Below are 56,654 nucleotides of genomic sequence, written 5' to 3' on the forward strand. Positions count from 1 at the left end.
CCCCACCGACCTTTAGTCTTGTGTGATACCTGTGGGAGCGGGCGCGCCCGCGAAGAGGCCGGTACCGGCTTACTTGAACCTGCGCTCCACCCCTTTCTCCACCAGGATCTTCGCCGAAATCTCTTCCACCGAAAAATGCGTGGAATTGATGTTGGGAATGTTCTCCCGGCGGAACAGGTTTTCCACCTCGCGCACTTCGAACTCGCACTGGGCAAAGCTGGAATAGCGGCTGTTGGGTTTGCGCTCGTGGCGGATGGCGGTGAGGCGGTCGGGATCGATGGTCAGGCCGAACAGCTTGTTATGGTGCTTTTTCAGCACCGCCGGCAGCTGCAGGCGCTCCATGTCGTCCTCGGTCAGCGGGTAGTTGGCGGCGCGGATGCCGAACTGCATGGCCATGTACAGGCAGGTGGGGGTCTTGCCGCAGCGCGATACACCTACCAGGATCAGGTCGGCCTTGTCGTAGTAGTGGGTGCGTGCGCCATCGTCATTGTCCAGGGCGAAATTCACCGCCTCGATGCGCTCCATGTAGTTGGAATTGCCGCCAATGGAGTGCGACTTGCCGACTGAATACGACGAATGGGCAGTCAATTCTTGTTCAAGCGGGGACAAAAACGAAGAAAAGATGTCGATCATGAAGCCATTCGAGGTAGCCAGGATCTCACGGATGTCCTGATTGACGATGGTATCGAAGATGATCGGGCGTACACCATCGCGCTCGGCCGCAGCGTTGATTTGCTGGACCATGGTCCGCGCCTTTTCCGGCGAATCGATGTAGGGACGGGTGAATTTATTGAACGGAATGCTCTCGAATTGAGCGAGCAAACTCTGGCCCAGGGTTTCGGCGGTGATGCCGGTGCCGTCGGAGATGAAGAACGCGGTTCGTTTCATTTGCGATCTGGGCCTTAAGCTGATGACGTTTCTTGGATATGATAAGTTCGGTTTGCCGAATGCGGCTGTCGGCATTCTCACTTATTTTCCAGGTACAGGCCACAAGCGTCCGGCCAAGTCAACGAAGGCAGGCGGGCGCCCTTGAGCTTTTCCAACACAGTTAGTGGAGAGATCACCTTGGTAGAGTACGTAGTTTCCCTCGATAAGCTCGGCGTCCATGATGTGGAGCATGTGGGGGGCAAGAACGCATCCCTGGGCGAGATGATCAGCAACCTCGCAGGTGCTGGTGTATCGGTGCCGGGCGGCTTTGCCACTACGGCGCAGGCGTACCGCGATTTTCTCGAACAGAGTGGTCTCAACGACCGTATCCATGCCGCGCTCGACGCACTCGATGTGGATGACATCAACGCCCTGACCAAGACCGGCGCGCAGATTCGCCAGTGGGTCATGGAAGCCGACTTCCCGGCACGTCTGGATTCGGAAATCCGTACGGCCTTCGCCGAAATGGCTGCCGGCAACGACAACATGGCCGTTGCCGTGCGTTCCTCGGCCACCGCCGAAGACCTGCCGGACGCCTCGTTCGCCGGCCAACAGGAAACCTTCCTCAACATCCGCGGCGTCGACAACGTGATCCGCGCGGCCAAGGAAGTGTTCGCCTCGCTGTTCAACGACCGTGCCATCGCCTACCGCGTGCACCAGGGCTTCGACCACAAGCTGGTGGCCCTGTCCGCCGGCGTGCAGCGCATGGTCCGCTCCGAAACCGGCACCGCCGGCGTCATGTTCACCCTCGACACCGAGTCGGGCTTCCGCGACGTGGTGTTCATCACCGGCGCCTACGGCCTGGGCGAAACCGTGGTGCAGGGTGCGGTCAACCCTGACGAATTCTACGTGCACAAGAACACCCTGCAGGCAGGCCGCCCGGCCATCCTGCGCCGCAACCTGGGCAGCAAGGCGATCAAGATGGTCTATGGCGAAGAAGCCAAGGCCGGCCGTTCGGTCAAGACCGTCGAAGTGGACCGCGCCGAGCGCGCGCGCTTCTGCCTGACCGATGCCGAGGTCAGCGAGCTGGCCAAGCAGGCCATGATCATCGAGCAGCACTACCAGCGCCCGATGGACATCGAATGGGCCAAGGACGGTGACGACGGCAAGCTGTACATCGTCCAGGCGCGCCCCGAGACGGTGAAGAGCCGCTCCAGCGCCAACGTCATGGAACGCTACCTGCTGAAAGAAAAAGGCACCGTTCTGGTCGAAGGCCGCGCCATTGGCCAGCGCATCGGCGCCGGCAAGGTCCGCGTGATCAACGACGTATCGGAAATGGACAAGGTCCAGCCGGGCGACGTGCTGGTCTCCGACATGACCGACCCGGACTGGGAACCGGTGATGAAGCGCGCCAGCGCCATCGTCACCAACCGTGGCGGGCGTACCTGCCACGCGGCGATCATCGCCCGTGAGCTGGGCATCCCGGCTGTGGTCGGTTGCGGCAACGCCACCCAGGTGCTGAAAGACGGCCAGGGTGTGACCGTGTCCTGTGCCGAAGGCGACACCGGCTTCATCTTCGAGGGCGAGCTGGGCTTCGACGTCAAGCAGAACTCGGTCGACGCCATGCCCGACCTGCCGTTCAAGATCATGATGAACGTCGGCAACCCGGACCGTGCGTTCGATTTCGCCCAGTTGCCCAACGCCGGTGTCGGCCTGGCGCGCCTGGAGTTCATCATCAACCGCATGATCGGCGTGCACCCCAAGGCACTGCTGAACTACGCCGGCCTGCCAGCCGACCTGAAGGACAGCGTCGACAAGCGCATCGCCGGCTACAACGACCCGGTCGGCTTCTACGTCGAGAAGCTGGTCGAAGGCATCAGCACCCTGGCTGCGGCCTTCTACCCGAAAAAGGTCATCGTGCGCCTGTCGGACTTCAAGTCCAACGAGTACGCCAACCTGATCGGCGGCAAGCTGTACGAGCCGGAAGAAGAAAACCCGATGCTGGGCTTCCGTGGCGCTTCGCGCTACATCAGCGAATCGTTCCGTGACTGCTTCGAGCTCGAGTGCCGTGCGCTCAAGCGCGTGCGCAACGAGATGGGCCTGACCAACGTCGAGATCATGGTGCCGTTCGTACGCACCCTGGGTGAAGCCAGCCAGGTCGTCGACCTGCTTGCCGAAAACGGCCTGGCCCGCGGCGACAACGGCCTGCGCGTGATCATGATGTGCGAACTGCCGTCCAACGCCATCCTCGCCGAAGAGTTCCTGGAGTACTTCGACGGCTTCTCGATCGGCTCCAACGACCTGACCCAGCTGACCCTGGGCCTGGACCGTGACTCGGGCATCATCGCCCATCTGTTCGACGAGCGTAACCCTGCGGTGAAGAAGCTGCTGGCCAACGCCATTGCCGCGTGCAACAAGGCTGGCAAGTACATCGGCATCTGCGGCCAGGGCCCGTCGGACCACCCGGACCTGGCCAAGTGGCTGATGGAGCAGGGTATCGACAGCGTGTCGCTGAACCCGGACTCGGTACTCGAAACCTGGTTCTACCTGGCTGAAGGCCAGGGCGCGGTCTGATGCAGTAAAACGCGGGGGTACGTCTGGCGTACCCCCGCCTGGTTTTTTCCAGGGCGAGCTCCAGCAATGGATCCCGCCCTTTTTTGTGCACCAAGCAACCTTATGCAAAGCAGCAGCACTCTATTCCCCGTGGCCCTGCTCAGTGCCGAACGCCGCGGCGACCTCAGCGAAGACGTGTACCGGATCAAGGCCGGCAACAGCCCTGACCCCAGCGTCGAGCTGGCTGTCACCCGCCTGGGGCTGGCCGATCAGGGCCAGGCCCAGGGCGTACCGGTCATTCTCCTGCACGGCAGCTTCTCCAACCGCCGCTTCTGGTATTCCCCCAAAGGGGTTGGCCTGGGCGCCTATCTCGCCCGCGCCGGCTTCGATGTGTGGATCCCGGAAATGCGCGGCCATGGCCTGTCGCCGCGCAACCATGACTGGAAGCACAACAGCGTTGCCGCCTATGCCCGCGATGACCTGCCGCTGATTGCCGCGTTCGTGCGCGAGCAGTCGGGCCAGACGCCGCACTGGGTCGGCCATTCCCTGGGCGGCACGACCCTGGCGGCAGCGCTGGGCGGTGGTTTTCTGGCTGCCGAACAGGTGGCCAGCGTGGCGCTGTTCGGTACCCAGATCAGCCGCGTGTACTGGCCGCTGAAGGTGCCACCGCTGGCCTGGGGGGCCAAGCTGCTGCTCAAGCGCTGGGGGCAGATTTCCGGGCCGCGTTTCAAACGTGGGCCGGAGGATGAGCCGATCGGCCTGGCCCTGGAAAGCATGCGCTGGCATGGCCTGTTTGGGCGCTTTGGCGACAAACAGAGCGACTGGTGGGCGGGGCTGGCCAAGGTGGATGTGCCGCTGCTGGCCGTGGCTGGTGCGGGGGACTTCCAGGACCCGGTGTGGGCCTGCCGCAAGCTGTTCGAGCAATTTGGCGGTGAGCGCAAGCAGTTTCTGCGGCTGGGGCTCGAGGAAGGCTTCGACGCTTTCGGGCATGTCGACATGCTGGTGAGCAAGGCCGCGCAGGTGCAGGTGTGGCCGCTGGTGGAGCGTTGGCTGCGGGATCCACTGGTGCCGGTGCATGAATCCACGGTGGTGGCGGAGCCTGTGCCCGCCAGTTGATTCTGCTGTATCTGTACTGGCCCTATCGCCGGCAAGCCAGCTCCCACAGGAGTACCACTAGCCTGAAGCCAGCGGGGTCCTGTGGGAGCTGGCTTGCCGGCGATAGGGCCGGTACAGGCAAAACATGACCGTTCGGTCCTGGATGACTGCAACGGGCTCTACGGTGTAGCCTTGGCCGATACCCGCTTTCGTTGTGACTGACAGGAGCTTCCCATGCAGCATTACGTTACGCCCGACCTGTGTGATGCCTACCCGGACCTGGTGCAGGTGCTGGAACCGATGTTCAGCAATTTCGGCGGCCGCGATTCGTTCGGCGGCCAGATCGTCACCATCAAGTGCTTCGAAGACAACTCGCTGGTCAAGGAGCAGGTCGAGCTCGATGGCAAGGGCAAGGTCCTGGTCGTCGATGGTGGCGGCTCGCTGCGTCGCGCACTGCTCGGCGACATGCTTGCCGAAAAGGCTGCCAAGAACGGTTGGGAAGGCCTGGTGATCTACGGCTGTGTGCGTGACGTCGACGTGCTGATCCAGACCGACGTCGGCGTGCAGGCCCTGGCCAGCCACCCGATGAAGACCGACAAGCGCGGCATCGGCGACCTCAACGTGCCAGTGACCTTCGCCGGGGTGACCTTCCGCCCGGGCGAGTATGTGTATGCCGACAACAATGGCGTGCTGGTCTCGCCAAGCCCGTTGAAAATGCCTGAGTAAGGCGCCGCCCGCGCTGATGGAGCTTTGATGTTCGAGGAAGACAACGCGCAGTGGGGGCTGGTGCACGCCCTGGTGCTCGATGGCAAAGGTGGCGCGCGCTCGATTGCCCGTACCGAACTGGACGACCTGCAGCTGCAACCCGAGCAAAGCCTGTGGCTGCACTGGGATCGCAGCCATCCGCAAACCCGCACCTGGCTGCTGCACGACAGCGGCCTGAGCGCGTTCGCCTGCGAGCTGCTGCTGGAAGAAAACACCCGGCCGCGCCTGCTGCCCATGGCCGATGAACAGTTGTTGCTGTTCCTGCGTGGGGTCAACCTCAACCCGGGTGCAGAGCCTGAAGACATGGTCTCGGTGCGTATCTTTGCCGAGGCGCAGCGGGTTATCTCGCTGCGCCTGCGGCCGCTGCGCGCCAGTGACGAGATTCTCCAGCAGCTGGAAGAGGGCAGGGGCCCGAAATCGGCTTCCGAGCTGTTGCTGCTGATGGGCGAACTGCTCACCGAAAAGGTTCAGGGCCTGGTCAGCGACCTGTCCGAACTGGCCGACATTGAGGAAGAAAAGGTTGAATCCGACGAACGGTATACCCCGGAGAACGGCAGCCTGCAGCAGATCCGCCGGCGTGCCGCCGGTCTGCGGCGTTTTCTTGCCCCGCAGCGGGAAATCTACGCCCAGTTGTCGCGCAGCAAATGGAGCTGGTTCGCCGATGCCGATGCCGATTACTGGAACGAGCTGAACAACAGCCTCATCCGCTACCTCGAAGAGCTGGAACTGACCCGCGAACGTGCCGCGCTGGTGCTGGAAAGCCAGGATCGCCGGCGTAGCGAGCGCATGAACCGCACCATGTACCGCTTCGGCATCATCACCTGCATCTTCCTGCCCATGAGCTTCATCACCGGGCTGCTGGGCATCAATGTCGGCGGCATCCCCGGGGCGGAAAACCCCTATGGTTTCCTGTTCGCCTGCATCGTCGTGCTGGGGCTTGCGGTGGGGCAGTGGTGGCTGTTTCGGCGGTTGCGGTGGGTATAGATGCTCATTGACCTGCACCGGCCCTATCGCCGGCAAGCCAGCTCCCACAGGTACACCACAGGTTTCAAGGCTTGTGGTACCCCTGTGGGAGCTGGCTTGCCGGCGATAGGGCCAGTGCAGGCAAGCGTCATTCATTTTGAAACACTCGTCCCAATGCGATGTGTGACCCATCGACCGGCCATCTCGTCTCTGACTGACACTGCGCGAGGTGCCCATGCACGATCCGTTTGAAGAATCCCTGCGCGACCTGCTCAAGGCGTCCCCCTCCGGCAATGACCGGGACGACCGGGACGACGCCGCTTGCCTGGGTCGCGTGCTGAAAACCGCCAACCGCCAGGTTGGCGCGGGCGATCTGTTCAGCCTGCTTGGCCGCTGGAGCCAGGCGCTGCTGATCGCCGTGAACAATGGCGCGGCGCATGTTGCGCCGGTGCGTCGACACTCTTCCCGCAACGCTGCCAACGGCAGCAAAGCAGATAAGGCCGATTGAATATGGAACTCGATCTCTGGACCCAGAGCCTGGTCACCGCCATGACTGCCCTTTGGACCAAGGTAGCGAACTTCATCCCCAACCTGTTTGGCGCGCTGGTCGTGGTGCTGCTCGGTTTCGTGGTGGCCAAGCTGCTCGACACGCTGCTGTCCAAACTGCTGGCCAAGTTCGGCCTGGACCGCCTGATGGCCGGCACCGGCCTGACCAAGATGCTCGGCCGGGTCGGCATCCAGGTACCCATCTCCACCCTGATCGGCAAGATCGTCTACTGGTTCGTGCTGCTCATCTTCCTGGTCTCGGCCGCAGAGTCGCTGGGCCTGGAGCGGGTTTCGGCAACCCTCGACATGCTTGCCCTTTACCTGCCGAAGGTGTTCGGCGCAGCCCTGGTGCTGCTGGCCGGCGTGCTGCTGGCCCAGGTGGCCAACGGCCTGGTACGCGGCGCTGCCGAAGGCATCGGCCTGGAATACTCGGCAGGCCTGGGGCGTATCACCCAAGGCCTGGTGATCATCATCAGCATCTCGGTGGCCATCAGCCAGCTGGAGGTGAAAACCGACCTGCTGAACCATGTGATCGTGATCGGGCTGATTACCGTTGGTCTGGCCGTTGCGTTGGCAATGGGCCTCGGTAGCCGCGAAATCGCTGGGCAGATCCTGGCCGGCATCTACGTGCGCGAACTTTATCAGGTGGGCCAGCAGGTCCGAATTGGAGAGGTCGAAGGGCACATCGAGGAAATCGGTACGGTCAAGACGACGCTGCTGACCGATGATGGCGAACTGGTGTCGCTGTCCAATCGCGAGTTGCTTGAGCAGCGAGTCAATAGCCGCTAACCGCACAAAGCTGTTAATGTATGCCGCCGCGAAAATCGACCCACGGGGTCGCGCGGCGACATTGACCTGACTGTCGGCCAGATCCGTTTTGAATAAAGTTCATTCGCCGCCCATGCGTTATGACCCCCGCGAGCTCACCGACGAAGAGTTGGTGGCGCGTTCGCATGAAGAGCTGTACCACGTTACCCGCGCCTATGAGGAGCTCATGCGGCGCTACCAACGGACCCTGTTCAACGTCTGTGCACGTTATCTGGGGAACGACCGTGACGCGGACGATGTCTGTCAGGAAGTCATGTTGAAAGTGCTGTACGGGCTGAAGAACTTCGAGGGTAAGTCCAAGTTCAAGACCTGGCTCTACAGCATCACCTACAACGAATGCATTACCCAGTACCGCAAGGAGCGCCGTAAACGTCGGCTGATGGATGCCTTGAGTCTGGACCCTGTCGAAGAGGCGTCCGAAGACAAGGCTCCGAAGCCGGAAGAAAAAGGCGGGCTGGACAAATGGCTGGTGCATGTGAACCCGATTGACCGGGAAATCCTGGTGCTGCGTTTTGTCGCAGAGCTGGAATTTCAGGAAATTGCCGACATCATGCACATGGGCCTGAGCGCGACAAAAATGCGCTACAAGCGCGCGCTAGACAAGCTTCGGGAGAAATTTGCCGGCCTCGATGAAACTTAGTGGCGTGCAAATATCTCTAACGAACCGGCGAGTTCTGCTAGACTTGCCGTCGAGTTGTCCCCCTTGTTTGTGGTGGGACTGCTTAACTATCACCAGATGGGGATTTAACGGATGAAATTGAAAAACACCTTGGGCTTGGCCATTGGCTCGCTCGTCGCTGCTACTTCGTTCGGCGTTCTGGCTCAAGGCCAAGGCGCTGTGGAAATCGAAGGCAACGTTACCAAGCAGTACTACGACAGCGAACGTAACTTCAAGAACGACGGCACCAATCCTGGTGTTCGCCTGGGCTACTTCCTGACCGACGACGTTTCCCTGGACCTCGGCTACAACGAGACCCACAACGCTCGTGGTGAAGTCTTCAACAAAGACATCAAAGGTTCCAAGGCCAAGCTCGACGCTACCTACCACTTCGGTACCGTTGGCGACGCTCTGCGTCCGTACGTTTCCGCCGGTTTCGCTCACGAGAGCCTGGGCCAGGCCACTCGTAGCGGCCGCGACCACTCCACCTTCGCCAACGTTGGCGCTGGCGCCAAGTGGTACATCACCGACATGTTCTTCGCCCGTGCTGGCGTAGAAGCCATGTACAACATCGACAACGGCAACACCGAGTGGGGCCCGACCGTTGGTGTTGGTCTGAACTTCGGCGGTAGCCCGAAGCAAGCTGAAGTCGCTCCGGCCCCAGTTGCCGAAGTGTGCTCCGACTCCGACAACGACGGCGTTTGCGACAACGTCGACAAGTGCCCTGACACCCCGGCCAACGTTACCGTTGACGCTGATGGCTGCCCGGCTGTTGCCGAAGTCGTTCGCGTTGAGCTGGACGTCAAGTTCGACTTCGACAAGTCGGTCGTCAAGCCAAACAGCTACGGCGACATCAAGAACCTGGCTGACTTCATGAAGCAGTACCCACAGACCACCACCACCGTGGAAGGTCACACTGACTCCGTCGGCCCAGACGCTTACAACCAGAAGCTGTCCGAGCGTCGTGCCAACGCTGTCAAGCAGGTCCTGACCCAGCAGTACGGCGTAGAATCCAGCCGTGTTGATTCGGTTGGCTACGGCGAAACCCGTCCGGTTGCCGACAACGCCACCGAAGAAGGCCGCGCTGTCAACCGTCGCGTTGAAGCTCAGGTAGAAGCCCAGGCCAAGTAATTGGTTTGAAGCTTCATGAAAAACCCGGCTTCGGCCGGGTTTTTCTTTGCCTGGGATTTATCCGGTCTCAAAGCCTGCACAATGCCTGTAGGAGCAGCCTTGCGCTGCGAAGAGGCCATTACAGCAACAGAATACCATTGCCCTTACCGGCCTCTTCGCAGCGCAAGGCTGCTCCTACAGGGATGGCGTTCAGCCCGCGACTGCGATCAGCCCCAGGGCCTGCTGTTCCCCAACCACCTCCCCAATCACCAAAATCGCCGGGCTACGCAAGCCAAACCCCCGCGCATCCTCGACCATCCCCCGCACATCGCTCCTGCATTCCCGCTGCTGCGGCAACGAGGCATTCTCGATCATCGCCACCGGCGTCGCCGGTGCCATGCCCCCGTCCAGTAACCCTTGGCGCACCTGCTCCAGCCTGGCCACGCCCATGTACACCACCAGGGTCGTCCCGCCCTGGGCCAAGGCCGCCCAGTTCAGTTCGCTGTCGTCCTGGGTATGTGCCGTGACCAGCGTCACGCCCCGGCTCACACCCCGTGAGGTCAGGGAAATCCCGCATTGCGTGGCGCCGGCCAGGCCGGCGGTAATGCCATTGACCACTTCTACCTCGATGCCATGCCCCTGCAGCCACAGCGCCTCTTCACCGCCACGGCCGAAGATGCACGGGTCGCCGCCCTTGAGCCGGACCACGCAGCGCCCTTGCCGCGCATGGCGCAGCATCAGGCGCTGGATGAATGCCTGCGGTGTGGAGCGGCAGCCGCCGCGCTTGCCCACGGCAATCACCCGGGCCTGTGGGCAATGCTCCAGCACCGCCGGGTTGACCAGGTCGTCGATCATCACCACAGCGGCTTGCTGCAATGCGCGTACAGCCTTGAGGGTGAGCAGTTCGGGGTCGCCAGGACCAGCACCAACCAGCCAGACTTTCGCATTCATCAGGGTTTCCTCATCGGCAAGGTGCGTTCAGCCCTTGAGCAGGGTGAGCAGCAATATCAGGTTGAACAGCAAGGACAGCAGGGCCAGGGTGCGCCAGACCTTCAACGGTTCGCGCTCCAGCAACGGCCGGGGCCGGCTAGGCAGTTCCTGGCGGTCGCCACGTTCGAGCAGCAGTAGCCAGTGTTCGGCGGTTTCGAAGCGCTGCGCCGGGTCGGCTGCCAGTGCCTGCTGCAGGTTGTGCTGCAGCCATTCCGGCAGGTCAGGGCGGTAGCGCGCGGCGTTGACCGGCTGGCCGAAGCGTGGGCGCTGGAAGGCCTCCACCTCGCCGTAGGGGTAATGCCCGGTCAGCAGGTGATACAACGTCACACCCACGGCATACAGGTCCTGGCGTGGGTTGGGCGGCTGGCCGTCGAACGCTTCCGGGGCAATGTATGACGGCGTACCCGGCAACTCGTGCAGCGGGTCTTCGGACAGGCCCGGGCAGTAGGCCAGGCCGAAGTCCAGCAGGCGCAGCTGGCCATCGCTGCCCAGGTGCAGGTTCTCTGGCTTGATGTCGCGGTGCAGCAGGTTGCGCCGGTGCAGTACGCCGACCGCCTGCAACAGTTGCCGGGCCAGCTCCAGCCACTGCGGCATGGGCAGCGGGCCATGCTCGGCCAGCAGCGCCGCCAGGCTCTGGCCGGGGTATTCGCGCATCACGTAATATAGGTGCTGGCGCTGGCTGGCGGTGTGCAGCTCGGGGAAGTGCCGGCCAGCGACCCGGCGCAGGAACCATTCTTCCAGCAACAGCCCTTGCGCCGCACCGGGCTCCTGCCCGCGCGCGGGTGGCAGTGTCTTCAGCAGCCAGGCTCGGCCCTGACCATCGCGCACCCGGTACAGCAGCGACTGGCGGCTTTGCGAAAGCAGCTTTTCGGCTTGCCAGCCATCGATTACCTGGCCTTCACGCAATGGGCCGGGCACCGGCCATTGCTGCAGTTGCGCCAGGGTGTCACCCAGGTTGGCAGTGCCCAATTGCTCGACCTGCACCAGCAAGGCACTGGCGTTGTCCTGGCTGCCGTTCAGGTGCGCGCTGGCGACCAGGGTATCGACGGCCAGTTGCAGGTCGGGTTGCTCGCGCAGCACCGCCTGGATGTGCTGGTCGCCCAGGCTGGACCATACGCCATCGCTCAACAACAGGAAGCTCTCGCCCGGCTGCAGCTCGCCTTCCAGGTAATCCACCAGCAGGTGCTGGTCCAGGCCCAGCGCGCGCTTCAGTACATGCTGCATGCCAGGCTGGTCCCATACGTGATCTTCGCTCAGGCATTGCAGGCGCCCGGCGTGCCAGCGGTACACGCGGCAGTCTCCCACATGGGCCAGGGTAAAGCGTCGGCCGCGCAGCACCAGCGCGCTGAGGGTGGTCAGCAGTGGCTGGCCACTGCCTTGGGCGCGCAGCCAGCGGTTTTGCGCCAGCAGCAGGCGGTCCAGTGCCTGGGCCACGCTCCAGGTCGCGGGGGTGGCGTAGTAGTCCAGGGCCAGCGCCTGCAGGCTGGCACGGGCTGCCAGGCCGCCATCGGCACATTGGCTGACGCCGTCGGCGAGGGCGAACAGGTAGCCTTTGCTGGCGGCCAGCTCCGGCGCCGGGGTAACCAGGCGCAGGGCGTCCTGGTTTTCCTCGCGCGGCCCGGTGGCGCTGGCCTGGGCAAAGTTCAGTTGCAGGCTCATGGCTGTGCCTCAGACCCGTGCCGCGGTAACCGCAGCCGAGCCCCAGGTGGTGCGCCAGCGCTGTTTCACGCCGTGCAGGCCGAACCAGGCCAGCAAGCCCAGGCTGGCGAACAGCCACAGCCCCAGTTGGTAATCACCGGTGTGCTGCTTGATGGTGCCAAGCCCGGCGGCCAGCAGGAAGCCTCCGATGCCGCCGGCCATGCCGATCAGCCCGGTCATCACGCCGATCTCCTGGCGGAAGCGTTGCGGCACAAGCTGGAACACCGCGCCATTGCCGGCCCCCAGGCCGAGCATGGCGCTGACGAACAGGGCCAGTGCGGCGGCGGCGCTAGGCAGGTTGAAGCCGACTGCAGCGATGCAGATGGCCGCCACGCTGTACATGCCCAGCAGGGTGCGGATGCCGCCGAAGCGGTCGGCCAGGGCGCCGCCGAGCGGGCGCATCAGGCTGCCGGCGAACACGCAGGCAGCGGTGTAGTAGCCGGCGGTGACCGGGCTCAGGCCATACTGGTCGCTGAAATAGCCGGGCAGGGCGCTGGCCAGGCCGATGAAGCCGCCGAAGGTGACGCTGTAGAAGAACATGAACCACCAGCTGTCACGGTCGCCCAGGGCCTTGAGGTAGTCGGCCATGGCTTTTGGCTTGGGCCGCTGCGGAGCATTGCGTGCCAGCAGGGCGAACACCAACAGGGCCAGCGACAGCGGGATCAGCGCGAAGCCGAACACGTTGTTCCAGCCAAAGCCCGCAGCCAGCGCCGGGGCCAGCAGGGCGGCGAACACTGTGCCGGAGTTGCCGGCACCTGCAATGCCCATGGCTTTGCCTTGGTGCTGTGGCGGGTACCATTGCGAGGCCAGCGGCAGTGACACAGCGAACGAAGCGCCGGCAAAGCCGAGGAACACGCCCAGCAGCAGCGCTTGTTCATAGCTGCGCACGCCCAGGTGCCAGGCAGCGGCGAGGGCGACGATGACCACCACCTGGCCGATCAGCCCGGCGGTCTTGGGCGACAGGCGGTCGACCAGCACGCCCATGGCGAAGCGCAGGATCGCCCCGGCCAGGATCGGCGTGGCCACCATCAGGCCCCGTTGTTGTGCACTCAGCTGCAGATCGGCGGCAATCTGCACCGCCAATGGGCCAAGCAGGTACCAGACCATGAAGCTGAGGTCGAAGTACAGGAACGCGGCGAACAGCGTGGGCACATGCCCGGATTTCCAGAAGCTGGTACTCATCGAACACCTCACTCGGCAATGCAACGGAACGAAAAAGACGCCGCTACCCGCTCCACGTAGGTGGAGGGGAGAGCGACGTCTTTGTCGGGGATTAAGTGGGGCAACCGCCGTTGGCTACCGGTGATATTTGTTCAGCAAGAGATGGGCCAACTCAAGAGATGGGGGCAACTGTTGGCAGGGGCTGACATGACAGTTTTGTTGCCTGTGAGACCGAGCGCCGCCGCGCGGGCGGCGCTCGGTCTCACAAACAACAAAAATTTCATGCCAGTTCCATCACCCCAGCATCTCGTGCATGGCAATGATCTGCTCGGCCACCTGGATCAGCCTCTGCTGCCGGCTCATGGCCTGGCGGCGCATCAGGGTGTAGGCCTGTTCTTCGTTGCAGTCCTTCATCTTCATCAGCAAACCCTTGGCCTGCTCGATGCGCTTGCGTTCAGCCAGTTGCTGGTCCCGCGCAAGCAGCTGCGCCTTCAGCGCCTGGTCACTTTCGAAGCGGGCCATGGCCACATCCAGGATCGGTTGCAGCCGCGCGGCATGGATGCCTTCGACGATGTAGGCGCTAACCCCTGCCTGGATCGCCTGGCGCATCACCCCGGGGTCGTGCTCGTCGGTGAACAGCACGATTGGCCGTGGCTGGTCACGGCTGACCAGGACCACCTGTTCCATCACATCGCGGTCCGGTGAGTCGGTATCGATAAGCACCACGTCCGGGCGCACCGTTTCGACGCAGGCGGGCAGGTCGATGGTCAGGCCTGGGGCTTCGATGACCTCGAAGCCGGCCTCGCTCAAGGCCGCCTTGAGGCGGCCGAGTTTGCTCTGGGTGTCGTCGATCAGCAGGATGCGCAACATGAATGGTCCCCCTCACGCGCCGACACGGGCATCGGGCAGGTCGCCCAGCGCATGCAGGCTGAAGCTGCGGGCATAGCCGTAGGGGTCGCTGCCGTCCCAGCGGCTGCCATCTATGAGCAGGCTGCTGCGCATCGGCTGCTCGGGGCAGGCCACGCCGAGGCTTTGTGCCGCCTCGCCATACAGTGCCAGTTGCTGGACCTGGCGCGCCACGCCGAGGTAGTCGGGGTCATCGCGCAGCAAGCCCCAGCGGCGGAACTGGGTCATGAACCACATGCCGTCGGACAGGTACGGCAGGTTGGCCCGGCCGTGATCGTGCAGGCGCAGGGCGTGCGGGTCTTGCCAGTGATTACCCAGGCCATCGTGGTAGCTGCCGAGCAGTCGCGGCTCGATACTTGCCAGCGGAGTGTCCACGTAGGCGCTGCTGCTGAGCAGTTGCGCAGTGCTGCGGCGGTTTTCCGGACTTTGCTCGATGAAGCGGCTGGCGGCGAGTACCGCCTTGATCAGCGCGCGGGCGCTGTTGGGGTATTGCTCGGCAAAGGCGCGGGCGCAGGTCAGGACCTTTTCCGGGTGGTCCGGCCAGATCGACTGGCTGGTGGCCAGGGTGAAGCCCTGACCCGTGGCCACTGCATCGGCAGCCCAGGGTTCGCCCACGCAGAAACCGTCGATGCGCCCGGCCTGGATATGCGCAGCCATTTGCGCCGGTGGTACCACCACGCTGTCGACGTCGCGCAATGGGTGGATGCCCTGGCTGGCCAGCCAGTAATACAGCCACATGGCGTGGGTACCGGTGGGGAAGGTCTGGGCGAAGGTGAGGCGTGCGCCATGCTGGTGCACCAGGCGCGCCAGTGCTTCAGGGTTGGTCACGCCTTTGCGCTGCAGGGCCGGGGACAGGTTTATGGCCTGGGCGTTCTGGTTCAGCCCCATGAGCACGGCCATGGCGCTGGCCGGTACACCGCCGATGCCCAGGTGCACGGCGTACACCAGGCCATACAGGCAGTGCGCCGCATCCAGTTCGCCGCTGACCAGCTTGTCGCGCAGCCCGGCCCAGGAGCCCTGGCGCTTGAGGTTGAGGGTAAGGCCGTGCTGCTGGGCGAAGCCTTGGGTGGCGGCGACTACCACCGAGGCGCAGTCGGTCAGGGCCATGTAGCCGATGTTCAGGCTGGGCTTTTCCGGCGCGTCGCTGCCGTTGACCCAGGCCAGGGGCGTTGCTCGGGGTGCAGTGTTCACAAGGTTCCTCGCCCGTACTGATAAGGCTGTGGGCTTTTCCGGTGCAACCGATGTGCCATCTGGCAGCATCCCTGTGGAGCAACTGCCCTGTGCCGCCTGCATTGGCCTCATCGCCGGCAAGCCAGCTCCCACAGATACAGCACAGGTTTCAGCCCTTGTGTTGTACCTGTGGGAGCTGGCTTGCCGGCGATGGGCTGCGCAGCAGCCCCACGATTTGCTGTCATGCCGGCCCCACGCTGGCTATAATCGCCCCCTCATTCACCCCGAGCCTTGCCCGCCCATGTATACCCTGGCCCGCCAGCTGCTGTTCAAGCTTTCCCCGGAAACCTCCCACGACCTGTCCCTGGACCTGATCGGCGCCGGTGGCCGTCTCGGCCTCAACGGCATGCTGTGCAAGCAGCCGGCGGCTTTGCCGGTTACGGTCATGGGCTTGAACTTCGCCAACCCGGTGGGCCTGGCGGCCGGCCTGGACAAGAACGGCGCGGCCATCGACGGTTTCGCCCAGCTGGGCTTCGGCTTCGTCGAAATCGGCACCGTCACCCCGCGTCCACAGCCGGGCAACCCCAAGCCGCGGCTGTTCCGCCTGCCAGAGGCAACGGCCATCATCAACCGCATGGGCTTCAACAACCTGGGCGTTGATCACCTGCTCGGCCGGGTACGGGCTGCGCGTTACAACGGTGTGTTGGGCATCAACATCGGCAAGAATTTCGACACCCCGGTGGAGCGTGCCGTCGATGACTACCTGATCTGCCTGGACAAGGTGTACACCGAGGCCAGTTACATCACGGTCAACGTCAGTTCGCCGAACACCCCGGGCCTGCGCAGCCTTCAGTTCGGCGATTCGCTCAAGCAACTGCTCGATGCCCTGGCCGTGCGCCGCGAGCAACTGGCCGGCACGCATGGCAAGCGCGTACCTCTGGCAATCAAGATTGCCCCGGACATGAGCGACGAAGAAACCGCCCTGGTGGCCGCGGCGCTGATCGAGTCGGGCATGGATGCGGTGATCGCCACCAATACCACGCTGGGCCGTGAAGGTGTCGAAGGCCTGCCGTACGGTGGCGAGGCGGGTGGCCTGTCGGGTGCGCCGGTGCTGGAAAAGAGCACCCATATCGTCAAGGTGCTGGCGGGTGAGCTGGGCGGCAAGCTGCCGATCATTGCCGCTGGCGGCATTACCGAAGGCCGCCATGCCGCCGAGAAGATCGCTGCCGGGGCGAGCCTGGTGCAGATCTACTCCGGCTTCATCTATAAAGGGCCGGCGCTGATTCGCGAGGCGGTGGACGCTATCGCGGCAATGCCACGGGTTTGATGGGCAATAAAAAAGGGCCCCATCAAGGGGCCCCTGGGCCTTCGCCCGCCGCCCGGATAGGGCGTGCATGGTGAATCGAATTCAGTGTCCTCGTTCAGCCAACGGCGTGATTTTCGTTGAGTCTATGGATGCCAGCGGTGCCAGTCATTCCGTCCCAGTTATCACCGCGACCTTCACGCCAGCCGTTGATCCAGGCTTGGCGAACAGAAGGAAGATTGAAGGGGCAAAGTTCGCGGGATTTGCCGGTGACCCCGTATTGGTAGCCACGTGAATATGCTCTTTCCAACGGATCACGCTTAAGTCTTCTCATAGGGTGTTGCCCTCACTTGTTGACTGTAATGTCCCGTCGGCCTCTCCGAGGCCGGGCAGAGTCTTTCTGCCGGTGTGCGCTCGCTGCCGGCGTGGCGAGCTGAAAGTGCCACCTCGTTGCGAAGTGGCCTGAGACCAGTTCTATCGAATGCGAGTCACGGTGTGAATGATCGATTTGTCATAAGCACGTAACCTTTCCAAGGGTGAGGGGATAAGTAAATAAATGCGACTCAACCTTGTTTAGCGTTGAGCCCGCTATGATCAGGGTTTGCCGATCATTGACGTCATTTCGCCAGCGTTGCTTGCGGATGACAGAAATAATTTGAAATGCGACGAAGGGTCACATTGGTCCTGGTATCGCCAGAATTTTTCATACTGCCTGATGATCTAAGCTGTCTTTGCCACTGGGCCAAGCACAGATCGGTCAGGCGGCCCGGCCTTTCATCGCACGCTCGCGTGTCGGGAAGGGCCACCCGCACGCCTGCTGGAAAGGTGTGCGGGCAAACATCGCGGGGCGATGCGTCGCCCCGTCAGTCAAATAGCCCAAGGCGCTGGATTACTCATGTCGGACCGTTTCGAACTTTACCTCACTTGCCCTAAAGGCCTGGAAGGCCTGCTTGCCGAAGAGGCGCGGGGCCTCGGCCTGGATGACGTGCGCGAGCACACCTCGGCCATTCGCGGCGCCGCCGACATGGAAACCGCCTACCGCCTGTGCCTTTGGTCACGCCTGGCCAACCGGGTGCTGCTGGTACTCAAGCGCTTCTCCATGAAGAACGCCGACGACCTCTACGACGGCGTGCACGCGGTCGACTGGGCCGATCACCTGACAGCCGACGGCACCCTGGCAGTTGAGTTCAGCGGCCATGGCTCGGGCATCGACAACACCCACTTCGGTGCGTTGAAGGTCAAGGACGCGATCGTCGACAAGCTGCGCAACCGTGAAGGCCTGCGCCCGTCGGTGGAAAAGATCGACCCTGATGTGCGCGTGCACCTGCGTCTGGACCGTGGCGAAGCCATTCTCTCGCTCGACCTTTCCGGGCACAGCCTGCACCAGCGTGGCTACCGCCTGCAGCAAGGCGCCGCGCCGCTGAAGGAAAACCTGGCGGCGGCGGTACTCATCCGCGCCGGCTGGCCGCGCATTGCCGCCGAAGGTGGCGCGCTGGCCGACCCGATGTGCGGTGTGGGTACCTTCCTGGTCGAAGCGGCGATGATCGCCGCCGATATCGCGCCCAACCTCAAGCGTGAGCGCTGGGGCTTCAGTGCCTGGCTCGGCCACGTACCGGCATTGTGGCGCAAGGTGCATGACGAGGCGCAGGCGCGGGCACAGGCCGGTCTGGCCAAGCCACCACTGTGGATCCGTGGCTACGAGGCCGACCCGCGGTTGATCCAGCCAGGCCGCAACAACGTCGAGCGTGCCGGCCTGGGCGACTGGGTGAAGATCTACCAGGGCGAGGTCAGTACCTTCGAGCCGCGCCCTGACCAGAACCAGAAAGGCCTTGTCATCAGCAACCCGCCCTATGGCGAGCGCCTGGGTGACGAAGCCAGCCTGCTGTACCTCTACCAGAACCTCGGCGAGCGTCTGCGCCAGGCCTGCATGGGCTGGGAGGCGGCGGTGTTCACCGGCGCGCCGCAGCTGGGCAAGCGCATGGGTATTCGCAGCCACAAGCAGTACGCGTTCTGGAACGGCGCCTTGCCGTGCAAGCTGCTGCTGTTCAAGGTGCAGCCCGACCAGTTCGTTACCGGCGAGCGCCGCGAGGTGCAGCCTGAAGGCGCGGAAGCCCGCCAGCAGGTAGCACCGGCCAGCGAGCCGGCGCGCCTGTCGGAAGGGGCGCAGATGTTCGCCAACCGCCTGCAGAAAAACCTCAAGCAACTGGGCAAGTGGGCCCGCCGCGAGCAGGTCGATTGCTACCGCCTGTACGACGCCGACATGCCCGAATATGCCCTGGCGGTCGACCTGTACCAGGACTGGGTGCATGTGCAGGAATACGCCGCGCCACGTTCGGTCGACCCGGACAAGGCCCAGGCACGCCTGCTTGACGCGCTGGCAGCCATCCCGCAGGCCCTGGGCATTTCGCCGCAGCGTGTGGTGCTCAAGCGTCGCGAGCGGCAGAGCGGCACGCGCCAGTACGAGCGCCAGGCGACCGAAGGCCGCTTCCAGGAAGTGAACGAAGGCGGCGTAAAGCTGCTGGTCAACCTCACCGACTACCTCGACACGGGCCTGTTCCTGGACCATCGCCCGATGCGCATGCGCATCCAGCGCGAAGCAGCCGGCAAACGCTTCCTCAACCTGTTCTGCTACACCGCCACGGCCACCGTGCACGCGGCCAAGGGCGGCGCGCGCAGCACCACCAGCGTCGACCTGTCGAAAACCTACCTGGACTGGGCGCGACGCAACCTGGCGCTCAATGGCTTCTCCGAGCGCAACCGCCTGGAGCAGGGCGATGTGATGGCCTGGCTGGAAGGCAACCGCGACAGCTATGACCTGATCTTCATCGACCCGCCGACCTTCTCCAACTCCAAGCGCATGGAAGGCGTGTTCGATGTGCAGCGTGACCACGTGCAACTGCTGGACCTGGCCATGGCCCGCCTGGCGCCGGGTGGCGTGCTGTATTTCTCCAACAACTTCCGCAAGTTCCAGTTGGACGAGCACCTGATGGCGCGTTATGCGGTGGAAGAGATCACGGCCCAGACCCTGGACCCGGACTTCGCGCGCAATAACCGTATCCATCGTGCCTGGCGTCTGCAGCTTCGTTGAGGCGACGAGGTACATTGCGCGGCTAATGGCCAATAGCTATAACTGAGGGCAGGGCAAGATAATCCGCAGGACGCTGACGTGACGAGATGGGTGTATGTCAAAGGGTGGCGTGCGTGCGCGGTTGCTTGGCCTGTGCACAGAGGCAGTGTCCGCCTGGGCGGTGGCCGTGGTCGCCCTGATCGTGGGTGGCCTGTTGACGGCCGTCCTGGCGTTAGCCACGCAAACCTTCTACAAGCAGCAACTGCGCCAGCGCTTCGAGCTGCTGGCCAGCGAGCGTTTCAGCCGTATCGCCGAGCGGTTTGATGAACAGCAGCAGCGCCTGGACGGGCTGCGGCGGTTTTTCAGCTTTTCCAACGAAATCACCCCACACGAGTTCGACGGCTACGCCCGGCCATTGCTGCAGCGGACCCTGGCCTACGCCTGGGCGCCGCGTGTCGAGGCCGCGCAACGCGCCGAGTTCGAGCGCCAGGCCAGTGTGCATTTCGGCCCGGGCTATGTGATCCGCGACCAGGATGAACAAGGCCAGTGGCACCCATCCCCCCAGCGCGACCATTACTTCCCGGTACTCTATACCCAGTCGGGTGAATTGCCCGGGCTGCCCTATGGTCTGGACCTCGCCGGCCAGGAAGTGCCCTTGGCGGCACTGGCGCGGGCGCTGGGGCCCGGCAGCATGGCGGTGTCCGAGCCACTGCCCATGTTCGATACCAGCTCGGATGCGCGTGGCCTGCTGATGGTGGCGCCAGTGTTTTCCGATGCCAACCCCCGCGGCGCGGCAATGGGCTATGTGATGGCCCTGCTGAGCATGCGTGAACTGGTCAGTGACGGGCGCCCGGTTACGGCAGACGATAACCTGGTGGTGCGTATCGTCGACCCCACCGGGCTGCATGGCCCTGAGGTGATGTTCGATTCACAGAACCCGGTCGCACCTCTGCCGCTGGCCATCAACCAGTTGTTGCACCTGGCTGACCACCACTTCCAGCTGAGTATCCGGCCGAGCCTGGCCTTCGTGCGCGCCAACCGCTCCTCCGCGGTGCTGGCGGTAAGCCTGCTGGGCGGCTTGTTGAGCCTGCTGCTCAGTGTGTTGCTCTACAGCCTGTTCAGCCAGCGCCAGCGCGCCTTGGCCCTGGTAGAGCAGCGTACCGCCGAGCTACGGGTCAGCGAGCAGTCACTGCGTGGTACCCATAACCAACTGCGCAGCGTGCTGGATGCCGCAACCCAGGTGGCGATCATCGCCACCAACCTCAAGGGCTTGGTCAGCACCTTCAACGCCGGTGCCGAGCGCATGCTCGGTTACCCGGCCAGCGAGGCAATCGGCAAGCTGCGCCTGGAGGACCTGGTGTTGCCCGAGGAGTTGAGCCTGCGTGCCCATGCCTTGAGCCTGCGTTTCGGCCGGCCGATTGCAGGTGGCCAGGCCATGTTTGCCGAAACGGTGCAGGAGCATGGTGCCGAGCCGGGGGAGTGGACCTTGTTGCGCGCCGATGGCAGCCAACTGGTGGCCAACATGCTGGTCACCGCCATGCTCGATGAGCAGGGGTTATGGATCGGTTACCTGGCGATCTGCATCGATGTCACTGAACGGCGTCGGGTGCATGAGGCGCTGGCGGCGCGTGACCGCCTTCTGGAAAAACTCAGTGCCGAGGTGCCGGGCGGCATCTACCAGTACCGCCTGGATGGCAACGGCCATTCCTGTTTTCCGTACGCCAGCAAGGGCCTGTACGACATCTACGAAGTCGATCTGCAGCAATTGCGCGAGGATGCCACGGCGGTGTTCGAGCGCATCCACCCGGATGACCTCGAGCGCGTGCGCCGCTCGGTGCGTTACTCGGCCGAACACCTGTCGCCCTGGCGTGAAGAATATCGGGTCTGCCTGCCGCGTGCCGGGCTGCGTTGGGTGCGTGGCGAGGCGACACCGGAGGTGGGCGAGCAGGGCTGCACGTTGTGGCATGGCTACCTGACCGATATCTCCGACCTCAAGGGTGTGGAGGAAGAGTTGCGGGCGCTGTCGGTGACCGATTCGCTGACCGGCATCCATAATCGCCGTTACTTTCAGGAGCGGCTCAAGCTCGAGCTGGAACGGGCCCAGCGCGATGGCCAGGCACTGGCGGTCATCATGCTCGATATCGATCACTTCAAGCGCATCAACGACCATTTTGGCCATGCTGTCGGCGATCGCGTGCTGCGCAGCCTGTGCCTGCGCATCAGCCAGCGTTTGCGCCGTACCGATGTTTTCTGCCGGTTGGGCGGCGAGGAATTCATGGTGCTGTGCCCGGGGAGCGATGCCGAGCAAGCGCGGCTGCTGGCGCTGGAACTGTGGCATGGGGTGCGCAATGTGCCAGTGGAAGGCGTGGGCAGGGTGACCGCGAGTTTTGGTGTGGCGGGTTGGCGACCGGGGGAAGGGGCCGATGCCTTGCTGTTGCGGGCCGATGCAGGCGTGTATGCGGCCAAGCAGGCCGGGCGTGACCGGGTAGAGGGGGAGTTGGCCTGACAGCTTTCAGTTGCCAATGCCGGCCCGTTCGCGGCTAAAGCCGCTCCCACAGGGACATCACAGGTCTTGAACCCTGCACTGTACATGTAGGAGCGGCTTTAGCCGCGAAGAGGCCGGTACCGGCTAACGATCAGTTGGCCGCAGTGCTGCCGGCCAGTTTCGGCTGGCGGTACAGGTCCAGTAGCACCTGGTCGAGCACCTGCGAGGCGCCCCACGGTTTCGGATCGTTGAGGATCGCCGCCACCGCCCAGGTATGGCCGTTGCTGTCGCGGCTGAAGCCGGCAATTGCCCGCACGGTATTCAGCGTGCCAGTCTTGATGTGCCCTTCGCCGGTCATGGCGGTACGCTTCAGGCGCTTGCGCATGGTGCCATCCATACCCACCAGCGGCATCGAGCTCATGAACTCGGCAGCATAAGGGCTCTTCCAGGCAGCCTGCAGCATCGCGGCCATCTCCCGGGTGCTGACCCGTTCGGCACGCGACAGGCCGGAACCGTTTTCCATCACCAGGTGCGGCGCGGTAATGCCCTTCTTCGCCAGCCACTGGCGCACCACGCGCTGGGCGGCGCGGGCGTCGTCACCGTCGGCATCGGTGCGGAACTGCGCGCCAAGGCTCAGGAACAGCTGCTGGGCCATGGTGTTGTTGCTGTACTTGTTGATGTCGCGGATCACTTCCACCAGGTCTGGCGAGAAGGCACGGGCCAGCAGGCGAGCGCCCTTGGGCACGTTCTCGAAGCGGTCGCCACCCTGGATGCTGCCACCCAGCTCGTTCCAGATCGCGCGCACGGCACCGGCGGCGTACGTTTGGTGGTCGAGCAGCGACAGGTAGGTCTGCGAGTTGCAGCCGTCACCCAGCTGGCCGCTGACCGTTACGCTGATGCCATCGGCCTGCTGCACCGGGTTGTAACGCACATCACCCGAGCACTGTTTGGAGGCCACCGCCTTGACCTGGTTGTCGATACGGATGCTGGCAATCGGCGGTTCGACCGCGATGGTGACCTTGCCGCCATCGTTGCGGGCCACGAAGCGCAGGGCCTTGAGGTTGACCAGCAGCGAGTCGGGCTTGACCAGGAACGGCTTGTTCTCATCGCCACCGTCGTCGTTGAACTGCGGCAGGTTGGGCTGCACGAAGTGGCTGCGGTCCAGCACCAGGTCGCCGGTGATGGTGCGCACGCCATTGGCGCGCAGGTCACGCATCAGCAGCCACAGCTTTTCCATGTTCAGTTTCGGGTCGCCGCCACCTTTGAGGTACAGGTTACCGTTGAGTACACCGTTGCTCAGGGTGCCGTCGGTGTAGAACTCGGTTTTCCACTGGAAGGTCGGGCCGAGCAATTCGAGGGCGGCGTAGGTGGTGACCAGCTTCATGGTCGAGGCCGGGTTGACCGAGACATCGGCATTGAACATGGTCGGTGTGCCGGGGCCGTCAAGCGGCAGCATCACCAGCGACAGGGCAGAATCCTGCAGCTTGTTGGCCTTGAGGGCCTGCTGCACCTTGGCAGGCAGCGTGGTGTTGACGGCGGCGGCCTGGCTGGGCAGGGCGAGTGGCAACAGCAGGCCGGCAAGAACGAGGGGACGAAGCGTTTTGATCATGATCGATAAATACCCTACGGCGAGGGAAAAGGGCATTGGGGCTGTAAGGAATGATGGCCCCAGGGTGAAAGAATACGCATTATGCCCCAAGCGCAGCGACGATGCGCCACGTTCGACGGAAAAGCACCCCCAATAAAAAAGGCCACCCCTGAGGGTGGCCTTTTCAGCGATCGAGCCGGGCCGGTATTACTCGGCCTTGTTGATCGGCTTTTCCGGGTACCAGGCGTCCAGCAGCGGGCTGACCTCGATCTTGGTCAGTTCGCTACGGCCTTTGAGCCAGGCTTCAACGGCTGCACGCTGTTCTTCGCTGACCGAGCCGCGTTTGACCGAGCACACCAGGCCGAAATCGTCACCGCCTACATAGTCCAGGCCATTGGCGTCCATGGCTTCTGCCAGGAACGCGTCGAGGAAAGCATCGATTGCCTGGTCATCCAGATCTTCCTTGAATTCCAGGTTCAGCTCGAAGCCCAATTCCTGAAACTCGTCGACACACAGCTTCTTGCGCAGACGACGGGAGCGGTTTGTGGCCATGAAACAATCCTCTTAGGTAATAACGCCGCGCAGTCTACCAGTTAACACGCCTGGCTGCCTGCCTGTGTGCAGGTACCTGTGGCCAGTTCCCTGGCCAGGGCACGTTCTACCCGGCACATATGCCGCGCCAGTGCCTGGCGCCGCAGGCGTAACTGGGTGGTAGGCAAGCCGCTTGCCTCGAGGGCTTCGCAAGCTTTCATCAGCTCGGGGGCTTCCAGCATCCGCGCGGCACTGAGCACCTTGTGCGCCTGTTCGGCAATGGCATTGCTGTCATGCTGCGGATGCAATGCCATCAAGGTGGCCAGGTCGGCCTGCAGGCTCTGCTGCAACGCCTGCAGGAAACGCTGGCGATCGTTCGGGTCATGCCCGACCACCGTCGCCAGGCCGTCCAGGTTATAGAGCTTGCGGCGCGGTTTCTGCTGGCGGCGTGGGCGGATACTGGCAAGACGCTGGCTGAGCGTGCCCAGGCTGATGGGCTTGAGCAGGCAGTCGTCCATGCCGGCGCTCAGGCACTTGCGGCGTACCTCCGGCTGTGCGTTGGCGGTGTAGCCGAGAATGGTGCAGCGCTGCCGCTTGCCATGGCGTTCCTCGGTACGTACGGCAGTGGCCAGCTGGTAACCGTTCATGTGCGGCATGTTGCAGTCGAGCACCAGCACATCGAAGTCGCCCGCCCGCCAGGTAGCCAGGCCTTCGCGACCGTCTTGGGCGCTGGTGTGCTCAAGCCCCAGGTAGCCAAGCTGCTGTGCCATCAGTTGCAGGTTGGCCGGGTGGTCGTCGATCACCAGCACGCTCAGCCGTGGGTCGGGCACGTCGAGGTTTTCGATCAGCGGGGCCGGCTGCGCTGCTGCGTCAACCCGCTGCAGCGGCATCTTCAGGCGCACCTGGGTGCCGACATCCTCCAGGCTCTTTATGGTCAGGCTGCCGCCCATCATCTCGCACAGGTTGCGACAGATGGCCAGGCCCAGCCCGGTACCTGCACGGGCGCTCTGGCTATGCGGGTTGGCCTGGATGAACGGGTTGAACAGGCGCTGCAGGTCGTCGGCGTGGATACCGATGCCACTGTCGCGCACTTCCAGGTCCAGCACTGCGGGGGTAGTGCTGCCGTCGTCCACCAGGCCGACGCATATGCGCACCTGGCCATGCTCGGTGAACTTGATGGCGTTGCTTACCAGGTTGGACAGGACTTGCTTGAAACGCAGGGGGTCGAGCAGGGCATGGCAGCGGGCGGCCGGTGCGATGATCACCTCCAGGGCCAGGCCTTTCTGCCGGGCCTGGCCCTCGAAAATGCGCCCCACCGACTCGACCAGGGCCGCCAGGTCGACGGCCTCCGGGGCGAGGGACAAATGCCCGGACTCGATGCGCACAATGTCGAGGATATCGCCGATCAGGCCCAGCAGGTCCTTGGCCGAATGGTGGGCCAGCTCCAGCGCACAGCGATCTACACGGCCTTGGTCGGCGCGCTTGACTGCCAGCTCGAGCATGCCGATGACGGCATTCATCGGGGTGCGGATTTCGTGGCTGATGGTGGCCAGGAACGTGCTTTTGGCGCGGTTCGCATCATCGGCCTGCTGCTTGGCCTGGCGCAGCTCCATGACCAGATGGCGGCGCTCGCTGATGTCGATCCAGCCACCGATGATGCCCTGCACCTCACCCAGTGAGTCGCGGTACGGCAGAATCCAGTGGTAGATGGTCATCTCCCGGCCCTGGATCCGAAGTGGCCGGTCCATGATCAGCGGCGAGCCTTCGGCCATCACCTTCAGATAATCGGCGTGGATCTGCCGGGTCTGCTCGTAATCGGCGAACAGGCTCCCCTCCAGGTTTTTGCCGATGACCTCCTCGGAGCGGGCCTGCACGGCTTCCAGGTAGCTGTAGTTGCAGCTTTGCAGTCGGCCCTCGCGATCACGCACGTACATGGGGTGGGGCGTGCCGTTGAGGAGGGCGCGCATGAACGCCAACTGGTCGTTCAGCGCCCGTTCGGCGCGTTGCCGCTGGCGAATCTGCAGGCGCAGGCGGGCATTCCACAACAAGGCCAGCAGCAACAGCACGGCGGTGCCCAGTACCACCTGTATCGCCAGCCGGCGGTAGCCGTGGTCGTTGCCATCCTCGTGCAGGCTGAAGCCGCGCCAACGGTTGTTGATGACCCCCAGTTCTTCCGGCGAGATGCTCAGCAGCGCCTTGTCGAGGATCGACACCAGCGCTTGTGACGGGGCGCTGGTGGCCATGGCGAAGGTGGCGGGTTCGCTGCCGACGGTGGCCCGGATGACCAGTTCGGGATTGCCAGCCAGGGCGTGGTTGGCGTCGATCAAGGTGGTGATCACCGCATCGACGGCACCACTGTTGAGCAACGCCATGGAATAGAACGAGCTTTCGGTCTCGACCCAGCCGATTTGCGGATAGTGCCGCGACAGCATGGCGTCCATGGCACTGTAGCGGGTAATGGCGATGCGATGACCCTGCAGCTGTTCCAGCGAGGTGAAGGGTTGTTTGTCCTTGCGGCTGACCAGCACATAGGCGCTTTCCAGGTAGGGTTGGCTGATTTGCAGGTCGTCTTCGTTCATCCCGCCGCTGGCCAGTGCGGCAATGACATCGGCGCGGCCATCCTTGAGGCGGGCAATCATGTCGGCAAGGCCGCTGGCGCGCTGCACTTCGAAGCGCAAGCCGGTGCGCAGGCGAAGGAGCTCGAGCAGGTCGGCGGTGATGCCGCGAAAATGCCCCGAGCCGTCGAAATAGGAGACCGGTGCAGCGGTGTCATCGATTGCAACGCGCATCACCGGGTGGTCTTTCAGCCATTGTTCTTCGGTGTCGGTCAGTTGCAGCTTGCGGTCGGTCAGCAGCAGGTCGCTACCAGCGCTCCAGCGCTTGAAGATGCTGGCGCGTATGGCCGAGGTCTGTCTGTCCAGGGTGGCGTTCACCAGATCCATCAGGACCCTGTCCTCGCGGCGCAGGGCAAAACCGAAGCCGATGGCCTCGTGCTTGCCGAAACTGGCCATGCGCAGGCGCGGCAGGTGGCCGCGATTGAGCTGGTAGTGGGTGGAAATGGTATCACCGATGAACACGTCGGCCTGGCCGAACGCCACGGCACTCAGGGCCTGGCTGGACGAGCCGAAGGCCAGAAGCTCGGCCTTGGGGTAGGCGCTGTTCACCTCCTGCCGGGGCAGGTAATGGTAGAGCATGCCCAGGCGCATGCCGCCCAGGCCCGTGTCCAGCGCCCGGCTTTCGTCCTCGCGCGTTACCAGCACCGGTTGGTCGATGGCATAGGGGGCCGACAGGGCCAGGCCATCGCTGGCCGCTTCGTAGCCGTTGGAGCTGCCAAGGAGGTCGATATCGCCCTGCCGGAGCGCCTCGACCGCCGCTTGCCGGCTGGAAAAGCGCAGCACCCGCACGGGCAACTGCAGGGCCTTGCCGATCAGGCTTGCGTACTCGGCGGTAAGGCCCTGGTAGTCGCGGCCCCCACTGGTGATGTCGAACGGCGGGTAGTCTGGTGCCGAGGTACCCAGCACCAGTTCCTGACGGCCTTCGAGCCATTGCCGTTGTTCGTCCGTGAGCGCTGGTAATGCCGGCCTGGCCGATGAGCGTGCCAGCAAGGTATAGGATGAAGCCTCGTGATGGGTAGCCTGTGCCACGCCGCTGAACAGGAGCAGGGTGAGCAGTAGGCGAGCGATACTGTGCGCCATGACTACCCTCAGACCAGCGCGTTGCGTTTGGCCATTTCAATCAGATCGACCAGCGTATTGACCTGAAGTTTGTGCATGAGGCGCTTCTTGTAGGTACTGACGGTCTTGCTGCTGAGGAACATGCCCTTGGCAATTTCCTTGTTGCTGCGGCCCTGGGCGAATAGTTGCAGCACCATCAGTTCGCGGTCATTAACCTGACGGAAAAGTTGCAGGTCGGCATCTACCGCCTGGTTATGCTTGATTGCCTGGCTGGGGAAATAGTTGTAACCAGCCAGCACGGCCTTTACTGCACTGAGCAGTTCGCTCAGGTCCTCCTGCTTGCACACATAGCCTGCAGCACCCGAGTGCATGCAGCGTACGGCAAACAATGCGGGAGATTGCGCGGTCAGTACCAGTACCTTCAGGGGCAAGGCCATGGCCTGGAACCGGGCAAGCACCTCCAGCCCGTCCAGTTTGGGGATGCTGATGTCGAGGATGACCAGGTCTGGGGCGGCTTCGCGAATCATCTGCATGGCGTCCACGCCGTTGTCCGACTCGCCGACAATCTTGTAATTCTGGTTTTCCAGCAACATACGAACGGCCAGGCGGATGACGGGATGGTCGTCGACGATAAATATGGAATGCATGTTCAACTTCCCTGCGGGCGATTGAGGGTGACAGGCGGCACCTTATCGCAGTTGAAAGTCATCGGGCATGCGAGGAAGGGCTATTAGCCCTATATGGGAAATGGCTTACAAGATAAAACAATTCGGGCTACGAAATAAGCGCGTTTAATTCATTGTCAAAGCGTGATTGGTAACTTTTCATTTACTTTTATTCGTGACGTTTAACTTGTCGCCAGTATATGTAGGAAGTTTCCCACAATGTGCGGTGCAGCTACGGGCGATGTCCGGGCTGCACCGGCAGGGCTCAGGTCGGGCTGGAGCGCCCGGTCATTTCCCGGGCCATTTCACTGGCATAGCTGTCGGTCATCCCCGCGATGAAGTCGATCATGCGCAGGAAGGCGCTGTGCAGCGAGCCGTGTGGGTCGGGGGCATTGTTGCCGATCAGGTCCAGTACCCGGCGGCTCTTGAACGAGGGCGTGCGTCCACCGTGCTGCTCGAGGGCGGCCCCGCAGAAGGTGTTCAGCAAGATTTCCAGCGTGGTGTAAGCGCCGATCTCGTGCAGGGTCTTGCGCTTGTCCTGGAAGATCTTGTTGCGTGCCATGTCCTTGGCCTGCAGCACGCAGCGCTTGGCCGGGCCGTGCATGTGTTCGACCAGGTCGCCCGCCAGCTGCCCGGCCAGCAAGGCCTGCTGCTGCTCGACGAAGGCACGGGCGGCAGCGTTGGTCAGGTGCTCGATGGCCTTGCCGCGCAGGATCGCCAGCTTGCGCCGCCGGGAATCGCCAGGGCCGAGCTGGCGGTAGGTTTCCGGCAGGTCATCGCCGACCAGATCGAGCAGCAGTGCTTCGACTTCGGCGTATTGCAGCAGCTCCATTTCCAGGCCGTCTTCCAGGTCGATCAGCGCGTAGCAGATGTCATCTGCAGCCTCCATCAGGTAGACCAGCGGGTGGCGCGCCCAGCGCTGGTGTTCCAGTTGCGGCAGGCCGAGCTTGCGGGCGATCTGCTCGAGCAGCGGCAGTTCGCTCTGGTAACTGCCGAACTTGTGCTTCTTGTAGCCCAGGGCGTCGGCGTGGCGTGCGCTCCACGGGTACTTCAGGTAAGTGCCGAGGGTGGCATAGGTCAGCCGGGTACCGCCGTCGAACTGGTGGTACTCCAGTTGGGTGAGTACGCGAAAGCCTTGGGCGTTACCTTCGAAGTTGAGGAAGTCGGCGCGCTCGTCGTCGCTCATGTCGTCCAGCCAGCCACGCCCGGCCGCCTGCTGGAACCAGTGCCGGATGGCGTCTTCGCCAGAGTGGCCGAACGGTGGGTTGCCGATGTCATGGGCCAGGCAGGCCGACTGCACGATCATCCCCAGGTCGCTGGGGGCGCACCAGTCCGGCAGGCTGTCACGCAGGGTTTCGCCGACGCGCATGCCCAGCGAGCGGCCGACGCAGCTGACTTCCAGCGAGTGGGTCAGGCGTGTATGGATATGGTCGTTGCTCGAAACCGGGTGCACCTGGGTCTTGCGCCCGAGGCGGCGAAAGGCACCGGAGAAGATGATGCGGTCGTGGTCTTTGTGGAAGGGGCTGCGCCCGAGTTCATCGGCGCTGTACAGGGCTTTGCCCAGGCGTTCGCGGGTGAGCAGGGTGTGCCAGTCCAAGGCGCGGTCTCCTGTAGGTCGAAGGCAGCAGCATATCCTGTAGGAGCAGCCTTGTGCTGCGAAGAGGTCCGTTTGATCGATACAAATTCCTTGCCGCTCCCGGCCTCTTCGCAGCACAAGGCTGCTCCTACAAGGATTGCGATGGTCAGGGGCGGCGTCTGCCTTGCAGGTAAAGGCGCAGCAACGGCAGCAGGCTGGTGCCCAGGCGCAACAGCCGCGCCAGGTTGCCGCTGCGCACGCCCTTGCCGGTGAGGAAGCCCAGCGCCACCACGGCGCCAATCCCCCACAGCGGCGCATGCTTGATGCCCAGCCCGTCGTGCAGTGAGCTGCCCATGCCGCGCACGCGGCGCAGTGGCTCAAGCAACTGCGCGGACTCGTGGCGGATTTCCTGGCGGTGCATTTCCATGCGCAGGCGCAGCAGCGCCTTGCGCAGTTCCCGCGGGTTACGGGTGTTTGGCAGTTCTGGCAGGCTCATGGCAACAGGCGCTCCCGGTCCTTGGCAAGTTCCTCAAGGGTGGCGCCGAAGGGCGACGACTCGTCGAACACCGCAGCCTTCAGGCGCAAGCCGCAATACAGCGCGGCTATGCCGTAGAACACGCACAGGCCGATGATCCCGGCCAGGCGATAGCTATCCCACAGCAGCACCAGCAACAGCCCGGACAACGCCGTCAGCAGAAGCAGGGCGAACACCAGGGCGAGGCCGGCGAACAGCAGCAGGCTCAAGGTGCGGCCCTTCTGCTCCTGCAATTCGATGCCGAACAGTTCGATGTGGCTGTGCAGCAGCCCCAGGGCAGCCGCCCCCAGGCGTTTGCCCGAGGCGCTGGCGCCGTTGGCGTCGTTCTCCATGGAAACCCCTCAGCGCCGGTTGGCCAGCAGGCCGATCAACAGGCCGACACCAGCGGCAATGCCGATCGCCTGCCACGGTTTTTCCTGCACGTACTGTTCGGCACTGCTCAATGCTGCCTGGCCGCGTTCCCGCACCGAGTCCTGGGTCAGTTGCAGGGTTTCGCGGGCCTGGGTCAGGCGGTCGTGGATCTGTTCACGCAACTCGTCAGCCTGGTCGCCTGCCAGGTTGGCAGTGTCGGCCAGCAGCTTCTCGGTGTCGCGGACCAGTGCCTGGAAGTCAGCCATCAATATCTCTTGTGCAGTCTTTGCCGATTTGCTGGCCATGGGTATCTCCCTGTCGATGAGTGTTGGTAGTTCGAGTAATAGCACGCGCGGAAGGTTCAAGTACCGGCGCTGGTATGGGCCTTGCTAAGGCTTTGCCACGTTGCGGGGCGCCCTGGTCGGGTATTGCGCCGATTCAGGGCGTCAGCGCAGCGGATACCGATAAACCTTAACTCAATCCACGACAAACCCAAGAAAAAACCAAGCAGGCTCCGCCCGGTTCACCGAAACGGGGCAGGGAGCTGGCACCGATTCGGTGCAGGGATGCAGGTTCTTGAACTGTCCTGGTGCCTTTTTCAGCAGGTCTGCCTATTTCATGGAAAACATGCACAGCGCGATGGACTCTCTGGTCCACGGTTCAAACACCCTGTTCATTCTCATGGGCGCCATCCTGGTGCTGGCCATGCATGCCGGCTTCGCGTTTCTCGAAGTGGGCACTGTACGCCACAAGAACCAGGTCAACGCCTTGTCGAAGATTCTCAGCGACTTCGCTATTTCGGCATTGGTGTACTTCTTCATCGGCTACTGGATCGCCTACGGGGTCAGCTTCTTCCAGCCGGCGGCAGCGTTGGCGGCCGACCATGGCTATGCGCTGGTCAAGTGCTTCTTCCTGCTGACCTTCGCTGCGGCGATCCCGGCAATCATCTCCGGGGGCATCGCAGAGCGGGCGCGATTTGTGCCGCAGCTGTGTGCCACGGCATTGATCGTAGCGTTCATCTACCCGTTCTTCGAGGGCGTGGTGTGGAACGGCAACCTGGGCGTCCAGGCCTGGTTGCAGGCACGCTTCGGCGCGCCGTTCCATGATTTTGCCGGCTCGGTGGTGGTGCATGCCATGGGCGGCTGGCTGGCGCTGGCGGCGGTGTTGCTGCTGGGTGCGCGCCGTGGGCGCTACCGCGATGGCCGGTTGGTGGCGTTTGCCCCGTCGAGCATTCCCTTTTTGGCATTGGGGTCGTGGATCCTGATCATCGGCTGGTTCGGCTTCAACGTCATGAGTGCCCAGACCCTGCAAGGTGTCAGCGGCCTGGTGGCGATCAACTCGCTGATGGCCATGGTCGGTGGCACCCTGTCGGCCTTGCTGGCCGGGCGTAACGACCCGGGCTTCCTGCATAACGGGCCGCTGGCCGGGCTGGTGGCGGTTTGTGCCGGTTCCGACCTGATGCACCCGATTGGTGCGCTGGCCACCGGCCTGGTGGCGGGGGCGCTGTTCGTCTGGACCTTCACCGCGGCGCAGAACCGCTGGAAGATCGACGATGTGCTGGGTGTGTGGCCGTTGCATGGCCTGTGCGGTGTATGGGGTGGCATGGCCTGCGGCATCTTCGGCCAGGAGGTGCTGGGTGGCATGGGCGGTGTCAGCCTGGTCAGCCAATTGCTGGGCAGCCTGATGGGCGTGGTGGTGGCATTGGCCGGCGGTTTTGCCGTGTATGGTGCAATCCGCGCGCTGCATGGGCTGCGCTTGAGCCATGAGCAGGAGTTCCAGGGCGCGGACCTGTCGCTACACCGTATCGGCGCCACCAGCCAGGATTGAGCCAGGTCAGGTGCACTGTGGGCAGGACGGACCTAGAATAGGTTTCTCTCTGCCAAAGCGGACTTGCCCCCATGCTGCCTGAATGCCAACTGTTCGGCACCCTCGGCTGCCACCTGTGTGAAGTGGCCGAGGCCGTGCTGATGCCCTTCGTCGATCATGGCCTGCTGGTGGAACTGGTCGACATTGCCGAGAACGAAACTCTGTTCGAACGCTATGGCCTGATCATTCCGGTGCTGCGCCGTTGTGACAACGGCGCCGAGCTGCACTGGCCGTTCGATGCCGAACAGGTGGTGGCGTTTCTCGCGCAGTAATTGCGCAAGGGGAGGTCTGTCCCTGCTCCATGCGGTGTGCAGCGTTGTGATGATCCGCTGCCGGCACGTTGAGGCCGGCATCCTTCACCGGTCATCAGGAATCCAGCCATGCGCATTACCCCCCATTTCACCCTCGATGAAATGACTGTTTCGCAGCTCGCCGCCAGGGAAGGGCTCGACAACAATCCTCCAGCCGAGGCGCGTGCCAACCTGCAGTTGCTGTGCAATGCACTGGAGCAGGTGCGCGCGCTGTTCGGCGCACCGGTCATCGTCAGCAGTGGCTATCGCAGCCCCGCAGTCAACCAGCGTATTGGCGGGACGCTGACGAGCAAGCATCTGCAGGGGCTGGCGGCTGATTTCACGGTGATTGAAGTGACCCCGCGCGAGGTTGTGCGACGGATCAGCGAAAGCACCATCCCCTTCGACCAGCTGATCCTCGAATTCGATGACTGGGTGCACCTGGCCGTGTCGCGCGGCGTCCCTCGGCGCCAGGTGTTGACCATCCGTAAAGGCACCGGCTATCTGCCGGGCCTGCAATGAAGCGCATTGACGGCGGCAAGGGGATATTCGTATGCTGTATATAAATACAGTATCGAGGTGAAGCCATGCTCAATGTCGAGCAACTCAAGTACAGCGTCAACCGCATGCCTGTCGAGCGGGTGGCCGACGCTGTTCTGGAACTGCGCCTCGAAGGCCTGGTGACCGACGACCGCACGCCGTTCGGCAAGGTCCACTTCAATACCTGCTTCGCCGAGATCGAGGCCCTGTTCCAGCGTGCCGGCTATCACCGCGGGCTGGATGTGGTGGGGTATCAGGGGTTGCTGTATGCCCTCTACGACCCTGGGCGCTGGGAGCCGGTGCAGGTGTTGCGCTGGCTGAGGGATCGCTGCGAGGCCATTGCCCAGGCTGGTTGAGGGCGCGGGCTTGGGGGATAATGCGCGGCCGTGAACGTTTCGAGCCCTGCCATGACCACGCCTTTCGACCCCGCCCGCCAGCAAGCCAGCACGGTGTGCCTGCCCCCCGGTAACTGGGCGACGGTGCTCGACTGCCTGTGTGACTATTTCAAGGCCATCGACCGCGCCCAGTGGCTCGATCGTTTTGCCCGTGGCCGGGTGCTTGATGCCGAAGGGCGGGCGGTTTCCGCCGAACTGCCTTACAAGCGCGGTATGCGATTGCACTACTTCCGTGAGGTGCCGAACGAGCGGCCGATCCCGGTGCAGGAGGCCATACTGCATGTGGATGAGCACCTGGTGGTAGCCGACAAGCCGCATTTCCTGCCTGTGACGCCGACTGGTGAATACGTCGAACAGACCTTGCTGCGCCGCCTGATCCGCCGCCTGGGCAACCCGCATCTGGTGCCGTTGCACCGTATCGACCGGCATACCGCCGGGCTTGTGCTGTTTTCCGCCAACCCGCAGAGCCGCAGTGCCTACCAGCGGCTGTTCCCCGAACGACGCATCGACAAGCGCTACCAGGCAATTGCGGCGGCCATGCCGCAGCACGATTTCCCGCTGGTGCACAAAAGTCGCCTGGTACATGGCGAGCCGTTTTTCCGCATGCACGAGGTAGAGGGGGAGGCCAACAGCGAAACCCTGGCCGAAGTGCTGGAGAAGAATGGCGAGCTCTGGCGTTACGGGCTGTCGCCGGTAACTGGCAAGACCCATCAGTTGCGCGTGCACATGGCGGCGCTGGGGGCGGGGATCTGCAATGACCCGTTCTATCCGCAGCTTCTCAACGACGAGGACGACTACCAGCGGCCGCTGAAGTTGCTGGCGCAGAGCCTGCGCTTTGCAGACCCGCTGAGCGGGGAAGAACGCTACTTCGAGAGCTGTTTGCAGCTGGATTGGTAGTCTGGACGGGGTCGTTGTAGGAGCGGCCTTGTGTCGCGATGGGCCGCGAAGCGGCCCCGGCATTTTTTGCATCACCGCTGAACTCCAGGGGCCGCTTCGCGGCCCATCGCGACACAAGGCCGCTCCTACAGGGCCCTAGCGGTTGAACCGCTCCACCAGCGAGTACTGGGTACCCGCCGTACTGGTCAGCTCTTCGCTGAGCAGCGCCGAGTGCTGGGCCTGTTCGGCAGTCTGGTCGGCCAGGTCGGCGATGGTGCTGATGTTGCGGCTGATCTCGTCAGCCACTGCAGTCTGCTCTTCGGTCGCTGCAGCAATCTGGGTGGCCATGTCGGTGATGTTGGCCACCGCTTCACTGATACCCACCAGCGCCTCGTCGGCCTGCATCACACGGTCGACGCCTTCCTGCGCCTGGCGATGGCCGGTTTCCATGGTCAGTACGGCATTGCTGGCGGTTTGTTGCAGCTTGGCGATCAGGCCGTGGATCTGCCCGGTGGATTCGGCAGTGCGCTGGGCCAGCTGGCGCACTTCGTCGGCCACCACGGCAAAGCCTCGGCCCATTTCACCGGCACGTGCCGCTTCGATCGCCGCGTTCAGCGCCAGCAGGTTAGTCTGGTCGGCGATGCCCTTGATCACATCGACCACGCCACCAATCTCGTCGCTGTCCTTGGCCAGTTGCGTCACCGTCTGGCCGGTTTCGCCCACCGCCGCCGACAGGCGCTCGATGGCCTCGCGGGTTTCACCGGCAATCTGACGGCCCTGGCTGGTCAGGCGGTTGGCTTCCTGGGTGGCATCGGCGGTGCGCTGCACGTGGTTGGCCACTTCCTGGGTGGTGGCGGCCATCTGGTTGACCGCAGCGGCAACCTGCTCGGTCTCCACTCGCTGGCGCTCCAGGCCCGAAGAGCTCTTGTGCGCAAGCGCGTCAGACTGGCGCGCCTGTTCGCTGAGGTGTTCGGCGCTGTCCTGCAGGCGGGTCAGGCAGGTTTTCATGCGCGCGTCCTGGCTGAGCATGGCCATTTCCAGGCGCGCCTGCACGCCCCGGCTGTCGGTGTACATCTGCGCGATCAGCGGGTCGGAGGTGGTTTGCTCGGCCAGGCGCAGCAGGCGCTTGAGGCCACGTTGCTGCCAGCTCAGGCCCAGCAGGCCCAGCGGTACGGAAAGCCCGGCAGCCAGGGCGAAGCCCCAGGAATGGCCCAGCCAGTTGCCGATCAGGAAGCCCACCTGGCTGATCAGGATGAACGGCAACCAGTCCTGCAGCACCGGTAGCCACTTGTCCCGGCGCGGTACCGGCGGCTTGCCCTGGTTGATGCGCTGGTACAGCGCCTCGGCGCGGCGGACCTGCTCGGCGGTGGGCTTGACCCGCACCGATTCGAAGCCGACCACCTGGTTGTTGTCGAAGATCGGCGTGACATAGGCGTTGACCCAGTAATGGTCGCCGGACTTGCAGCGGTTCTTGACGATGCCCATCCACGGCTGGCCCTGCTTGAGGGTTTGCCACATGTGAGCAAACACCGCTGGCGGCACGTCGGGGTGGCGCACCAGGTTGTGCGGCGCACCGGTCAGTTCTTCGCGGGTGAAACCACTGATCTCGATGAAGGCATCGTTGCAGTAAGTGATCACACCTTTGGCATTGGTGGTGGAGATCAACCGCTGCTGGGCAGGGAAAGTCCGTTCTCTCTGGGTAATCGGCTGGTTGTTACGCATGGGTTGATAGTCCGCAGGGCTTTCGACTGGTATCGGCAAGCCGCTGGTTTTATTGAATGAATAATTAATGTGCTTGACCTGTGGCAACTGGCCATCAGTCGATCTGGGTTAGCCAACGAGCACGTTCAAGCAATTTAGCGTCATTATTTCGTTTTTACTGCTGTTTCATGACGGATAAGTCGAATGATGACCGAATGGCTAGCCAAGAGCCAGCATCGGATAGCTGAACAGGGTGAAATGCACCAGGTTCAGGCCAAAATGGCAGAGCACCGCCGCCGCCACGCCGCCCCAGCGGTACGCCAGGCCGTAGCCGATACCGGCAAGGGTGGCCAGGTACACCCATTGCCAGCCGGCCCCCAGGTGTGCCAGGCCGAACAGCAAGGCGGCGGCGAACAATGCCAGCCCTTGGTGGCGCAGCAGCCGTTGCAGGCCGGCCTGGATGTAACCACGGAACAACAGTTCTTCGGTCAGGCTTACCAGCAGCAGGTTGTTCAGCAGCCATAGCCAGGCCTGGTCGGGCCATTTCGGGGCCCAGCCCAGCATGCCCATTGCCCAGGCGCCGCCCAGGCAGGCGAGCAGGGTCAGGGGCAGGGCGTACAGCAGGCTGGTCGCCAGGCCCTGGCTACGCCACAGGAACAACCAAGGGCAGGCCAGCAGCAGCCAGGCGCCGATCAGCGGTTTGTCCAGGTTCAGGTACATCGTGAAGGGCAGGGCGCCAGGGCTGAGGACAACGCCGTCGATGACCTTGGCAGCGTTGAAGCCGGGCAGCCAGTGCAATGCCAGGGCGATGGCCAGTAGGATGAACAACGTGTGGCCGAGGGCTTGTTGCCAGCGCTGGGGGCGGCGAGCGAGCAGGGCGCTGGCAAGCAGGGCGAGAAAGGTGGGCAGGGTAGTGATGCCGAGGTTGCCGTGGCTCAGGGCGAGGGTGTAGCCGAGTGCCAGCAGAAGCAGGGTGAACAGGTTGGAACGGGGCACGAGTAGTCCTTCTCGGGTAAGCAGAAACGGGCCGCTACGCGTCGCTTGTAGGAGCGGCCTTGTGTCGCGATGGGCCGCATGGCGGCCCCAGATTTCAGCTCCGCCGCCGCTATCGAGCGGGGCCGCTGCGCGCCCCATCGCGACACAAGGCCGCTCCTACAGGCGATGGGCTGCACAGCAGCCCCAAGCATACGCGCCTCAACCAGCAATCAGCTGCCGCAACACATAATGCAATATTCCCCCTGCCTTGAAGTATTCCACTTCATTCACAGTATCGATCCGGCACAGCACCTCGATCTGCTCGTGCTGCCCATCCTCGCGGGTGATGCGCAAGGGCAAGCTCATGCCCGGGCGGATCTGTGTACCGTTCAAGCCCAGCACATCGATCTTCTCCTTGCCGGTCAGCCCTAGCTGCTTGCGGTTGTGCCCGGCCTTGAATTGCAGCGGCAGTACGCCCATGCCTACCAGGTTGGAGCGGTGAATGCGCTCGAAGCTTTCCGCCAGTACCGCTTTGACCCCCAGCAGGTTGGTGCCTTTGGCGGCCCAGTCGCGGCTCGAGCCGGTGCCGTATTCCTGGCCGGCGATCACCACCAGCGGCGTGCCTTCCTGCTGGTAGCGCATCGCCGCGTCGTAGATCGACAGCTTCTCGCCACTGGGCACGTGCAGGGTGTTGCCACCTTCTTCGCCCGCCAGCATTTCGTTGCGGATGCGGATGTTGGCGAAGGTGCCGCGCATCATCACTTCATGGTTGCCACGCCGTGAGCCGTAGGAGTTGAAGTCGTGGGGCTCCACGCCCTGCTCACGCAGGTAGCGCCCGGCCGGGCTGTCGGCCTTGATGTTGCCAGCTGGGGAAATGTGGTCGGTGGTCACCGAGTCACCCAGTAGTGCCAGGATCCGCGCACCCTGGATGTCGGTGACCTGCGGGGGTGGCCCGCCGATGTCGTCGAAGAACGGCGGATGCTGGATATAGGTAGAATCGGCCTGCCAAACGTAGGTGGCCGCCTGCGGTACCTCGATGGCCTGCCACTGTGCATCGCCGGCGAACACTTCGGCGTATTCCTTGTGGAACATCGCCGTGTCTACCTTGGCCACGGCAGCGGCAATTTCCTGCTGGCTGGGCCAGATGTCGCGCAGGTACACCGGTTGGCCATCCTTGCCAGTGCCCAGAGGGTCGCGGGTCAGGTCCAGGCGTACGCTGCCGGCCAGGGCATAGGCCACCACCAGTGGCGGCGAGGCCAGCCAGTTGGTCTTGACCAGCGGGTGCACGCGGCCTTCGAAGTTGCGGTTACCCGACAACACAGAAGCCACCGTGAGGTCGGCGCTGCCGATGGCTTTTTCGATCGCTTCATCCAGCGGGCCGGAGTTGCCGATGCAGGTTGTGCAGCCATAGCCGACCAGGTCGAACCCCAATTGGTCCAGATAGGTGGTTAGCCCGGCGGCCTTGAAGTAGTCGGTGACCACCTTGGAGCCCGGCGCCAGCGAGCTCTTGACCCAGGGTTTGCGTTGCAGGCCTTTTTCCAGGGCCTTTTTCGCCACCAGCCCGGCGGCCATCATCACGCTGGGGTTCGAGGTGTTGGTACACGAGGTGATCGCGGCAATCACCACGGCGCCATCGCGCAGGGTGTGGGTCTGGCCTTGATGGCTGTAGTCGATCTCCCCGGCCTGGTCGGCGTTGCCCACCGCCACGCCGCCGCCACCTTCGCTTTCCAGGCGGCTGACCTCTTTGGCCAGCGGTTTGGGTTGCAGTTCGATGAAGTGGTCGAAGGCCTGGCTGACCTGGCCCAGGGCTACCCGGTCCTGCGGCCGCTTGGGCCCGGCCAGGCTGGCCTCGACCTCTTGCATGTCCAGCGCCAGGCTGTCGCTGAACAGTGGCTCCTGGCCCGGCTGCCGCCACAAGCCCTGGGCTTTGCAGTACTGCTCGACCAGTTGCACCGTCGCCTCGGGGCGGCCGGACAGGCGCAGGTAGTCCAGGGTCACCTGGTCGACGGGGAAGAAGCCGCAGGTGGCACCGTATTCCGGGGCCATGTTGGCGATGGTTGCCCGGTCGGCCAAGGGCAGCTCGGCCAGGCCGTCGCCATAGAACTCGACGAACTTGCCCACCACGCCCTTCTTGCGCAGCATCTGCGTCACCGTCAGCACCAGGTCGGTGGCGGTGATGCCTTCGCGCAGCTTGCCGGTCAGCTTGAAGCCGATCACTTCAGGGATCAGCATCGACACCGGCTGGCCGAGCATAGCCGCCTCCGCTTCGATGCCGCCCACGCCCCAGCCGAGCACGCCGAGGCCGTTGATCATGGTGGTATGCGAATCGGTACCGACCAGGGTGTCGGGGAAGGCGTAGGTGCGGCCATCGGCCTCACGGGTCCAGACGGTGCGACCGAGGTATTCGAGGTTGACCTGGTGGCAAATACCAGTGCCCGGCGGTACCACGCGGAAGTTGTCGAAGGCGCTCTGGCCCCAGCGCAGGAAGGCATAGCGCTCGCCGTTGCGCTGCATTTCGATGTCGACGTTCTCGCTGAAGGCCTGCGGCGTGCCGTAGCGGTCGACCATCACCGAATGGTCGATCACCAGGTCCACGGGTGAAAGTGGGTTGATCCTCTGCGGGTCGCCGCCGGCCTTGGCCATGGCAGCGCGCATGGCGGCCAGGTCGACCACGGCCGGCACACCGGTGAAGTCCTGCATCAGCACCCGCGCCGGGCGGTACTGGATCTCGCGGTCGGAGCGTCGCTCGCCCAGCCATTGGGCGAGGGCGCGCAGGTCGTCGCCGGTGACGGTCTTGCCGTCCTCCCAGCGCAGCAGGTTTTCCAGCAGTACCTTCAGCGACATGGGCAGGCGCTGCAGGTCGCCCAGTTGGCGGGCGGCCTCGGTGAGGCTGAAGTAGTGGTAGGTCTGGTCGCCGACCTTGAGGGATTTGAGGGTATTCAGGCTATCGAGCGAGGGCATTGCCAACTCCTTCTGCGCAGGTGCCTGGCAAGATATGCCGGTGGCACCGCTGTGTATCGATCCGCACGGCACGGACCTGGCTGAAAGGTCAGGTTAGACCGCTTTGCGCCACCTGACCCTTTTCTGGACCGGCGGGGCGTGTCGCAGGTTCCGATCTTCCTTTATCATCGCCGCCCTGCCGGCGCCTGTGGCGCGCCAGCCGTAGTGGAGTGAGAGATGAATACCCTGTTCATGCATTGCCGGCCCGGTTTCGAGGGTGAGGTGTGCGCCGAAATCAGCGAACATGCCGCCCGCCTGGGCGTTGCCGGCTATGCCAAAGGCAAGCCGCAGAGTGCCAGTGCCGAGTTTGTCTGTAGCGAGGAGGGCGGTGCCGAGCGCTTGATGGGGGAACTGCGCTTCAACCAGCTGATTTTCCCGCGGCAGTGGGCTCGTGGCGGTTATGTCGAACTGCCGGAAAGCGACCGCATCAGTGTGCTGCTGGCGCATCTGGCCGGGTTCCCGGTGTTCGGCAGCCTGTGGCTGGAGGTGCTGGACAGTAACGAAGGCAAGGAACTGTCCACCTTCTGCCGCAAGTTCGAGGTGCCGCTGCGCAAGGCCCTGGAAAAGGCTGGCCGCCTGGTCGACGACGCCAGCCGCCCACGCCTGCTGCTCACCTTCATCAGCGGCCGCCGGGTATTTGCCGGTGTTGCTCTGGCCAGCAACAGTGCACTGTGGCCCATGGGCATCCCGCGTCTGAAGTTCCCCCGCGAGGCGCCCAGCCGCTCGACCCTCAAGCTGGAAGAGGCCTGGCATCAGTTCATCCCGCGCGAGCAGTGGGAGCAGCGCCTGGGCGATGACATGACCGGTGTCGACCTGGGAGCCTCGCCGGGTGGCTGGACCTACCAGCTGGTGCGCCGGGGCATGCTGGTGACCGCCATCGACAACGGGCCGATGGCCGAAAGCCTGATGGACACCGGGTTGGTTCAGCACCTGATGGCCGATGGTTTCACCTGGCAACCGAAGCAGCCGGTGGACTGGATGGTGTGCGACATCGTCGAGAAACCGGCCCGTACCACCTCGCTGATCGAGACCTGGCTGGGCGAGGGGTTGTGCCGTGAAGCTGTGGTCAACCTGAAGCTGCCGATGAAACAGCGCTATGCCGAGGTACGCCGTCTGCTCGACCGCATGGAGGCGACCTTCAAGGCGCGCAAGATCAAGGTGTCGATTGCTTGCAAGCAGCTGTATCACGACCGCGAGGAAGTGACCTGCCATCTGCGCCGGTTGGACTTGAAACCGCGCTGAGTTTCGGGCGCAGGGTTTGGGTTCTGTGGGGTTGCAGGTGCATGGCTTGAGTTTTTGGTTGGTGTTGAGATCGAGCGCCGCCCGCGCGGCGCTTCTCGGGGCAAGCCCGCTCCCACATCTGTTTCGGGCCAGTCACTCCTGTGAGGGCACCTGTGTCCGCCTTGTTTGTTCCATTCGATATCGAGGGGGCGCGACTGCTCTTCATCGATCTTCAGCCATGCCCCAGGGCTGCAACCCATCTGGCGCAGGAGTAATTGGCCCGAAACAGATGTGGGAGCGGGCTTGTCCCGCGAAGCGCCGCGCGGGCGGCGCTCGATCTCGACGCACACACAAACCTTAAGGCATGCGTCTGAGGCCCCTTGGTCGAAATGGCGCGATGCGCGACAATAGCGATCATTTGCGGAGCCCCCCATGACCGATTTCACCCCCGACGCCATCCTCGACGCCACCGGCCTGAACTGCCCGGAACCGGTAATGATGCTGCACCAGCACGTGCGCAACCTGGCCGCTGGCGGCCTGCTCAAGGTCATCGCCACCGACCCCTCGACCCGCCGCGATATCCCCAAGTTCTGCAACTTCCTCGGCCACGAACTGCTGCAGCAGCAGGAAGACGCCGGTACCTTCCTGTACTGGATCCGCAAGAAAGCCGACTGAACCGCTCTGGAACACGCCCGGCGTTGCGCCTACACTGCGTTCCCCAGACAGGAGAGCGCCATGCTGATAGTTGCCGACGAGAACATCCCGCTGCTCGATGCATTCTTCCAGGGTTTCGGCGAAATCCGCCGTTACCCCGGCCGAAGCCTCGATGCCGCCAGCGTAAGGGACGCCGACATTCTACTGGTGCGCTCGGTGACCAAGGTCGACCGACAGTTGCTCGAAGGCAGCCGCGTGCGCTTCGTCGGCACCTGCACCATCGGCACCGACCACCTCGACCTGAACTACTTTGCCGAAGCCGGCATCCACTGGAGCAGCGCACCGGGCTGCAACGCCCGCGGCGTGGTCGATTATGTGCTGGGCAGCCTGCTGACCCTGGCCGAGCTGGATGGCGTGGCACTGCCCGAGCGCGTGTATGGCGTGGTGGGCGCGGGTGAGGTGGGTGGCCGCCTGGTGCGGGTGCTGCACGGCCTGGGCTGGAAGGTACTGGTATGCGACCCGCTGCGCCAGGCCGCCGAGGGCGGTGACTACGTCAGCCTCGAGACCATCCTGCAACAGTGCGATGTGATCAGCCTGCACACCCCCTTGCAGCGTGGCGGCGACCACCCGACCTGGCACCTGCTGGGCCAGGCGCAGCTGGCGCAGTTGCGCCCCGGTGCCTGGCTGGTCAACGCCAGCCGTGGCCCGGTAGTGGACAACGCCGCCCTGCGCGAATTGCTGCTGGACCGCGAAGACCTGCATGCGGTGCTGGATGTGTGGGAGGGTGAGCCGCAGGTCGACCTGCAACTGGCCGACCTGTGCACATTGGCTTCGCCGCACATTGCCGGCTACAGCCTCGACGGCCGCCAGCGTGGTACGGCGCAGATCTACCAGGCGCTGTGCCGCTTCCTCGGTGTGGATGAACAGGTGCAACTGGCCGACCTGCTGCCCCGGCCGCCGCTGGCGCAGATCGAGCTGGATGCCAGCGCCGACCCGGCCTGGGCCTTGGCCACCCTGTGCCGCGCAGTGTACGACCCACGCCGCGACGATGCCGATTTCCGCCGCAGCCTCAGCGACGACCCGCAGCAGCAGCGTGCAGCGTTCGACCAGTTGCGCAAGCAGTACCCGCCACGGCGCGAGATCGAGGGGCTGGCGGTGCGCTTGCGCGGGGAGTCGCCGCAGTTGGCGCAGCTGGTCAGTGCCTTGGGTGGGGTGTTGGTCTGACAGCCATTTGAAAGCTGTGCCGGCCTCTTCGCGGGTACAGGATTCAGGCAAATAAAAACCCGGCGCAAGCGCCGGGTTGCAAGGAATTCGCCGATCAACCTTTGCGTACGCGCTCGACCCGGCTTTCTTCCAGGGCCTTGCAGGCCTGCTGGATCATCTGCTCGGTGATCGGTACTTCGCGCCCCTTCGCATCGATGATCGAACCGCACACCTGCGGTTGTGGGGTAGCCCGGGGCTTCTGGTTGTCGCTGCCATGTTGCAAGCTCATGTATTGTCTCCTCATCAGGTTCAAGCGCAGGTTAACCCTGTGCCGTGACTGGCCTGTGACAGTACCTGCAGGGTCACGGCAGGCACAGTCCAACAGAAACGTCAGTAAAGCTCCATAGCCTGGTTAGACCGATAGGCTATAGCAACCCTGAAAGGGTTCCACAGGCGTGGATGAGTGGTAGGCTGCGGTTTCCCGCCAATGTGGTCAGCGCCATGCCCGAATCGGTTTCCCCGCGTCAACGCCGAGCCTTGCGCCTGGGTTGGCAGTTTGTCCGTCCGTACCGTCGCCAGGTGCTGCTGGCCTTGCTGGCCCTGGTAGTCACCGCCGCCATCACCCTGTCCATGGGCCAGGGCATCCGCCTGCTGGTGGACCAGGGCTTCATGACCCGCTCCGCGCATCAGCTCAACCAGACCATCGGCCTGTTCCTGCTGCTGGTGTTGGCCCTGGCGGTGGGTACCTTCAGCCGCTTCTACCTGGTGTCGTGGATCGGCGAGCGCTGCGTGGCCGATATCCGTCGGGCCGTGTTCGACCACCTGATCGGCCTGCATCCCGGGTTTTTCGAAGACAACCGCAGCTCCGAGATCCAGTCGCGGCTGACCGCCGACACCACCTTGCTGCAATCGGTAATCGGCTCTTCGCTGTCGATGTTCCTGCGCAACGCGCTGATGGTCATCGGTGGCGTGGTGTTGCTGTTCATCACCAACCCCAAGCTCACCAGCATCGTGGTGGTGGCCCTGCCGCTGGTGCTGGCGCCGATCCTGCTGTTTGGCCGCCGGGTACGCAGCCTGTCGCGGCAGAGCCAGGACCGGGTGGCCGATGTGGGCAGCTATGTGGCCGAGACCCTCGGGCAGATCAAGACCGTGCAGGCCTACAACCACCAGGCGCATGACCGCCAGCTGTTCGCCGGCACGGTCGAAGCGGCGTTTGCCGTGGCCCGGCAGAGGATTGCCCAGCGCGCCTGGCTTATCACCCTGGTGATCGTGCTGGTTCTGGGAGCGGTGGGGGTGATGTTGTGGGTTGGCGGCATGGACGTGATCGCCGGACGTATTTCCGCGGGCGAACTGGCCGCCTTCGTGTTCTACAGCCTGATCGTAGGCAGCGCTTTCGGCACCCTCAGCGAGGTGATCGGCGAGTTGCAAAGGGCGGCGGGCGCCGCCGAGCGCATTGCCGAACTGTTGGCGGCGCGCAGTGCAATCCTGCCGCCCGCCGTGGCGCAGGTGCTGCCGCAGCAGCGGGCCAGTGGGCGTATCGAACTGCAGCAGTTGGTGTTCGCCTACCCGTCACGGCCCTCGGTGGCAGCTGTCGATGGCCTGAGCCTGACCATCGAGCCGGGGCAGACCGTGGCGCTGGTGGGCCCGTCGGGGGCGGGCAAGTCGACCTTGTTCGATTTGTTGCTGCGCTTCTACGACCCCCAGCAGGGGCGCATCCTGCTCGATGGCCGGGCGATCACCGAACTCGACCCCGATCACCTGCGCCAGCAGTTCGCCCTGGTGGCACAGAACCCCTCGCTGTTTCGCGGCACGGTCGAGGCCAACATCCGCTATGGCCGGCCCGAGGCGACCCTGGCCGAGGTCGAGGCAGCCGCCCGGGGTGCCCATGCCGACGCATTCATCCGGCAATTGCCGCAGGGCTACCAGACACCGCTGGGCGAGGGCGGCATCGGCCTGTCCGGCGGGCAGCGGCAGCGCTTGGCCATTGCCCGTGCGTTGCTGGTCGATGCGCCGATCCTGTTGCTGGACGAAGCCACCAGCGCACTCGACGCACAAAGCGAACACCTGATCCAGCAGGCGCTGCCCAGCCTGATGGCCGGGCGCACCACACTGGTGATCGCCCATCGTCTGGCTACGGTCCAGCATGCCGACCGTATCGCGGTCATCGACAAGGGCCGGCTGGTGGCGGTGGGGACGCATCGCCAGTTGATCGAAGAGAGCCCGCTTTATGCGCGGCTGGCGGCCTTGCAGTTCAACACGGGGTAGCTTGCAGTGGCCTTGTAACATTTCTGTAGTATTTGCCTGAGAGTATCTAGCTCAACTGTTGCGTAAGTGCTCGACCTGGCTGCCATTGCTTGATGGCAGCCTTTTTTTGGCCTGCCCGCAACCGGGCTGCGTTGCGCCTTGTTGCCAGCTTGCGCGGCCCTCCGGTCTTCCTCCTGCTTTCCGAGATCCAAGATGTTGCGTAAATCCCTCAGAGTGCAAATTCTCTCCCTGCTCGGCGGCAGTCTGGTGGCGATGTTGCTGATCGCCCTGGTGTGCTTCCAGTTCCTTTCGTCCAGCGTGCGCGGCTATGCCGAGTTGGTCGATGGGCCGCTGCGGGCCTCGCAATTGATCGACGAAGCCAACCTGCAGTTCAAGATCCAGGTGCAGGAATGGAAGAATGTGCTGTTGCGCGGGCGCCAGCCGGCTGACATGGACAAGTACTGGCAGCAGTTCCAGGCTCGCGAGCAGCAGGTGCAGCAACTGCTCGGGCAATTGATCGACAGCAGCGACGCCAGGCTCAAGGCGCCGCTGCAGCAACTGCGTGACAGCCACCGGCAGTTGGGCCAGGCCTATGCGCAGGGTCGCCAGGCATTCCTGGCGGCGGGCGGCGACCCGGTGGCCGGCGATCTGGCGGTCAAGGGCGTGGACCGCGCCGTCAGCGAGCAGATGAGCGAACTGGTCGAGCAACTGCGTGCCGAAGCTCGTCAGCACGCCGCCAGGCTGAGTGCCGGTGCCGAGCGCACGGTATGGCTGGGCCTGCTGGTGATGCTGGCCTCGGCCGTGTCGGTGGGGCTGCTCAGCCTGTGGCTGGTCAACCGCAGCCTGATCGAGCCGATCCGCCAGTTGATCGAGTATGTCGCGCAGCTGAGCCAGGGCCGCTTTGCCGCCCGGGTAGACAGCCGGCGTGAGGACGAACTGGGCCGTCTGGCGCGGGCCGCCAACACCCTGCGCGATTTCCTCGCCGACACGGTCGGCCGGCTGCATGACAACGCCCAGGAACTGGAAGGTGCCAGCGGCCAGCTGCGCAGCATCGCCGGCGACATGGCCCGTGGTACCCACGACCAGTTCCAGCGCACCGACCAGGTGGCCACGGCCATGCACGAGATGTCCGCTACTGCCCAGGAGGTCGCCCGCCACGCCGCCGAGGCCGCCCGCGCGGCGGACGATGCCGATCACAGTGCCCAGGCGGGCGAGCAGGTGATGCAGCAGACCATCGACATCATCGGCGCGGTCAACCGCGAAATTGCCGGCACGGCGGCGGTGATTCGCGACCTGGAGCATGACAGCGCGCGCATTGGCAAAGTCCTTGAAGTGATCCGCGGCATTGCCGAGCAGACCAACCTGCTGGCGCTCAACGCGGCCATCGAAGCGGCCCGTGCCGGCGAGGCCGGGCGAGGTTTTGCGGTCGTCGCCGATGAAGTGCGCAGCCTGGCCCAGCGCACGGCGGCGTCGATCGCCGAGATCCACCAGATCATCGAGGCGGTGCAGTCGGGGGCGTTGGAGGCGGTCAAGGCCATCGAAAGCGGCCAGCAGCGCAGCGAGGAGGGTGCCGAGCAGGTGCAGCAGGCCGGGCAGATGCTGCAGCGCATCACCCTGGCAGTGGAAGCGATCCGCGACATGAACCGGCAGATCGCCACGGCGGCCGAAGAACAGACCAGCGTCGCCGAGGACATCTCCTGCAACCTGATCGAAATCACCCGCATCGCCACGGCAAACCAGCAAGCGGTGCAGCATACCGAACAGGCGGGGCAGCGCCTGCATGGGTTGTCGGGGCAGCTGGGTGAAGTCACCTCCCGCCTCAGCGCCTGACGCCCTGTCATGCCTGACGCGGTCCCTGTAGGAGCGGCCTTGTGTCGCGATGGGCCGCAAGGCGGCCCCAATGTCTCGGCAACAGTGCTGATATCGCAGGGGGCTGCTTTGCAGCCCATCGCGACACAAGGCCGCTCCTACAAGGGCAGCGCAAGGCGGGGAAATCCGCCATTTCATTGCAGTGCATCCGGCCCCCCTGGCGGATTGTCGCCATCTACCCCGTCGCCCGCCCCCTGTATTCACTGCTCCAGACCCAGTTGGCACGTTCCCTGCTCAAGGCGGCGCGCGTGTACACAACAACTGGATAACATCAATGAAGAAATTCCTGCTGACGTTCCTCTGCCTGGGCGTCATCGGCTGCTCCAAACCCGCGGAACCGGAAAAGACCGTCGACGTGCTGCTGATCGGCGGTGGCATCATGAGTGCCAGCCTGGGTACCTACCTCACCGAGCTGGAGCCCTCCTGGAAGATCGACGTCTACGAGCGCCTGGACCAGGTGGCCGAAGAAAGCTCCAATGCCTGGAACAACGCCGGGACCGGTCACTCCGCGTTCTGCGAGTTGAACTACACCAGTGTGGGCAAGGACGGCAATATCGATATCAGCAAGGCCGTGGGGGTCAACGAGCAGTTCGAGGTGTCCAAGCAGTTCTGGGCCTACCAGGTCGAGCAGGGCGTGCTGAGCAACCCGAAGTCGTTCATCAACAACGTGCCGCACATGAGTTTTGTCTGGGGTGACGACAACGTCGCCTTCCTGCACAAGCGCGTCGACGCCCTGCAGCACAGCTCGCTGTTCCGCGGCATGGAAATCTCCGAAGACCACGAGCAGATCCGCAAGTGGGCGCCGCTGGTGATGGAGGGCCGTGACCCGGGGCAGAAGGTCGCCGCCACGCGCATGGCCATCGGTACCGACGTGAACTTTGGCGAAATCACCCGCCAGTTGTTCGCCGCGATGACCCGCAACCCCAATGTGTCGCTGAACCTGCGCCATGAGGTGCGTGACATCGTGCGCAACGACGACGGCACCTGGCATGTGCGGGTGGCCGATCTGGCCAACGGCGGCGAGGAAAAGGCCGTCAACGCCCGCTTCGTGTTCATTGGTGCCGGTGGTGGCGCGCTGAAGCTGCTGCAGGAGTCGGGCATCCCTGAAGCCGAAGGCTATGCCGGCTTCCCGGTTGGTGGACAGTTCCTGATGACCGATAACCCCGACCTGGTCGCCCGCCACCAGGCCAAGCTGTACGGCAAGGCCTCGGTTGGCGCGCCGCCGATGTCGGTACCGCACCTGGACACGCGGATGATCGATGGCAAGCAGGTGCTGCTGTTCGGCCCGTTCGCCACCTTCTCCACCAAGTACCTCAAGCACGGCTCGCTGCTGGACATGTTCGCTTCGCTGAACAGCCACAACGTGCTGCCGATGGTCAATGCCGGTATCGACAACATCGACCTCAGCACCTACCTGATGGGGCAGCTGATGCTCAGTTTCGATGACCGCATGAACGCGCTGCGCGAGTACTTCCCCAACGCCAAGAACGAAGACTGGAAGTTGCTGCAGGCCGGCCAGCGGGTGCAGGTGATCAAGAAGGACCCGGTCCTGGGCGGTGTGCTTCAGTTCGGTACTGAAGTGGTGGCGGCGCAGGACGGCAGCATCGCTGCGTTGCTGGGAGCTTCGCCGGGTGCCTCGACAGCGGCTCCGATCATGCTGACCGTGCTGGAAAAGACCTTCAAGGACCGTATCCAGTCGCCAGCCTGGCAGGCCAGGCTCAAGGAAATCGTACCGAGCTATGGGCAAAAGCTGAACAACAACCTGGCGCTGACCAACCAGACCCGGGCATGGAGCAGTGAACGCCTGCAGTTGCTGTATGTGCCGGTGGAGGCCGAGCAAGCGTTATGACCGGTTGACGCAGCCCTTTGTAGGAGCGGCCTTGTGTCGCGAGAGGGCTGCGAAGCAGCCCCGGCGATATGTGCAGCGGTGCCGGAATCTGGGGCCGCTTTGCGGCCCATCGCGACACAAGGCCGCTCCTACAGGGACTTGTCAAGGCACAACAAAAAGCCCGCACAAGGCGGGCTTTTTGACGAGGATTTGGTCGGAGAGACAGGATTCGAACCTGCGGCCTTCTCGTCCCGAACGAGACGCGCTACCTGGCTGCGCTACACTCCGATGAAGGAAATCCTACTGCATACTTTTTTTGCACGCAAGCCCTTGTTGTTAAAAGGGCCTTTGCAAAAAACAGGCTGCGATCAGAGCTCTTTGACGGTGCGGATCTGGTCCTTGTTCAGGCGCGTGCGCTTGCCGTCCAGCTGCTCGAATTCGTAGAAGCCCGAGTCTTCATCGTACTTCGGTGTGTCGGTGGCCTGAATTTCGCGACCGTCGTTCAGGGTAATGACGGTTGGCGATGCGCAGCCAGCGAGGGCGCCCAGGCCCAGGGCGAGCAGGAAGGCGGGTAGGGTCCGTTGAATCATCGTGTTTCTCCAGTGCGATGGTGCTAGATGACATTAAGACGCAGGGCGTCCACGCAAGTTCCGTCTACAGTGCAGCATAGCGGCAAACCTGTGGCATTGATCGAGGGCAAGGGCCACGGGCGCCAAGCTGTGATGGGCGCGTGCTGTGTTATAACTGCGGCCATCCCATCTTCTTGTGACGGACCCCCATGAAAGCCAAGGCAGATACCCCCTTCGTGCCGCTGAACATCGCCGTGCTCACAGTCAGCGACACCCGCACCTTCGACACCGATACCTCCGGCCAGATGTTCGTCGACCGCCTGGGCGCGGCTGGCCATCGCCTGGCCGAGCGCGTGCTGCTGAAAGACGACCTGTACAAGATTCGCGCCCAGGTCGCCACCTGGATTGCCGATGACAGCGTGCAGGTGGTGCTGATCACCGGCGGCACCGGCTTTACCGGCCGCGACAGCACGCCCGAGGCCGTGGCCTGCCTGCTTGACAAGCAGGTAGAAGGCTTTGGTGAGCTGTTCCGGCAGATTTCCGTGGCCGACATCGGCACCTCCACCGTTCAGTCGCGCGCCCTGGCCGGGCTGGCCAACGGTACCCTGGTGTGCTGCCTGCCAGGTTCGACCAACGCGGTGCGCACCGGTTGGGACGGTATCCTCGCCGAGCAGCTGGACGCCCGTCATCGCCCGTGCAACTTCGTGCCGCACCTGAAGCAGGCAGCGGCCTGCGACAGCCGTGGCTGAGGTTACCCAGGCCCGGCCGCTGATGCCGGTAGAGCAGGCCTTGGAGCAGTTGCTGGCATTGGCCGAAGCGGCACCGATCCGTGACACCGAGAACCTGCCACTGGCCGAGGCCGAAGGCCGTGTGCTGGCTACCCACCTGGTGGCCTCGCTCGACCTGCCGCCTTGGCCGAACAGCGCCATGGACGGTTACGCCCTGCGCCTGGCCGACTGGCAGGGCGAACCACTGCCGGTCAGCCAGCGGATTTTCGCCGGCCATCCACCGCAGCCGCTGCAGCCGGGTACCTGCGCACGCATCTTCACCGGGGCACCGCTGCCCGAAGGTGCCGACTGCGTCGAGATGCAGGAAAACACCGAAGTGGCGGAGGATGGGCGGGTACGCTTTCTCGAAGCGCTGAAGACCGGGCAGAACATTCGTCCCCAGGGCCAGGAAACCCGCAAGGGCGAACAGGTGATGAGCGCCGGCACCCGGCTGGGGCCGATCGAGCTGGGCCTGGCCGCGACCTTGGGCCACGGCCGGCTGGATGTGGTGCGCAAGGTACGGGTGGCGGTGTTGTCCACCGGTGACGAACTGGTCGAACCTGGCCTGCCGCTGGGGCCGGGGCAGATCTATAACAGTAACCGCCGACTGCTGGTCAGCTGGTTGCAGCGGCTGGGCTGCGAGGTGGTCGATGCGGGCATCCTGCCGGATGACCTGGCACGCACCCGCACCTGCCTGGTCGAACTGGGCGATGTCGACCTGATCCTGTCAACCGGCGGTGTCTCGGTGGGTGAGGCCGACTACCTCGGTGCCGCCCTGCGCGAAGCCGGCGAGCTGGCCTTGTGGAAGCTGGCGATCAAGCCGGGCAAGCCGCTGACCTTCGGCCACTTCCAAGGCGTGCCGGTAATCGGCCTGCCGGGTAACCCGGCCTCGACCCTGGTCACCTTCGGCCTGCTCACCCGGCCGTACTTGTTGCGGCGTCAGGGCGTGACCGATGTTACGCCGTTGCGCTTCGACATGCCGGCCGGCTTTGACTGGCCCAAGGCCGGCACGCGCCGCGAGTACCTGCGTGCCCGCATCGAGCAAGGCCAAGTGCGCATCTACAAGAACCAGAGTTCGGGCGTACTGCGCAGTGCGGCCTGGGCCGAGGGGCTGGTAGAAGTGCGTGAAGGCAGTACACCGAAGCAGGGTGACAGCGTGCCCTTCATTCCCTTCAGCGAACTACTTGGCTGAACGGCCCAGCCAGGCACTGGCCAGCGGCGCGGCCTCGACCGGTGCCGCCAGGGCCAGGCGCATGTGCACGTTCTCCAGTTGCTGGGCGGCCACGCTCCAGTCGTGGCGCTGGCGGGCAAACTGGCGCCCGGCGTCGCTCAACTGGCTCATGCGCCAGGGCTGGTTGAGCAACTGGGTGATCAGCAGCGCCAACTGGTCGCCATCCTCACTGCCCAGGTAGTGCTCACCGTTGTTCGCGGCCAGGCCTGAAACGCCCTTGCCGGTGGTGATTACCGGCAAGCCGGCGGCCATCGCTTCGAGGATTTTCACCTTGGAGCCACCGGCATAGCGCAGTGGTGCGAAGAACAGTGCCGAGCGCCGCTGCAGTTCACGCAGGTCGGGGCGGTAGCCGAACCATTCGATGCGCGGGTCGTTCCAGTGCAGTTTCCAGCTGGCCGGCATGGCATGCCCGGCTATCGCCAGGCGCACCGCCGGGTTGCTCATCCAGACCTGCGGCATGATGTCTTCCAGCGCCCATTCGATGGCCTCCAGGTTGGCACCATACTCGAAGTTGCCAACGAACAGCAGGCGCTGGCTGTGCAGCGCGGGTTGCACATGCTGGTAGAAATCACAGTCCACGCCATTGACCACCACGTTCACCGGGCGCCCGCTGATCTGTGCGATCAATTCGGCATCGTGGGCGCTGACTGCCACCAGTTCGGTGGGTTGGTGCAATACCCGCTGTTCCCAGCGTCGATAACGCCAGCGGTCGAAGGCGTTGAGCGGGCGTAACCATAGCGGCAGGCGATCGTGGTTGGCGCCCCCCATCACTGATTCCAGGGTGTGCTCGCTAAGCATGTACGGCAGCCCGCGTGCCTGCAGGGCTTTTTCGAAGGGCTGGAAACTGTAGCTGTGCTCGATCTGGATCACGTCCCAGGGCTCGTCCAGCAATTGCTCGAAGCGGTGCCGCAGGCAAGGGGCCAGACCATTGATAATTGCGCGCATGGGGTAAGCGATAATCGGCGAGGCCAGCAGGTTGAGCGGGCTGTGCAGGGGCCGTCGGGGCAGCACGATCAGGCGCTCGAGCAGCGGTTCCAGGGCCTCGCGGGCGGCATCGTCGAGGGGGATCTTCGATTGCACCAGCAGGGTAATCCGGTGGCCCCGCTGTGCCAGTGCGCGTATCAGGTGGTATTGCCGGGTCTTGCTGCCGCTGGTGGTTGGCCAGGGCAGGTACGGCAGTGTCCAGAGAATGCGCATGACCCGAAATCCTCGCTAAAGGCTGCGGATAGCAAGACGCGCCCGTGGGCAGCAGTGGTAGAACCACTGCCGGGGGCGCGTCCGTGGCAATAAGGTGTATCTGCTGAGCATAGCCGTGCATTGCCAGGCGTGTGGGAAAAGACTGGCCAACGCTTGTCGGTTGACGTCCGGCCCACACGGTCAATTTTGTGGGAGCGGCCTTGTGTCGCGATAGGGGCGCGAAGCGGCCCCACATTTTCAGCTTCGCTGCGGAGATTGCCGGGGCCGCTCTGCGGCCCTATCGCGACACAAGGCCGCTCCCACAAAAATTGATCGCGCTGGCCTGCTATTTTTTTGGGGCGCATGCAACGATCTGCGATTGCGGAGGGTCGAGATCTGGGTTGATCACTTCACGGAGGCGCACAACATGCGAGCGGGCAAGGCAATGCTGATCCTGCATGGCAAGCAGGCGATGAACGAAGACTTGCGCAGCGCCGTGCATGACCTGCGCGACAGCGGCTGGGTCCTGGATGTGCGGGTCACCTGGGAGGCCGGTGACGCCCAGCGCCTGGTCACCGAGGCGCTGGCCGCCGGCTACGACCACATCGTCGCCGGAGGCGGGGATGGCACGCTGCGTGATGTCGCCGAGGCCATGGGGCTGGCAGGTACCAAGGCCAGCCTGGCGTTGTTGCCGCTGGGCACGGCCAACGATTTTGCCAAGGCCGCCGGCATACCCCTGGAGCCTGCCACGGCCCTGGCCTTGCTGAACATACCCGCACGGCCGATAGACCTGGGCCAGGCCGGCGACCAGCTGTTCCTCAACATGGCCACGGGCGGTTTTGGCAGCCAGGTCACGGCCAATACCTCCGAAGACCTGAAGAAAGTACTGGGCGCGGCCGCCTACCTGTTCACCGGGTTGTCGCGCTTTAGCGAACTGCAGGCCGCCTCGGTAGAGCTGCAAGGGCCAGGCTTCGACTGGCAGGGTGACCTGCTGGCGCTGGGGATCGGCAATGGCCGCCAGGCCGGGGGTGGGCAAGTGCTGTGCCCCGAGGCCCTGGTGAACGACGGCTTGCTCGATATCGCCATCCTGCCGGCACCTCAGGAGATGGTCGGGACGTTGCGTGAGCTGTTGGCCGGTAACGGTCTGTTCGTCAGGGCCAGGTTGCCCTGGGTGGAGATCAAGTGCTCGCAGGGGCTGGACATCAACCTTGATGGCGAGCCAGTGCAGGCCGAAAAGTTACGCTTCCAGGCCAAACCCGCTGCACTGCGGCTACACCTGCCGGAGGGATCTCCGTTGCTCAGTCGTCCAGGCTGATGATTTTCTCGCGCACGGCGAACAGCACCAGGCCGGCCACGTCATGGATTTGCAGGCGTTTCATGACTTGCGAGCGGTGGGTTTCCACTGTCTTGATCGACAGGCCCAGGCCGGTGGCGATTTCCCGGGTGGACTTGCCACGCACGATCAGGCGCAGGATCTCCAGCTGTCGCGCCGTGAGATTATGCCGCTCGCCAGCTGGTAGCTTGCCCTGCCTGGTGTGCTGCAGCGCCTGGTTGATGACCGTATGGGCGACGGCTGGGCTGAGGTAGCGCTCGCCGTTGCGCACCGCGGTCAGGGCCTGTTCCAGCTCGGTGGCGCTGGTGTCCTTGAGCAGGTAGCCGTGGGCGCCACTCTCCAGTGCCCGCATGATCAGGTCCGGGTCGGTGTGCATCGACAGGATCAACACCTTGCAGGTGCTGCCGCTGGCGCGCAGTTGGGTGAGGGCGTCCAGGCCGCTGGTCGAGCGCATGGAGATGTCCAGCAAGACGATGTCCGGCGCCAGCGTGCGCACCTGTTCGAGCAACTGGCTGCCGTCGTCGGCTTCACCGATCACGTCATAGCCGGGGATGTCGCACACCAGTGCGCGCACACCAGCGCGAATCAGCGAGTGGTCGTCTACCAGCAGCAGTCTACAGGTCATGGGTTGCAGTGCTCCTGGCGCGTTGCTGGGTGCGCGGTGGCCATGGGAACATCGCCTCGATGTGCGTGCCCAGGCCGAGCTGGCTGGTGATGTCCAGGCTGCCCTGCAACGCGGTTACCCGCTCCTGCATACCGGCCAAGCCCCGCTGGCCTGCTTCGGCCGGTTGCCTGGCGGGCACGAAGCCGCGGCCATCGTCTTGGATTGACAGCGCCAACCCCTCGGGGGTGCGCTGCAGGCGGATGACCAGATTGCGTGCCTGGGCGTGGCGCAGCATGTTGGTCACGGCTTCCTGGGTAATGCGGAACACCGCCATGGCCACGGCCTCGTCGATGCCCCCCAAGCGCTGGTTGCATGCCAGGCTCCAGTGAACGCCGCTGTTGCCCAGGGTGCGCACCAGGTGTGCGCGCAGGCTGGCTTCCAGGCCCAGGCTGGCCAACTGCCGCGGGTTGAGCAGGGCGGAGACATCGCGCACGTTGCCCAAGGTGTCATCCAGCGTGCTGCGCAGCGCGTCGCAGTGGCCTTGCAGCTCGTCGGGCATGCGCTTCTGCAGCCACTGCAGCTGCAGCTTGGCGGCGGTGAGCAACTGGCCGATGTCGTCGTGCAGTTCCCGGCTCAGGTGCTGGCGCTCGCCTTCCTGGACTTTGAGCATGCGCTCGGCCAGTTCCGCCGGGCGCAGGCTGATCGACTTGGCACCAAGGGCCAGGTGCACGGTAGCGCCCAGTGTGGCGGCCAGTTGCAGCACCAGCAGGCTGGCCGGAATCACCTGATCGGCCAGGTACAGCAACAGGTTGGCGACCAGCGAGGCAATGCACAGCCCGACAGTCGCCCAGCGCAGCAGGGTAGTACGGGAGCAGCACAGCAAATAAGTCTTCAAGCGTGGAAGCATAGGTAGGGAAGCCACTGAAGTATTGCTGATGGAGGCCTTGCACAATCCATGTCAGAGGCTTTGGAGCAGTACTTGCCGTTTTCTTTCAAACACGTGATCTTGCGACCTTGCTGCAGGCCGCAAGCGTTTGTGGGGGCGCATATTACCACTTCGCAGTGCATCGGTCGCGGTCGGCTAACGCCATGGAACGCCGACGGGGCGGGTGCGGGAGGGTGGCAAAGTGCCGCTTTGCTTGATCGCGCAATATGCACTTGCCATCGAACTTGTGCGCTGTTGATTCAACTTGGCACCCCGCAACCTGAAAAACCTCGAGAATGTTC

Annotated in this window: 48 protein-coding genes, 1 tRNA gene and 1 pseudogene; 26 read left to right on the top strand and 24 right to left on the bottom strand. The window is 63.9% G+C overall.

Annotated features, from left to right (window positions below; all coding sequences use genetic code 11):
- Positions 1–69: 69 nt before the first annotated feature.
- Positions 70–888, bottom strand: coding sequence for a pyruvate, water dikinase regulatory protein (locus tag CAG18_RS14820; protein ID WP_024086557.1), 819 nt, complete (start codon positions 886–888; stop codon positions 70–72).
- Positions 889–1,065: 177 nt separating this feature from the next.
- Between CAG18_RS14820 and ppsA the strand changes: the two genes are divergently transcribed.
- The 8 genes from ppsA (at position 1,066) to CAG18_RS14860 (ending at position 9,406) form a co-directional block, all read left to right on the top strand.
- Positions 1,066–3,441: a phosphoenolpyruvate synthase gene (gene ppsA, locus CAG18_RS14825; protein ID WP_015269493.1), complete on the top strand. Its 2,376-nt coding sequence runs from the start codon at positions 1,066–1,068 to the stop codon at positions 3,439–3,441.
- Positions 3,442–3,543: 102 nt separating this feature from the next.
- Positions 3,544–4,536 carry an alpha/beta fold hydrolase gene (locus CAG18_RS14830; RefSeq protein ID WP_235891299.1) on the top strand — a complete coding sequence of 331 codons (993 nt, stop codon included), beginning with the start codon at positions 3,544–3,546 and terminating at the stop codon, positions 4,534–4,536.
- 213 nt (positions 4,537–4,749) lie between these two features.
- Positions 4,750–5,241 (top strand): ribonuclease E activity regulator RraA, encoded by a 492-nt coding sequence (gene rraA / locus CAG18_RS14835; RefSeq protein ID WP_015269495.1) that lies wholly within the window; start codon positions 4,750–4,752, stop codon positions 5,239–5,241.
- 27 nt (positions 5,242–5,268) lie between these two features.
- Positions 5,269–6,264 (top strand): zinc transporter ZntB, encoded by a 996-nt coding sequence (locus CAG18_RS14840; protein WP_013971669.1) that lies wholly within the window; start codon positions 5,269–5,271, stop codon positions 6,262–6,264.
- A gap of 214 nt (positions 6,265–6,478) precedes the next feature.
- Positions 6,479–6,751: a hypothetical protein gene (locus CAG18_RS14845; RefSeq protein ID WP_004376140.1), complete on the top strand. Its 273-nt coding sequence runs from the start codon at positions 6,479–6,481 to the stop codon at positions 6,749–6,751.
- 2 nt (positions 6,752–6,753) lie between these two features.
- On the top strand, positions 6,754–7,578 hold the full coding sequence (locus CAG18_RS14850) for a mechanosensitive ion channel domain-containing protein (protein ID WP_004376138.1): 825 nt from the start codon (positions 6,754–6,756) through the stop codon (positions 7,576–7,578).
- A 112-nt stretch (positions 7,579–7,690) separates the two neighbouring features.
- Positions 7,691–8,257, top strand: coding sequence for an RNA polymerase sigma factor SigX (sigX, locus tag CAG18_RS14855; protein WP_003248665.1), 567 nt, complete (start codon positions 7,691–7,693; stop codon positions 8,255–8,257).
- A 111-nt stretch (positions 8,258–8,368) separates the two neighbouring features.
- A complete protein-coding gene (locus CAG18_RS14860) occupies positions 8,369–9,406 on the top strand; it encodes an OmpA family protein (RefSeq protein WP_004376136.1) in 1,038 nt (345 codons plus the stop codon).
- Positions 9,407–9,595: 189 nt separating this feature from the next.
- Here CAG18_RS14860 and cobA read toward each other — a convergent pair whose 3' ends face one another.
- The 5 genes from cobA to CAG18_RS14885 form a co-directional block, all read right to left on the bottom strand.
- Complete coding sequence (cobA, locus tag CAG18_RS14865; protein ID WP_054573504.1) at positions 9,596–10,336, bottom strand: uroporphyrinogen-III C-methyltransferase; 741 nt, start codon at positions 10,334–10,336, stop codon at positions 9,596–9,598.
- Positions 10,337–10,363: 27 nt separating this feature from the next.
- Complete coding sequence (locus tag CAG18_RS14870; protein ID WP_085721114.1) at positions 10,364–12,034, bottom strand: bifunctional protein-serine/threonine kinase/phosphatase; 1,671 nt, start codon at positions 12,032–12,034, stop codon at positions 10,364–10,366.
- 9 nt (positions 12,035–12,043) lie between these two features.
- Positions 12,044–13,255 (bottom strand): NarK/NasA family nitrate transporter, encoded by a 1,212-nt coding sequence (locus tag CAG18_RS14875; RefSeq protein WP_054573503.1) that lies wholly within the window; start codon positions 13,253–13,255, stop codon positions 12,044–12,046.
- 273 nt (positions 13,256–13,528) lie between these two features.
- A complete protein-coding gene (locus CAG18_RS14880; RefSeq protein ID WP_085721115.1) occupies positions 13,529–14,104 on the bottom strand; it encodes an ANTAR domain-containing response regulator in 576 nt (191 codons plus the stop codon).
- A 12-nt stretch (positions 14,105–14,116) separates the two neighbouring features.
- On the bottom strand, positions 14,117–15,331 hold the full coding sequence (locus CAG18_RS14885) for a CmpA/NrtA family ABC transporter substrate-binding protein (RefSeq protein ID WP_085721116.1): 1,215 nt from the start codon (positions 15,329–15,331) through the stop codon (positions 14,117–14,119).
- A 280-nt stretch (positions 15,332–15,611) separates the two neighbouring features.
- Here CAG18_RS14885 and CAG18_RS14890 point away from each other — a divergent pair, with 280 nt between their 5' ends.
- On the top strand, positions 15,612–16,637 hold the full coding sequence (locus CAG18_RS14890; RefSeq protein ID WP_015269500.1) for a quinone-dependent dihydroorotate dehydrogenase: 1,026 nt from the start codon (positions 15,612–15,614) through the stop codon (positions 16,635–16,637).
- A gap of 94 nt (positions 16,638–16,731) precedes the next feature.
- Here CAG18_RS14890 and rmf read toward each other — a convergent pair whose 3' ends face one another.
- Positions 16,732–16,947, bottom strand: coding sequence for a ribosome modulation factor (gene rmf / locus CAG18_RS14895; RefSeq protein WP_003248687.1), 216 nt, complete (start codon positions 16,945–16,947; stop codon positions 16,732–16,734).
- 561 nt (positions 16,948–17,508) lie between these two features.
- On the opposite strand from rmf, the gene rlmKL reads away from it, so the two are divergent.
- On the top strand, positions 17,509–19,701 hold the full coding sequence (rlmKL, locus tag CAG18_RS14900; protein WP_085721117.1) for a bifunctional 23S rRNA (guanine(2069)-N(7))-methyltransferase RlmK/23S rRNA (guanine(2445)-N(2))-methyltransferase RlmL: 2,193 nt from the start codon (positions 17,509–17,511) through the stop codon (positions 19,699–19,701).
- Between the two features lie 94 nt (positions 19,702–19,795).
- Entirely contained in the window at positions 19,796–22,186 is a 2,391-nt protein-coding gene (locus tag CAG18_RS14905; protein ID WP_054573501.1) for a diguanylate cyclase, read from the top strand.
- 130 nt (positions 22,187–22,316) lie between these two features.
- On the opposite strand, the gene dacB is transcribed toward CAG18_RS14905, so the two are convergent.
- From dacB to CAG18_RS14945, 8 genes are all read right to left on the bottom strand, one after another.
- On the bottom strand, positions 22,317–23,774 hold the full coding sequence (gene dacB, locus CAG18_RS14910; protein ID WP_015269503.1) for a D-alanyl-D-alanine carboxypeptidase/D-alanyl-D-alanine-endopeptidase: 1,458 nt from the start codon (positions 23,772–23,774) through the stop codon (positions 22,317–22,319).
- Positions 23,775–23,960: 186 nt separating this feature from the next.
- Complete coding sequence (locus CAG18_RS14915) at positions 23,961–24,305, bottom strand: YggL family protein (RefSeq protein WP_004376110.1); 345 nt, start codon at positions 24,303–24,305, stop codon at positions 23,961–23,963.
- Positions 24,306–24,346: 41 nt separating this feature from the next.
- A complete protein-coding gene (locus CAG18_RS14920; RefSeq protein ID WP_085721118.1) occupies positions 24,347–27,979 on the bottom strand; it encodes an ATP-binding protein in 3,633 nt (1,210 codons plus the stop codon).
- 8 nt (positions 27,980–27,987) lie between these two features.
- Positions 27,988–28,605, bottom strand: a complete 618-nt coding sequence (locus tag CAG18_RS14925; protein ID WP_015269505.1) for a response regulator transcription factor — start codon at positions 28,603–28,605, stop codon at positions 27,988–27,990.
- A gap of 283 nt (positions 28,606–28,888) precedes the next feature.
- Positions 28,889–30,220, bottom strand: a complete 1,332-nt coding sequence (locus CAG18_RS14930) for a deoxyguanosinetriphosphate triphosphohydrolase (protein WP_013971681.1) — start codon at positions 30,218–30,220, stop codon at positions 28,889–28,891.
- A 145-nt stretch (positions 30,221–30,365) separates the two neighbouring features.
- The gene (locus CAG18_RS14935) at positions 30,366–30,695 is read right to left on the bottom strand and encodes a hypothetical protein (protein WP_085721119.1); all 330 of its coding nucleotides are present in this window, start codon (positions 30,693–30,695) and stop codon (positions 30,366–30,368) included.
- The gene (locus CAG18_RS14940) at positions 30,692–31,066 is read right to left on the bottom strand and encodes a phage holin family protein (RefSeq protein ID WP_013971683.1); all 375 of its coding nucleotides are present in this window, start codon (positions 31,064–31,066) and stop codon (positions 30,692–30,694) included. The genes CAG18_RS14935 and CAG18_RS14940 overlap by 4 nt, the downstream gene beginning before the upstream one ends.
- A 9-nt stretch (positions 31,067–31,075) precedes the next feature.
- Positions 31,076–31,390, bottom strand: coding sequence for a YqjD family protein (locus CAG18_RS14945; protein ID WP_013971684.1), 315 nt, complete (start codon positions 31,388–31,390; stop codon positions 31,076–31,078).
- Positions 31,391–31,703: 313 nt separating this feature from the next.
- Between CAG18_RS14945 and CAG18_RS14950 the strand changes: the two genes are divergently transcribed.
- From CAG18_RS14950 to CAG18_RS14970, 5 genes are all read left to right on the top strand, one after another.
- Positions 31,704–32,912 (top strand): ammonium transporter, encoded by a 1,209-nt coding sequence (locus CAG18_RS14950; RefSeq protein WP_015269506.1) that lies wholly within the window; start codon positions 31,704–31,706, stop codon positions 32,910–32,912.
- 71 nt (positions 32,913–32,983) lie between these two features.
- Positions 32,984–33,223 (top strand): glutaredoxin family protein, encoded by a 240-nt coding sequence (locus tag CAG18_RS14955; protein ID WP_004376101.1) that lies wholly within the window; start codon positions 32,984–32,986, stop codon positions 33,221–33,223.
- Between the two features lie 108 nt (positions 33,224–33,331).
- Complete coding sequence (locus tag CAG18_RS14960) at positions 33,332–33,763, top strand: D-Ala-D-Ala carboxypeptidase family metallohydrolase (RefSeq protein WP_015269507.1); 432 nt, start codon at positions 33,332–33,334, stop codon at positions 33,761–33,763.
- A gap of 65 nt (positions 33,764–33,828) precedes the next feature.
- Positions 33,829–34,137, top strand: a complete 309-nt coding sequence (locus tag CAG18_RS14965) for a hypothetical protein (protein WP_015269508.1) — start codon at positions 33,829–33,831, stop codon at positions 34,135–34,137.
- Positions 34,138–34,188: 51 nt separating this feature from the next.
- A complete protein-coding gene (locus CAG18_RS14970; RefSeq protein ID WP_085721120.1) occupies positions 34,189–35,073 on the top strand; it encodes a pseudouridine synthase in 885 nt (294 codons plus the stop codon).
- Positions 35,074–35,208: 135 nt separating this feature from the next.
- On the opposite strand, the gene CAG18_RS14975 is transcribed toward CAG18_RS14970, so the two are convergent.
- From CAG18_RS14975 to acnA, 3 genes are all read right to left on the bottom strand, one after another.
- The gene (locus CAG18_RS14975; RefSeq protein WP_015269510.1) at positions 35,209–36,774 is read right to left on the bottom strand and encodes a PAS domain-containing methyl-accepting chemotaxis protein; all 1,566 of its coding nucleotides are present in this window, start codon (positions 36,772–36,774) and stop codon (positions 35,209–35,211) included.
- Positions 36,775–36,972: 198 nt separating this feature from the next.
- On the bottom strand, positions 36,973–37,749 hold the full coding sequence (locus CAG18_RS14980) for a CPBP family intramembrane glutamic endopeptidase (protein ID WP_085721121.1): 777 nt from the start codon (positions 37,747–37,749) through the stop codon (positions 36,973–36,975).
- 198 nt (positions 37,750–37,947) lie between these two features.
- Positions 37,948–40,689, bottom strand: coding sequence for an aconitate hydratase AcnA (gene acnA, locus CAG18_RS14985; protein WP_015269511.1), 2,742 nt, complete (start codon positions 40,687–40,689; stop codon positions 37,948–37,950).
- Between the two features lie 216 nt (positions 40,690–40,905).
- Between acnA and rlmM the strand changes: the two genes are divergently transcribed.
- The 3 genes from rlmM to pdxB all read left to right on the top strand — a co-directional run bounded on the left by rlmM (position 40,906) and on the right by pdxB (position 43,827).
- Positions 40,906–41,970 (top strand): 23S rRNA (cytidine(2498)-2'-O)-methyltransferase RlmM, encoded by a 1,065-nt coding sequence (gene rlmM / locus CAG18_RS14990; RefSeq protein WP_015269512.1) that lies wholly within the window; start codon positions 40,906–40,908, stop codon positions 41,968–41,970.
- Positions 41,971–42,381: 411 nt separating this feature from the next.
- Entirely contained in the window at positions 42,382–42,624 is a 243-nt protein-coding gene (gene tusA, locus CAG18_RS14995) for a sulfurtransferase TusA (protein ID WP_003248727.1), read from the top strand.
- A 60-nt stretch (positions 42,625–42,684) separates the two neighbouring features.
- The gene (pdxB, locus tag CAG18_RS15000) at positions 42,685–43,827 is read left to right on the top strand and encodes a 4-phosphoerythronate dehydrogenase PdxB (protein ID WP_015269513.1); all 1,143 of its coding nucleotides are present in this window, start codon (positions 42,685–42,687) and stop codon (positions 43,825–43,827) included.
- A 94-nt stretch (positions 43,828–43,921) separates the two neighbouring features.
- On the opposite strand, the gene CAG18_RS27105 is transcribed toward pdxB, so the two are convergent.
- Positions 43,922–44,095, bottom strand: a complete 174-nt coding sequence (locus CAG18_RS27105; protein ID WP_178075720.1) for a PA1571 family protein — start codon at positions 44,093–44,095, stop codon at positions 43,922–43,924.
- 212 nt (positions 44,096–44,307) lie between these two features.
- Here CAG18_RS27105 and CAG18_RS15005 point away from each other — a divergent pair, with 212 nt between their 5' ends.
- The 4 genes and pseudogenes from CAG18_RS15005 (at position 44,308) to mqo (ending at position 49,768) form a co-directional block, all read left to right on the top strand.
- Positions 44,308–46,071: an ABC transporter transmembrane domain-containing protein gene (locus CAG18_RS15005; protein ID WP_085721122.1), complete on the top strand. Its 1,764-nt coding sequence runs from the start codon at positions 44,308–44,310 to the stop codon at positions 46,069–46,071.
- A gap of 765 nt (positions 46,072–46,836) precedes the next feature.
- Positions 46,837–46,947, top strand: a pseudogene (locus CAG18_RS27505) (hypothetical protein); the annotation flags it as partial.
- A 228-nt stretch (positions 46,948–47,175) separates the two neighbouring features.
- Positions 47,176–47,880 carry a methyl-accepting chemotaxis protein gene (locus tag CAG18_RS27510; RefSeq protein ID WP_371807313.1) on the top strand — a complete coding sequence of 235 codons (705 nt, stop codon included), beginning with the start codon at positions 47,176–47,178 and terminating at the stop codon, positions 47,878–47,880.
- 313 nt (positions 47,881–48,193) lie between these two features.
- A complete protein-coding gene (mqo, locus tag CAG18_RS15015) occupies positions 48,194–49,768 on the top strand; it encodes a malate dehydrogenase (quinone) (RefSeq protein ID WP_085721124.1) in 1,575 nt (524 codons plus the stop codon).
- A 190-nt stretch (positions 49,769–49,958) separates the two neighbouring features.
- Here mqo and CAG18_RS15020 read toward each other — a convergent pair.
- A tRNA-Pro gene (locus tag CAG18_RS15020) sits at positions 49,959–50,035 on the bottom strand.
- A gap of 80 nt (positions 50,036–50,115) precedes the next feature.
- Positions 50,116–50,337 (bottom strand): YgdI/YgdR family lipoprotein, encoded by a 222-nt coding sequence (locus CAG18_RS15025; RefSeq protein WP_013971697.1) that lies wholly within the window; start codon positions 50,335–50,337, stop codon positions 50,116–50,118.
- A 188-nt stretch (positions 50,338–50,525) separates the two neighbouring features.
- On the opposite strand from CAG18_RS15025, the gene moaB reads away from it, so the two are divergent.
- Positions 50,526–51,065 carry a molybdenum cofactor biosynthesis protein B gene (gene moaB, locus CAG18_RS15030; protein WP_085721125.1) on the top strand — a complete coding sequence of 180 codons (540 nt, stop codon included), beginning with the start codon at positions 50,526–50,528 and terminating at the stop codon, positions 51,063–51,065.
- A 22-nt stretch (positions 51,066–51,087) separates the two neighbouring features.
- Positions 51,088–52,275 (top strand): gephyrin-like molybdotransferase Glp, encoded by a 1,188-nt coding sequence (glp, locus tag CAG18_RS15035; RefSeq protein WP_085721163.1) that lies wholly within the window; start codon positions 51,088–51,090, stop codon positions 52,273–52,275.
- Here glp and CAG18_RS15040 read toward each other — a convergent pair.
- Complete coding sequence (locus CAG18_RS15040) at positions 52,264–53,511, bottom strand: glycosyltransferase family 4 protein (RefSeq protein ID WP_015269519.1); 1,248 nt, start codon at positions 53,509–53,511, stop codon at positions 52,264–52,266. The genes glp and CAG18_RS15040 overlap by 12 nt on opposite strands.
- Positions 53,512–53,917: 406 nt before the next feature.
- On the opposite strand from CAG18_RS15040, the gene yegS reads away from it, so the two are divergent.
- A complete protein-coding gene (gene yegS, locus CAG18_RS15045) occupies positions 53,918–54,805 on the top strand; it encodes a lipid kinase YegS (protein WP_015269520.1) in 888 nt (295 codons plus the stop codon).
- Here yegS and CAG18_RS15050 read toward each other — a convergent pair.
- Entirely contained in the window at positions 54,789–55,448 is a 660-nt protein-coding gene (locus CAG18_RS15050) for a response regulator transcription factor (RefSeq protein WP_015269521.1), read from the bottom strand. The genes yegS and CAG18_RS15050 overlap by 17 nt on opposite strands.
- Positions 55,438–56,334, bottom strand: a complete 897-nt coding sequence (locus CAG18_RS15055) for a sensor histidine kinase (RefSeq protein WP_085721126.1) — start codon at positions 56,332–56,334, stop codon at positions 55,438–55,440. Before CAG18_RS15055 ends, CAG18_RS15050 begins: the two co-directional genes overlap by 11 nt.
- Between the last annotated feature and the right edge of the window lie 320 nt (positions 56,335–56,654).

It is taken from the genome of Pseudomonas sp. B22(2017) (genome assembly GCF_002113105.1).
Lineage (GTDB): Bacteria > Pseudomonadota > Gammaproteobacteria > Pseudomonadales > Pseudomonadaceae > Aquipseudomonas > Aquipseudomonas asiatica.

Excerpts from the sequence above, each read along its gene's own strand:
- CAG18_RS14820 (WP_024086557.1), bottom strand. The coding sequence starts at position 888 with ATGAAACGAACCGCGTTCTTCATCTCCGACGGCACCGGCATCACCGCC.
- CAG18_RS14830 (WP_235891299.1), top strand. The coding sequence starts at position 3,544 with ATGCAAAGCAGCAGCACTCTATTCCCCGTGGCCCTGCTCAGTGCCGAA.
- rraA (WP_015269495.1), top strand. The coding sequence starts at position 4,750 with ATGCAGCATTACGTTACGCCCGACCTGTGTGATGCCTACCCGGACCTG.
- CAG18_RS14840 (WP_013971669.1), top strand. The coding sequence starts at position 5,269 with ATGTTCGAGGAAGACAACGCGCAGTGGGGGCTGGTGCACGCCCTGGTG.
- CAG18_RS14845 (WP_004376140.1), top strand. The coding sequence starts at position 6,479 with ATGCACGATCCGTTTGAAGAATCCCTGCGCGACCTGCTCAAGGCGTCC.
- CAG18_RS14850 (WP_004376138.1), top strand. The coding sequence starts at position 6,754 with ATGGAACTCGATCTCTGGACCCAGAGCCTGGTCACCGCCATGACTGCC.
- sigX (WP_003248665.1), top strand. The coding sequence starts at position 7,691 with ATGCGTTATGACCCCCGCGAGCTCACCGACGAAGAGTTGGTGGCGCGT.
- CAG18_RS14860 (WP_004376136.1), top strand. The coding sequence starts at position 8,369 with ATGAAATTGAAAAACACCTTGGGCTTGGCCATTGGCTCGCTCGTCGCT.
- cobA (WP_054573504.1), bottom strand. The coding sequence starts at position 10,336 with ATGAATGCGAAAGTCTGGCTGGTTGGTGCTGGTCCTGGCGACCCCGAA.
- CAG18_RS14870 (WP_085721114.1), bottom strand. The coding sequence starts at position 12,034 with ATGAGCCTGCAACTGAACTTTGCCCAGGCCAGCGCCACCGGGCCGCGC.
- CAG18_RS14875 (WP_054573503.1), bottom strand. The coding sequence starts at position 13,255 with ATGAGTACCAGCTTCTGGAAATCCGGGCATGTGCCCACGCTGTTCGCC.
- CAG18_RS14880 (WP_085721115.1), bottom strand. The coding sequence starts at position 14,104 with ATGTTGCGCATCCTGCTGATCGACGACACCCAGAGCAAACTCGGCCGC.
- CAG18_RS14890 (WP_015269500.1), top strand. The coding sequence starts at position 15,612 with ATGTATACCCTGGCCCGCCAGCTGCTGTTCAAGCTTTCCCCGGAAACC.
- rmf (WP_003248687.1), bottom strand. The coding sequence starts at position 16,947 with ATGAGAAGACTTAAGCGTGATCCGTTGGAAAGAGCATATTCACGTGGC.
- rlmKL (WP_085721117.1), top strand. The coding sequence starts at position 17,509 with ATGTCGGACCGTTTCGAACTTTACCTCACTTGCCCTAAAGGCCTGGAA.
- CAG18_RS14905 (WP_054573501.1), top strand. The coding sequence starts at position 19,796 with ATGTCAAAGGGTGGCGTGCGTGCGCGGTTGCTTGGCCTGTGCACAGAG.
- dacB (WP_015269503.1), bottom strand. The coding sequence starts at position 23,774 with ATGATCAAAACGCTTCGTCCCCTCGTTCTTGCCGGCCTGCTGTTGCCA.
- CAG18_RS14915 (WP_004376110.1), bottom strand. The coding sequence starts at position 24,305 with ATGGCCACAAACCGCTCCCGTCGTCTGCGCAAGAAGCTGTGTGTCGAC.
- CAG18_RS14920 (WP_085721118.1), bottom strand. The coding sequence starts at position 27,979 with ATGGCGCACAGTATCGCTCGCCTACTGCTCACCCTGCTCCTGTTCAGC.
- CAG18_RS14925 (WP_015269505.1), bottom strand. The coding sequence starts at position 28,605 with ATGCATTCCATATTTATCGTCGACGACCATCCCGTCATCCGCCTGGCC.
- CAG18_RS14935 (WP_085721119.1), bottom strand. The coding sequence starts at position 30,695 with ATGAGCCTGCCAGAACTGCCAAACACCCGTAACCCGCGGGAACTGCGC.
- CAG18_RS14940 (WP_013971683.1), bottom strand. The coding sequence starts at position 31,066 with ATGGAGAACGACGCCAACGGCGCCAGCGCCTCGGGCAAACGCCTGGGG.
- CAG18_RS14945 (WP_013971684.1), bottom strand. The coding sequence starts at position 31,390 with ATGGCCAGCAAATCGGCAAAGACTGCACAAGAGATATTGATGGCTGAC.
- CAG18_RS14950 (WP_015269506.1), top strand. The coding sequence starts at position 31,704 with ATGGAAAACATGCACAGCGCGATGGACTCTCTGGTCCACGGTTCAAAC.
- CAG18_RS14955 (WP_004376101.1), top strand. The coding sequence starts at position 32,984 with ATGCTGCCTGAATGCCAACTGTTCGGCACCCTCGGCTGCCACCTGTGT.
- CAG18_RS14960 (WP_015269507.1), top strand. The coding sequence starts at position 33,332 with ATGCGCATTACCCCCCATTTCACCCTCGATGAAATGACTGTTTCGCAG.
- CAG18_RS14965 (WP_015269508.1), top strand. The coding sequence starts at position 33,829 with ATGCTCAATGTCGAGCAACTCAAGTACAGCGTCAACCGCATGCCTGTC.
- CAG18_RS14970 (WP_085721120.1), top strand. The coding sequence starts at position 34,189 with ATGACCACGCCTTTCGACCCCGCCCGCCAGCAAGCCAGCACGGTGTGC.
- CAG18_RS14975 (WP_015269510.1), bottom strand. The coding sequence starts at position 36,774 with ATGCGTAACAACCAGCCGATTACCCAGAGAGAACGGACTTTCCCTGCC.
- acnA (WP_015269511.1), bottom strand. The coding sequence starts at position 40,689 with ATGCCCTCGCTCGATAGCCTGAATACCCTCAAATCCCTCAAGGTCGGC.
- rlmM (WP_015269512.1), top strand. The coding sequence starts at position 40,906 with ATGAATACCCTGTTCATGCATTGCCGGCCCGGTTTCGAGGGTGAGGTG.
- tusA (WP_003248727.1), top strand. The coding sequence starts at position 42,382 with ATGACCGATTTCACCCCCGACGCCATCCTCGACGCCACCGGCCTGAAC.
- pdxB (WP_015269513.1), top strand. The coding sequence starts at position 42,685 with ATGCTGATAGTTGCCGACGAGAACATCCCGCTGCTCGATGCATTCTTC.
- CAG18_RS27105 (WP_178075720.1), bottom strand. The coding sequence starts at position 44,095 with ATGAGCTTGCAACATGGCAGCGACAACCAGAAGCCCCGGGCTACCCCA.
- CAG18_RS15005 (WP_085721122.1), top strand. The coding sequence starts at position 44,308 with ATGCCCGAATCGGTTTCCCCGCGTCAACGCCGAGCCTTGCGCCTGGGT.
- CAG18_RS27510 (WP_371807313.1), top strand. The coding sequence starts at position 47,176 with ATGTCCGCTACTGCCCAGGAGGTCGCCCGCCACGCCGCCGAGGCCGCC.
- mqo (WP_085721124.1), top strand. The coding sequence starts at position 48,194 with ATGAAGAAATTCCTGCTGACGTTCCTCTGCCTGGGCGTCATCGGCTGC.
- CAG18_RS15025 (WP_013971697.1), bottom strand. The coding sequence starts at position 50,337 with ATGATTCAACGGACCCTACCCGCCTTCCTGCTCGCCCTGGGCCTGGGC.
- moaB (WP_085721125.1), top strand. The coding sequence starts at position 50,526 with ATGAAAGCCAAGGCAGATACCCCCTTCGTGCCGCTGAACATCGCCGTG.
- glp (WP_085721163.1), top strand. The coding sequence starts at position 51,088 with ATGCCGGTAGAGCAGGCCTTGGAGCAGTTGCTGGCATTGGCCGAAGCG.
- CAG18_RS15040 (WP_015269519.1), bottom strand. The coding sequence starts at position 53,511 with ATGCGCATTCTCTGGACACTGCCGTACCTGCCCTGGCCAACCACCAGC.
- yegS (WP_015269520.1), top strand. The coding sequence starts at position 53,918 with ATGCGAGCGGGCAAGGCAATGCTGATCCTGCATGGCAAGCAGGCGATG.
- CAG18_RS15050 (WP_015269521.1), bottom strand. The coding sequence starts at position 55,448 with ATGACCTGTAGACTGCTGCTGGTAGACGACCACTCGCTGATTCGCGCT.
- CAG18_RS15055 (WP_085721126.1), bottom strand. The coding sequence starts at position 56,334 with ATGCTTCCACGCTTGAAGACTTATTTGCTGTGCTGCTCCCGTACTACC.